54 protein-coding genes, 1 tRNA gene and 1 pseudogene (1 of these 56 cut by a window edge) are annotated in these 57,121 nt (G+C 70.4%); 21 read left to right on the forward strand and 35 right to left on the reverse strand.

From position 1 onward, the window contains the following. Positions 1–11: 11 nt before the first annotated feature. The 6 genes from GUY59_RS10400 to GUY59_RS10425 all read right to left on the reverse strand — a co-directional run bounded on the left by GUY59_RS10400 (position 12) and on the right by GUY59_RS10425 (position 5,987). On the reverse strand, positions 12–971 hold the full coding sequence (locus tag GUY59_RS10400) for a TIGR04222 domain-containing membrane protein (RefSeq protein ID WP_138198850.1): 960 nt from the start codon (positions 969–971) through the stop codon (positions 12–14). A 72-nt stretch (positions 972–1,043) separates the two neighbouring features. Further along, positions 1,044–2,837, reverse strand: coding sequence for a phosphoenolpyruvate carboxykinase (GTP) (locus tag GUY59_RS10405; protein ID WP_138198851.1), 1,794 nt, complete (start codon positions 2,835–2,837; stop codon positions 1,044–1,046). Positions 2,838–3,085: 248 nt separating this feature from the next. Next, complete coding sequence (locus GUY59_RS10410) at positions 3,086–3,610, reverse strand: hypothetical protein (RefSeq protein ID WP_132328900.1); 525 nt, start codon at positions 3,608–3,610, stop codon at positions 3,086–3,088. A 71-nt stretch (positions 3,611–3,681) separates the two neighbouring features. Next, positions 3,682–4,836 (reverse strand): C40 family peptidase, encoded by a 1,155-nt coding sequence (locus tag GUY59_RS50630; RefSeq protein WP_252374805.1) that lies wholly within the window; start codon positions 4,834–4,836, stop codon positions 3,682–3,684. A 122-nt stretch (positions 4,837–4,958) separates the two neighbouring features. Then, complete coding sequence (greA, locus tag GUY59_RS10420; protein ID WP_132328896.1) at positions 4,959–5,459, reverse strand: transcription elongation factor GreA; 501 nt, start codon at positions 5,457–5,459, stop codon at positions 4,959–4,961. Positions 5,460–5,567: 108 nt separating this feature from the next. Next, positions 5,568–5,987 carry a DUF4307 domain-containing protein gene (locus GUY59_RS10425; protein WP_138198853.1) on the reverse strand — a complete coding sequence of 140 codons (420 nt, stop codon included), beginning with the start codon at positions 5,985–5,987 and terminating at the stop codon, positions 5,568–5,570. 130 nt (positions 5,988–6,117) lie between these two features. On the opposite strand from GUY59_RS10425, the gene mca reads away from it, so the two are divergent. Genes mca through GUY59_RS10435 form a run of 3 tightly spaced genes read left to right on the forward strand, consistent with a single transcriptional unit; the run spans position 6,118 to position 7,487 of the window. After that, a complete protein-coding gene (gene mca / locus GUY59_RS10430; RefSeq protein WP_138198854.1) occupies positions 6,118–7,002 on the forward strand; it encodes a mycothiol conjugate amidase Mca in 885 nt (294 codons plus the stop codon). A 35-nt stretch (positions 7,003–7,037) separates the two neighbouring features. Continuing rightward, the gene (locus GUY59_RS47385; RefSeq protein WP_165959416.1) at positions 7,038–7,202 is read left to right on the forward strand and encodes a hypothetical protein; all 165 of its coding nucleotides are present in this window, start codon (positions 7,038–7,040) and stop codon (positions 7,200–7,202) included. Next, a complete protein-coding gene (locus GUY59_RS10435) occupies positions 7,203–7,487 on the forward strand; it encodes a GNAT family N-acetyltransferase (protein ID WP_138198855.1) in 285 nt (94 codons plus the stop codon). It begins immediately after the preceding gene. A gap of 3 nt (positions 7,488–7,490) precedes the next feature. On the opposite strand, the gene GUY59_RS10440 is transcribed toward GUY59_RS10435, so the two are convergent. Beyond that, positions 7,491–8,636, reverse strand: a complete 1,146-nt coding sequence (locus GUY59_RS10440; protein ID WP_138198856.1) for a hypothetical protein — start codon at positions 8,634–8,636, stop codon at positions 7,491–7,493. A gap of 116 nt (positions 8,637–8,752) precedes the next feature. Between GUY59_RS10440 and GUY59_RS10445 the strand changes: the two genes are divergently transcribed. Further along, a complete protein-coding gene (locus tag GUY59_RS10445; protein ID WP_171055274.1) occupies positions 8,753–10,741 on the forward strand; it encodes a thioredoxin domain-containing protein in 1,989 nt (662 codons plus the stop codon). 13 nt (positions 10,742–10,754) lie between these two features. Here the strand turns inward: GUY59_RS10445 and GUY59_RS10450 are convergent, their stop codons facing one another. Then, positions 10,755–12,803 carry a transglycosylase domain-containing protein gene (locus GUY59_RS10450; protein WP_236667016.1) on the reverse strand — a complete coding sequence of 683 codons (2,049 nt, stop codon included), beginning with the start codon at positions 12,801–12,803 and terminating at the stop codon, positions 10,755–10,757. A gap of 215 nt (positions 12,804–13,018) precedes the next feature. Then, the gene (locus tag GUY59_RS10455; protein WP_138198858.1) at positions 13,019–13,498 is read right to left on the reverse strand and encodes an Lrp/AsnC family transcriptional regulator; all 480 of its coding nucleotides are present in this window, start codon (positions 13,496–13,498) and stop codon (positions 13,019–13,021) included. Between the two features lie 103 nt (positions 13,499–13,601). Here GUY59_RS10455 and hppD point away from each other — a divergent pair, with 103 nt between their 5' ends. The 3 genes from hppD to GUY59_RS10470 are packed head-to-tail and all read left to right on the forward strand — an operon-like array spanning position 13,602 to position 16,621. Then, on the forward strand, positions 13,602–14,711 hold the full coding sequence (hppD, locus tag GUY59_RS10460) for a 4-hydroxyphenylpyruvate dioxygenase (RefSeq protein WP_138198859.1): 1,110 nt from the start codon (positions 13,602–13,604) through the stop codon (positions 14,709–14,711). Between the two features lie 34 nt (positions 14,712–14,745). Beyond that, the gene (locus GUY59_RS10465) at positions 14,746–15,183 is read left to right on the forward strand and encodes an RDD family protein (protein ID WP_138198860.1); all 438 of its coding nucleotides are present in this window, start codon (positions 14,746–14,748) and stop codon (positions 15,181–15,183) included. Between the two features lie 46 nt (positions 15,184–15,229). Beyond that, on the forward strand, positions 15,230–16,621 hold the full coding sequence (locus tag GUY59_RS10470) for a M1 family metallopeptidase (RefSeq protein WP_138198861.1): 1,392 nt from the start codon (positions 15,230–15,232) through the stop codon (positions 16,619–16,621). A 66-nt stretch (positions 16,622–16,687) separates the two neighbouring features. Here the strand turns inward: GUY59_RS10470 and GUY59_RS10475 are convergent, their stop codons facing one another. Continuing rightward, on the reverse strand, positions 16,688–17,788 hold the full coding sequence (locus GUY59_RS10475) for an ROK family protein (RefSeq protein ID WP_138198862.1): 1,101 nt from the start codon (positions 17,786–17,788) through the stop codon (positions 16,688–16,690). Between the two features lie 19 nt (positions 17,789–17,807). Beyond that, positions 17,808–18,983 (reverse strand): FIST signal transduction protein, encoded by a 1,176-nt coding sequence (locus GUY59_RS10480; protein ID WP_132328977.1) that lies wholly within the window; start codon positions 18,981–18,983, stop codon positions 17,808–17,810. Positions 18,984–19,154: 171 nt separating this feature from the next. Between GUY59_RS10480 and GUY59_RS10485 the strand changes: the two genes are divergently transcribed. From GUY59_RS10485 to GUY59_RS10500, 4 genes are all read left to right on the forward strand, one after another. Continuing rightward, the gene (locus tag GUY59_RS10485) at positions 19,155–20,546 is read left to right on the forward strand and encodes a sigma 54-interacting transcriptional regulator (RefSeq protein WP_138198863.1); all 1,392 of its coding nucleotides are present in this window, start codon (positions 19,155–19,157) and stop codon (positions 20,544–20,546) included. A gap of 62 nt (positions 20,547–20,608) precedes the next feature. Next, positions 20,609–21,361 carry a hypothetical protein gene (locus tag GUY59_RS10490; RefSeq protein ID WP_138198864.1) on the forward strand — a complete coding sequence of 251 codons (753 nt, stop codon included), beginning with the start codon at positions 20,609–20,611 and terminating at the stop codon, positions 21,359–21,361. 30 nt (positions 21,362–21,391) lie between these two features. Beyond that, positions 21,392–23,374: a vWA domain-containing protein gene (locus tag GUY59_RS10495; protein WP_138198865.1), complete on the forward strand. Its 1,983-nt coding sequence runs from the start codon at positions 21,392–21,394 to the stop codon at positions 23,372–23,374. A 31-nt stretch (positions 23,375–23,405) separates the two neighbouring features. Further along, the gene (locus GUY59_RS10500; RefSeq protein ID WP_138198866.1) at positions 23,406–23,876 is read left to right on the forward strand and encodes a GNAT family N-acetyltransferase; all 471 of its coding nucleotides are present in this window, start codon (positions 23,406–23,408) and stop codon (positions 23,874–23,876) included. A 52-nt stretch (positions 23,877–23,928) separates the two neighbouring features. Here the strand turns inward: GUY59_RS10500 and GUY59_RS10505 are convergent, their stop codons facing one another. Further along, positions 23,929–24,351, reverse strand: coding sequence for a DUF6292 family protein (locus GUY59_RS10505; RefSeq protein WP_246063329.1), 423 nt, complete (start codon positions 24,349–24,351; stop codon positions 23,929–23,931). Between the two features lie 139 nt (positions 24,352–24,490). Here GUY59_RS10505 and GUY59_RS49925 point away from each other — a divergent pair, with 139 nt between their 5' ends. Together GUY59_RS49925 and GUY59_RS10510 are read left to right on the forward strand one after the other, a co-directional pair. After that, entirely contained in the window at positions 24,491–24,616 is a 126-nt protein-coding gene (locus GUY59_RS49925; protein WP_269128751.1) for a hypothetical protein, read from the forward strand. Positions 24,617–24,626: 10 nt separating this feature from the next. Continuing rightward, the gene (locus GUY59_RS10510) at positions 24,627–25,058 is read left to right on the forward strand and encodes a hypothetical protein (RefSeq protein WP_138198867.1); all 432 of its coding nucleotides are present in this window, start codon (positions 24,627–24,629) and stop codon (positions 25,056–25,058) included. On the opposite strand, the gene GUY59_RS10515 is transcribed toward GUY59_RS10510, so the two are convergent. Then, a complete protein-coding gene (locus tag GUY59_RS10515; RefSeq protein WP_138198868.1) occupies positions 25,055–26,194 on the reverse strand; it encodes a cystathionine gamma-synthase in 1,140 nt (379 codons plus the stop codon). The two genes, GUY59_RS10510 and GUY59_RS10515, sit on opposite strands and share 4 nt — an antisense overlap. A gap of 126 nt (positions 26,195–26,320) precedes the next feature. Beyond that, positions 26,321–26,515, reverse strand: a complete 195-nt coding sequence (locus GUY59_RS10520) for a hypothetical protein (RefSeq protein ID WP_138198869.1) — start codon at positions 26,513–26,515, stop codon at positions 26,321–26,323. Positions 26,516–27,100: 585 nt separating this feature from the next. On the opposite strand from GUY59_RS10520, the pseudogene GUY59_RS50635 reads away from it, so the two are divergent. Further along, positions 27,101–27,367 (forward strand): annotated as a pseudogene (locus tag GUY59_RS50635) (histidine kinase); the annotation flags it as partial. Positions 27,368–27,649: 282 nt separating this feature from the next. Here GUY59_RS50635 and GUY59_RS50640 read toward each other — a convergent pair. Next, the gene (locus tag GUY59_RS50640) at positions 27,650–30,862 is read right to left on the reverse strand and encodes a BTAD domain-containing putative transcriptional regulator (protein ID WP_330849153.1); all 3,213 of its coding nucleotides are present in this window, start codon (positions 30,860–30,862) and stop codon (positions 27,650–27,652) included. Between the two features lie 63 nt (positions 30,863–30,925). On the opposite strand from GUY59_RS50640, the gene GUY59_RS10535 reads away from it, so the two are divergent. Further along, positions 30,926–31,783: an NAD(P)-dependent oxidoreductase gene (locus GUY59_RS10535; RefSeq protein ID WP_138198871.1), complete on the forward strand. Its 858-nt coding sequence runs from the start codon at positions 30,926–30,928 to the stop codon at positions 31,781–31,783. A gap of 45 nt (positions 31,784–31,828) precedes the next feature. On the opposite strand, the gene GUY59_RS10540 is transcribed toward GUY59_RS10535, so the two are convergent. Continuing rightward, positions 31,829–33,199 carry a cystathionine beta-synthase gene (locus GUY59_RS10540; protein ID WP_132328855.1) on the reverse strand — a complete coding sequence of 457 codons (1,371 nt, stop codon included), beginning with the start codon at positions 33,197–33,199 and terminating at the stop codon, positions 31,829–31,831. A 128-nt stretch (positions 33,200–33,327) separates the two neighbouring features. Here GUY59_RS10540 and GUY59_RS10545 point away from each other — a divergent pair, with 128 nt between their 5' ends. The 3 genes from GUY59_RS10545 to GUY59_RS10555 all read left to right on the forward strand — a co-directional run bounded on the left by GUY59_RS10545 (position 33,328) and on the right by GUY59_RS10555 (position 37,003). Beyond that, positions 33,328–34,311 (forward strand): SGNH/GDSL hydrolase family protein, encoded by a 984-nt coding sequence (locus tag GUY59_RS10545; protein WP_246063327.1) that lies wholly within the window; start codon positions 33,328–33,330, stop codon positions 34,309–34,311. Between the two features lie 60 nt (positions 34,312–34,371). Further along, positions 34,372–35,715, forward strand: coding sequence for a hypothetical protein (locus GUY59_RS10550; protein WP_138198872.1), 1,344 nt, complete (start codon positions 34,372–34,374; stop codon positions 35,713–35,715). A 70-nt stretch (positions 35,716–35,785) separates the two neighbouring features. Then, entirely contained in the window at positions 35,786–37,003 is a 1,218-nt protein-coding gene (locus tag GUY59_RS10555) for an acetyl-CoA C-acetyltransferase (RefSeq protein WP_138198873.1), read from the forward strand. Between the two features lie 125 nt (positions 37,004–37,128). On the opposite strand, the gene GUY59_RS10560 is transcribed toward GUY59_RS10555, so the two are convergent. The 19 genes from GUY59_RS10560 to GUY59_RS10650 form a co-directional block, all read right to left on the reverse strand. Beyond that, on the reverse strand, positions 37,129–37,536 hold the full coding sequence (locus GUY59_RS10560) for a PPOX class F420-dependent oxidoreductase (protein WP_138198874.1): 408 nt from the start codon (positions 37,534–37,536) through the stop codon (positions 37,129–37,131). Between the two features lie 53 nt (positions 37,537–37,589). Then, the gene (locus tag GUY59_RS10565) at positions 37,590–37,823 is read right to left on the reverse strand and encodes a DUF4287 domain-containing protein (protein ID WP_132328845.1); all 234 of its coding nucleotides are present in this window, start codon (positions 37,821–37,823) and stop codon (positions 37,590–37,592) included. Between the two features lie 166 nt (positions 37,824–37,989). Further along, positions 37,990–38,781: a Bax inhibitor-1/YccA family protein gene (locus tag GUY59_RS10570; protein ID WP_132328843.1), complete on the reverse strand. Its 792-nt coding sequence runs from the start codon at positions 38,779–38,781 to the stop codon at positions 37,990–37,992. Between the two features lie 553 nt (positions 38,782–39,334). Next, positions 39,335–39,407 (reverse strand) — tRNA-Leu (locus GUY59_RS10575). 49 nt (positions 39,408–39,456) lie between these two features. Then, positions 39,457–39,951, reverse strand: coding sequence for a peptide deformylase (locus GUY59_RS10580; protein WP_138198875.1), 495 nt, complete (start codon positions 39,949–39,951; stop codon positions 39,457–39,459). 29 nt (positions 39,952–39,980) lie between these two features. Next, positions 39,981–40,493, reverse strand: a complete 513-nt coding sequence (locus GUY59_RS10585) for a glycine cleavage system protein R (RefSeq protein ID WP_132328839.1) — start codon at positions 40,491–40,493, stop codon at positions 39,981–39,983. Between the two features lie 81 nt (positions 40,494–40,574). After that, positions 40,575–41,891 (reverse strand): NAD(P)/FAD-dependent oxidoreductase, encoded by a 1,317-nt coding sequence (locus tag GUY59_RS10590; RefSeq protein ID WP_138198876.1) that lies wholly within the window; start codon positions 41,889–41,891, stop codon positions 40,575–40,577. Positions 41,892–41,983: 92 nt separating this feature from the next. Then, positions 41,984–42,778, reverse strand: a complete 795-nt coding sequence (locus GUY59_RS10595) for a uracil-DNA glycosylase (protein ID WP_138198877.1) — start codon at positions 42,776–42,778, stop codon at positions 41,984–41,986. Positions 42,779–42,796: 18 nt separating this feature from the next. After that, positions 42,797–43,792 (reverse strand): hypothetical protein, encoded by a 996-nt coding sequence (locus GUY59_RS10600; RefSeq protein WP_161714478.1) that lies wholly within the window; start codon positions 43,790–43,792, stop codon positions 42,797–42,799. Next, positions 43,789–44,115 carry a PadR family transcriptional regulator gene (locus GUY59_RS10605; RefSeq protein WP_132328831.1) on the reverse strand — a complete coding sequence of 109 codons (327 nt, stop codon included), beginning with the start codon at positions 44,113–44,115 and terminating at the stop codon, positions 43,789–43,791. Before GUY59_RS10605 ends, GUY59_RS10600 begins: the two co-directional genes overlap by 4 nt. Before the next feature lie 96 nt (positions 44,116–44,211). Continuing rightward, a complete protein-coding gene (locus GUY59_RS10610; RefSeq protein WP_138198879.1) occupies positions 44,212–45,390 on the reverse strand; it encodes a hypothetical protein in 1,179 nt (392 codons plus the stop codon). A gap of 184 nt (positions 45,391–45,574) precedes the next feature. Next, a complete protein-coding gene (locus tag GUY59_RS10615) occupies positions 45,575–46,519 on the reverse strand; it encodes a Ppx/GppA phosphatase family protein (protein WP_138198880.1) in 945 nt (314 codons plus the stop codon). After that, complete coding sequence (locus GUY59_RS10620) at positions 46,510–46,998, reverse strand: DUF501 domain-containing protein (RefSeq protein ID WP_138198881.1); 489 nt, start codon at positions 46,996–46,998, stop codon at positions 46,510–46,512. The genes GUY59_RS10615 and GUY59_RS10620 overlap by 10 nt, the downstream gene beginning before the upstream one ends. Beyond that, a complete protein-coding gene (locus GUY59_RS10625) occupies positions 46,988–47,404 on the reverse strand; it encodes an FtsB family cell division protein (protein WP_138198882.1) in 417 nt (138 codons plus the stop codon). Before GUY59_RS10625 ends, GUY59_RS10620 begins: the two co-directional genes overlap by 11 nt. Before the next feature lie 204 nt (positions 47,405–47,608). Continuing rightward, on the reverse strand, positions 47,609–48,886 hold the full coding sequence (gene eno / locus GUY59_RS10630) for a phosphopyruvate hydratase (protein ID WP_138198883.1): 1,278 nt from the start codon (positions 48,884–48,886) through the stop codon (positions 47,609–47,611). 57 nt (positions 48,887–48,943) lie between these two features. Next, complete coding sequence (locus tag GUY59_RS10635) at positions 48,944–49,873, reverse strand: MazG family protein (RefSeq protein ID WP_138198884.1); 930 nt, start codon at positions 49,871–49,873, stop codon at positions 48,944–48,946. Positions 49,874–49,876: 3 nt separating this feature from the next. Beyond that, positions 49,877–50,536 (reverse strand): hypothetical protein, encoded by a 660-nt coding sequence (locus GUY59_RS10640; protein ID WP_138198885.1) that lies wholly within the window; start codon positions 50,534–50,536, stop codon positions 49,877–49,879. A 30-nt stretch (positions 50,537–50,566) separates the two neighbouring features. Further along, positions 50,567–54,064 carry a transcription-repair coupling factor gene (gene mfd / locus GUY59_RS10645; protein WP_138198886.1) on the reverse strand — a complete coding sequence of 1,166 codons (3,498 nt, stop codon included), beginning with the start codon at positions 54,062–54,064 and terminating at the stop codon, positions 50,567–50,569. 94 nt (positions 54,065–54,158) lie between these two features. Next, positions 54,159–54,536 (reverse strand): signal peptidase I, encoded by a 378-nt coding sequence (locus tag GUY59_RS10650; protein WP_138198887.1) that lies wholly within the window; start codon positions 54,534–54,536, stop codon positions 54,159–54,161. Positions 54,537–54,598: 62 nt separating this feature from the next. Here GUY59_RS10650 and GUY59_RS10655 point away from each other — a divergent pair, with 62 nt between their 5' ends. The 3 genes from GUY59_RS10655 to GUY59_RS10665 form a co-directional block, all read left to right on the forward strand. After that, positions 54,599–55,318: a methyltransferase domain-containing protein gene (locus GUY59_RS10655; protein WP_138198888.1), complete on the forward strand. Its 720-nt coding sequence runs from the start codon at positions 54,599–54,601 to the stop codon at positions 55,316–55,318. Positions 55,319–55,389: 71 nt separating this feature from the next. Next, complete coding sequence (gene cysC / locus GUY59_RS10660; RefSeq protein WP_138198889.1) at positions 55,390–56,604, forward strand: adenylyl-sulfate kinase; 1,215 nt, start codon at positions 55,390–55,392, stop codon at positions 56,602–56,604. A gap of 31 nt (positions 56,605–56,635) precedes the next feature. Then, positions 56,636–57,121, forward strand: the 5' portion of a protein-coding gene (locus tag GUY59_RS10665) for a sulfite exporter TauE/SafE family protein (protein ID WP_138198890.1). It continues 390 nt past the right edge of the window; the window shows 486 of its 876 coding nt (coding positions 1–486); the start codon lies at positions 56,636–56,638; its stop codon lies beyond the right edge, outside the window.

Raw genomic sequence — 57,121 nt, forward strand, 5'->3', positions numbered from 1 at the left:
GCCCGGCCATGTCAACCTCCTCCGCCGCCGCCTCCGCATCCCCCTCCACCGCCGCAGCTCGACGACCCACCACCGCAGCCCGACGACCCACCGCCGGGGTCCATGCCGCCGAAGGAATCGCTGCCGAAGGTGATGCCGGAGCCGCTGAAGCTGCCGCAGGCGCCGGCGCAGTCACCCCCGGGTACACCGACGGACAGCTCGTCGCAGAGCAGCCGGTCCCCCGACTCCGTCAGCCCGTACAGCGCGACGGGGATCGCCACGGCCGCGGAGAGCGAGCGCGGATCGCGTACGCCCCTCGGATGGTACGCGTGGGCCGACCGCAGCACCTCGCGGCCCTCGCGGGTGACGACGTTGCGCAGCCTGCGCCGCTGCCGGTAGAGCGCGATGAGGCTGGTGACGACGGCGAACAACGCGAAGAACACCGCCCCCGCATACACCGTCTCCTCGCCGGCCACGCCCATGACGGCCAGCACGATCAGCAGCACCAGGTAGCCCGCCGCGCCGGCCACCACGAACCGCAGCCGGTCACAGAGCCGCCGGGCCTCCTCGAACGCCGACTGCGGCACGATCAGCCCCTTGCGCTCCAGCTCGGCGGCGAGCTCGGTGAGCGCGGGATGCGACTCCAGCTCGCGGCGCAGCTCGCTCGCCTGGTAGCCGCCGGGCCGCGCCGCGGTCGCGTCGAGCACCGCCTGCTCAAGCGGCACCGGCGAGGGCGGGGCGCCGTGCACGGCGGTGACCCGCGAGCCCCGCGAGACACGGATGGCCCCGGCCGAGGCGAGCACGGCCAGCGCCGTGTTGAGCGCCCGGCGTGGCCCGCCCGACAGGTAGGCCAGCTCGTAAGGGCCCAGCTGGTGGCCGGCTCTGCCGGGCACGGCCCCGCTGACCCTCACGCGCTCGCGTTCGGCGCGCTGCTCCACCACGCCGACCAGGGCCACGATGGCGATCGAGGCAATGATCAGTACGAAGTCCACGTGCTGCCTCCCCCGCGGTACGGCAAGCCGCCAAGTTAGACGGCGCAGCCGTACCGCACAAGGGGGCGGCGCTCAGCTGAGGCGGTCGAGCAGGGCGTTGTACTCGTCCCACAGCTCCTTCGGCAGGTGGGAGCCGAACGTCTCGAAGTGGGCCGGGATCAGCGCGGCCTCCTCGCGCCACACCTCGCGGTCGACGCTCAGCAGCGTCTCCAGGTCCTCCTCGGACAGGTCGAGGCCCTCGGTGTCGAGGTCGGCGGGCAGCAGGCCGATCGGTGTCGGCACCGCCTTGGCCTCGCCGTTGAGCCGGTCGACGATCCACTTGAGCACGCGGCTGTTCTCGCCGAAGCCGGGCCAGATGAATCTGCCGTCGGCGTTCTTGCGGAACCAGTTGACGTAGTAGATCCGGGGCAGCACGGCACCCTCGCGGCGCCCGATGTCCAGCCAGTGGCCGAAGTAGTCGCCCATGTTGTAGCCGCAGAACGGCAGCATGGCGAACGGGTCGTGGCGCAGCTCGCCGACCTTGCCCTCGGCGGCGGCGGTCTTCTCGGAGGCGACGTTGGCTCCGAGAAAGACGCCGTGCTCCCAGCTCAGCGACTCCGTCACCAGAGGAACGGCGGTGGCGCGGCGGCCACCGAACAAGATCGCCGAGATGGGCACGCCCTCGGGGTCCTGCCACTCGGGCGCGATGATCGGGCACTGGGACGCGGGGGTGGTGAAGCGCGCGTTCGGGTGGGCGGCGGGCTCGTCGCTGGCAGGCGTCCACGAGCGGCCCTTCCAGTCGGTCAGGTGAGCGGGAGGCTCCTCGGTAAGCCCCTCCCACCACACGTCGCCGTCGTCGGTGAGCGCGACGTTGGTGAAGATGCTGTTGCCCCAGAGAGTCCTGACCGCGTTGGCGTTGGTCACCTCGCCGGTGCCGGGCGCGACGCCGAAGAAGCCGGCCTCCGGGTTGATGGCGTAGAGGCGGCCGTCCTCGCCGAAGCGCATCCAGGCGATGTCGTCGCCGATGGTCTCGACCTTCCAGCCGGGGATCGTGGGCTGGAGCATGGCGAGGTTGGTCTTGCCGCAGGCGCTCGGGAAGGCGGCGGCGATGTAGCGCGCCTCACCCGAGGGCGGCGTCAGTTTGAGAATGAGCATGTGCTCGGCCAGCCAGCCCTCGTCGCGGGCCATGGCGCTGGCGATGCGCAGCGCGTAACACTTCTTGCCGAGCAGGGCGTTGCCGCCGTAGCCGGAGCCGTAGGACCAGATCTCGCGGGTCTCGGGGAAGTGGCTGATGTACTTGGTGGAGCTGCACGGCCACGGCACGTCCTCCTGGCCGGGCTCCAGCGGCGCGCCCACGGAGTGCACGGCCCTGACGAACGAGCCCCGTTCCTCGATGAGCCGCAGCGCCCTGTCGCCCATGCGGGTCATGACGCGCATGGACACGGCGACGTACGCGGAGTCGGTGATCTCGACACCGAGCTGGGAGATCTCCCCGCCCAGCGGGCCCATGCAGAAGGGCACCACGTACATCGTGCGGCCGCGCATGCAGCCCTTGAACAGCTCGCCGAACGTCTCGCGCATCTCGCCGGGCGCAATCCAGTTGTTGGTGGGCCCGGCGTCCTCCTCGCGCTCCGAGCAGATGAACGTGCGGTCCTCGACCCTCGCCACGTCACTCGGGTCGGACTTGGCGTAGAAACTGTTGGGCCTGGCGGCCAGGCGCGTGAACGTCCCCTGCTCGACGAGAAGGTTCGTGAGGCGCGTCCACTCCTCCTCTGACCCGTCGCACCACTCGATCCGGTCGGGCTGGGTCAGAGCAGCGATCTCCTTTACCCACTCGGCCAATTCCCTATTGCTGGTCGGTGCGGGCACTTCCACGGAAACGGACACGACGTCGACTCCTCCACTCTCTCAGGGCCCAGTCATCATTAACGACGAAGCGGTCGGAAAGCCAATTGGCATAGACCTGTCGGCGCGGCCGTCGTCGCAGGCAGCGCCCCTGGCGATTGGGGGAGCCTACCCAACGGGAACGGATTTAAAAGAAGCAATTTCCGGCAGTGGTCCAGTCCAATTCGGCTGGTCTAAACCAATTCCCGCAGTGGTTTAGTCCATTGCTCCGGCCGTTTCCGCTGGGTGGTCTAGGAATTGACGTCGGGCCCTTCGGAGCGAACTCGGTCGACGTGCTGGAGCGCCTCCCTCAGATCGCCGAGCCACGTGTCGGCGTTCTTGCCGACCAGGCGTACGCACCAGGCGAGCGCGTCGCTGCGGCTCCTGGCCACGCCCGCGGCCACCAGCGTGTCGAGCACGCGGCGCTCCGACTGGCGCAGCCGGGTCATCACGGGCACGGAGAGTGTGGTGAACATCACAGTATCGCCGCCGCAGACCACGCCCCAGGAGACCTTCTGGCGGAACTTGCGCTCGGCCTCCTTGGCGATCTCGATCCGGCGCTCGCGCGTCTCCTCCCTGAAGCGGCGGGCCAGCCCGTCGATCAGGGCGGACCGCTCGGCCTCGGGAACGTCGGCCGGCGGCTCGGGCAGCCGGCCGAGCACCGCGATCTCCTCGCGGTCCCTGACGATCTCGGGCGCGCCGGTGAACCAGTCACCGGGCAGCCGCCCCGCGAACCAGCCGTGGATTTGTGCCGTCACATCATCATCGCTAGCCATGTAATCATCATTACACCGTTGTTCGGAAGATCGCACCCATGGGTACGGAGCACTGCGCGCGAAGGAAAGGCCTAGCGGACCTTGGATGCGGCCACGGGACTGACCCGGACCACCCCGGCGAGGTTACGCCTGTTCACCGGGACGATCTTGACCACGTCGCCCGTGCGGGGCGCGTGCAGCATCTTGCCGTCGCCCCAATAGATCGCCACGTGGGAGATGTAGGCGGGGTTGGTCGGGTCGTTGCGCCAGAAGAGCAGGTCGCCGGGGTGCGCCTGCGACAACGGCACCTGCGGCCCTGTCACCCACTGCTGGTGGGTCACCCGGGGCATCCGCACGCCCGCCTGTGCGAAGGCCCACTGGACCAGGCCGGAGCAGTCGAAGGTGTCAGGACCTTCGGCACCCCACACGTAGGGCCTGCCGATCTTGGACACCGCCGCCTTCAGCGCCGCCGTGAGCTGCTCACCCGTCATGAACGAGCCGGCCGGCCAGTTCTGCCTGACCTTCTGCGGCGGCGGCAGGACCGGGTTCACCATGACCGCCTGCGCGCCCTTGGGCAGGCTGGCGAGGATCTTGTCTCGCAGCTTGGCCGAGTTGGTCTTGGGGGCACTGACGATGAGCGCGTTGTCGCGCGGCAGCCCGAGCGTACGGCCGACGTCCTTGGACACGACCGCGTCGACCGCGCCGAAGCCGGTGGTGGCGTAGGCGCCGATGCGCAGCGGCCCCGCCGGACCCGCCACCCGCCGGTGCAGGGAGAGCCCGCCGTCGTTGCCCAGCACGAACGACACCGCCACGTCACCGGCCGCGACGTTCTGCCACAGCGGGTCGGAGGCGGCGGTCACCTTGGGGGTGAAGGAACGGAAAGTGGACGGGTCGACCGCGAGCGTCTGCACCCGCTTGCCGTCGAGCGTGATGGAGGCCGCGTCGGCCAGCTCCAGCGCCCGCACGCCGCGTACCTTCGCCACCTTCTCTAACTGCTTCTGCGTGAACGGCTTGCGGGAGAGCACGAATAGGTTGGGCTTGTGCAGCTTGCTCAGCGGCGCCACCGGCCGGACCGTGTCGGTCGGCTGCTGCCGCTGCGGCTCGCTGCGCTGGGGCCGCTGCTGGGCCATGAGCGACTGCTCCGGCTCGGCCGCCCGCACGCCGCCGGGATCGTTCTGCGGCGGCTGCACGAGCAGGAGCACGTCGGCGGTCAGCACCGCGACCAGCGTCACCACGATGAACGGCACCAGTTTGTACGTGTCACGCCGCTTTCGCGACCTGACGAGAAAGCTCAGATCCTGCCGAATTCCGGTGGAAGGCGAAAACGCCGCCGGGCCAACGGGGGCCCGGCGGTTGTCGTCCATGGGAGTCAGTTGCCGATGTACGGCACAGCCTCGAGGATCTCGACGGTGTTCTGGCGCCCGTTGGGCAGGGCGTAGGTCGCCTTCTCACCGATCTTCTTGCCGTTGATCGCCGCCCCGAGCGGGGACTTCGGCGAGTAGACGTCGATCGGCGCTCCGCTCTCCTCGCGGGAGGCGAGCAGGAAGGTCACCTCGTCGTCGTCGCCCACGAACCTGATGGTGACGGTCATGCCGGGGCCCACCACGCCCTCGGCCTTGGGAGCCTCTCCGACCTGGGCGTTGTCGAGGATCTGACGGAGATGGAAGATGCGGGCCTCCATCTTGCCCTGCTCGTCCTTGGCGGCGTGGTAGCCGCCGTTCTCGCGCAGGTCACCCTCTTCCCGGGCGGCCTCGATCTTCTTGGCGATGTCGACGCGCCCGGGGCCCGAGAGATACTCGTACTCCGCCTTCAGGCGGTCGTACGCCTCCTGCGTCAGCCATGTGACGTTCTCATCGCGAGAGTCGGCCACGGGTTCTCCTTGCTTGCCTAGGGGGCCCTGAGGTCACTTGAGGTTACGTACGGTTGAATTGCGAAAGGCTAACAAGTCAGTCGCTCCAACGCTTCCCCAAATGTCTCACTATACGAGATTGCAGTACTGGATGTGGACGGAAGTGGCCCGACCACTGGTGTCGAGGCTCTCCTTGAGCTGCTTACTACCCTCACCAGCCGGGATTCTTACTTCCTTGCTGCCGACTTCCCCGTGATTGACATCCAGCGCCCGCAGGCGGCAGACAGCCACTCTATCGTCTGGCTTGTACACCTCAAAGGTGATCTCCGCGCGGGTCGGGCTCTCCACGTTGAACGTCACGACCTGCGACGGCGCGTCCGAGCCGCCCGCCGTCATCGACCACATCACGTAGCCCCAGCCACCGGCGATGATGGCCACCAGCACGCCGATCACGAGGTGCACGACGAGTCTGCCCCTTCGCCGTGGACGATCGGGGAAGTCGTCGGGTGTGCCGAGAACGGGCCCGTTCTCGACATCTCTGGTGGCCATGGCGGAATCTCCCTGCACTCCCTCGGCGTTATCCGAGACAATTGTCGCCCGCGAGGGGAGTGCCCTCGCGACCGCCCAGCTGAAACTAACCTCTCTGGGCGACTGACCGGTCCTTGAGGAGATCTCGCCCGTGAGTGCACCGTTGAGGTTGATGGCCGTCCACGCCCACCCAGATGACGAGTCGAGCAAGGGCGCCGCCACGATGGCGCGCTATGTGCGCGAAGGCGCTGACGTGCTGGTCTGCACGCTGACCGGGGGTGAACGCGGATCCGTGCTCAACCCCAAGATGGACCGCCCCGAGATCGTGGCCAACATCGGGGAGGTGCGCAGGGCCGAGATGGCGCGGGCGCGCGAGATCCTCGGCGTGGAGCAGCGTTTCATGGGCTTCGTCGACTCCGGCCTGCCGGAGAGCGAGGAGGAGGAGCTGCCCGAGGGCTGCTTCGCCGTGCAGAAACTTGAGGACGCCGCCGCGCCGCTCGTGGCGGCGGTGCGCGACTTCAGGCCGCACGTGATCATCACGTACGACGACGACGGCGGCTACCCCCACCCCGACCACGTCATGACCAACAGGGTCTCCGTCGAGGCGTTCGAGGCGGCCGGCGATCCCGACCGCTATCCCGGGACCGGCGACCCGTGGCAGCCGCTGAAGCTCTACTACCAGATGGGGTTCACGAAGGAACGTTTCGAGGCGCTGCACGAGGCGATGAACGAACGCGGCCTCGGCTCCCCCTACGCCGACTGGATCTCCCGTTGGGAGGACCGCCCCGCCAAGTGGCCGGTGACCACGCGCGTCCCGTGCGGCGACTACTTCCAGATCCGCGACGAGGCCCTGCTGGCGCACGCCACCCAGGTCGACCCCGACGGCTTCTGGTTCGTCTGCCCGCGCGAGCTGCAGCAGGAGGTCTGGCCGACCGAGGACTACCACCTGGCGCGCTCGCTGGTCGACACCGGGCTTCCGGAGGACGACCTGTTCGCGGGCATCCACGCCGACGACGTCTCCCCCGCCTGCCACTGACCGGAGCATGGGGTGCCGGTGGCAGACTGGGATGCGTGACCGTACTAGCAGCGGGTGATGTGAGCCCGGGTGTGCTCGGCTTCGTCGTCGTGGCCGCCATCGGGCTGGCGCTCTATTTCCTCGTCAAGTCGATGAACAAGCAGATGACGAAGATCGAAGTGCCGCGCGAGGCCGAGCTGACCGACAAGAAGGCCGAATAGATGCCGGCGGACGTGGTCGACAACTCGGCGAAGAGCCGCTTCGAGATCCTCGTGGACGGGCAGGTCGCCGGGTTCGCCGACTACCGCCTGCTGCCCACGAAGATCGTGTTCACGCACACCGAGGTGGCACCGGAGCTCGAGGGGCAGGGGCTGGCCGGCGAGCTGGTCGGTCACGCGCTGCAGATGAGCGCCGACACCGGCCTGCGGGTCGTGCCCCTCTGCTCCTACGTGGCGAGATACATCGAGCGCCACCCCGAGTTCCAGGACATCACCGACGCCCGCTGAGCCTCACTCGGCGGGCGACCAGGCACGCTCGAGCGCCTTCGGCAGCCCCCACCAGCCCAGCGGGGTGAGCACGTCGTCCTCGTCGACGATGCCGAGATAGCCCCACAGGCTCACCACCGGAGCGAACAGTCCCTCGGTGGCGCCGAGGTCGTCGCCGTCCTGCTCGTCGACGTCGATGTCCTCAGACTCGGCGATGAGCCGCGCCATCCGCTCGGGCGAGGCCAGCACCCCCGGCCCGAGCCTGGCCAGCGCCGCCACCCCGGCCAGCCAGTCGGCGCACTGGATGGCGTGCAGATGGGCCAGCGTCGCGTCCTCCATGCCGATCTCCCTGTCGAGATCGGCGAACTCCTCCAGCAGGTCGCCGTTCTCCAGCAGGTCGGAGACAGGGCTCACGACGCCCGCCGCCACGGTCAGCCACAGGTCCAGGTCGTCGTCGGGCATCGGCTGGTCCTCGAACCCGGCGCAGGCCCGCAGCACGTTGGCGGGATAGCCCGGCAGGGCCAGCAGCGCGCGCAGGCGTACGGCGGCCGTGTCCAGCTCGTCGGCGGGCAGGTCGGGCTGCTTGGGCAGGCCCGCGATGATGCGCCGCAGCTCCGACAGCGCGAAGGCCTCCTCCTCGTCCCAGGCCGAGAACAGCTCCTCGTCCTGCTCGTCGCTGACGGCGAAGCCGGGCACCCGGCCGTCGGGCAGAGGCGTGCTCAGCCAGTGTTCCTGCAGCTCCTCATAGGCCCTGCGGGCCCCCGGGTCGCCCGCGGCCAGCGCGTCGGGGTCGATCTCCCCCGCCGCGACCCGCTCCTCTAGGAACGCCACCAGGCGGGCGAACATCTCGGTCGCCACGGGCCCGCGCTCGTTCTCCTCGGGCCAGACGAAATAGCTGGGCGTCATGAGGATCGGCTCGGTGCCGGTCGACTCGATCCAGCGCTGGACGTCGCCCACGGTGGCCACGCCGGACTCGATCGATCGCAGGGTCTCCTTGGCCGACTCCCAGAACGGGCGGGAGAGGGGGTTTCCCGCCGACATCATCGCGCGCCGCAGATCGGGCAGCGCCACCAGCGCCACCCCGGAAGGCACGGCGAGCAGCGCCCGCGCCACGTCTCTGCGTGTGAGCGCGGTCACCGGGCGGCCCGCTTGCGTGCAGACGAAGTCCATGTCCACCATCCGTAACCTACGCCGTCACCGCCGCGCCAGTCAGCCAGGGGCGGCCGAGGGGCCCTGTCATGATCCTTTTTCTCCGCGGCGTCTAGGGTGGGGAGTTGGAGGTCGTGATGAACCGCTTGAAAGACGCGACGAGCCCCTACCTGCTGCAGCACGCGGACAACCCCGTCGACTGGCATCCGTGGGGCGAGGAGGCGTTCGCGGAGGCCAGGCGGCGCGACGTGCCGCTGCTCATCAGCGTGGGCTATTCGGCGTGCCACTGGTGTCACGTCATGGCCCACGAAAGCTTCGAGGACACCGCCACCGCGCAACTGATGAACGAGCACTTCGTCAACATCAAGGTGGACCGCGAGGAGCGGCCCGACGTCGACGCCGTCTACATGGGCGCCACGCAGGCCATGACGCACCAGGGCGGCTGGCCGATGACGGTGTTCGCGACGCCGGACGGGCACCCGTTCTACTGCGGCACCTACTTCCCGCGCCACCAGTTCCAGCGCCTGCTCACCGAGGTGCACAAGGTGTGGACCGGCGACAAGGAGACCGTGCTGCGGCAGGGCGCGAAGGTGGTCGAGGCGCTCAACTCGCAGACCACGCTGCCCAGCGGGCCGCTGCCGGGCGCCGACACGCTCGACCGCGCGATCGCCAACCTGCGGGAGAGCTTCGACGCCGCCAACGGCGGGTTCGGCGGGGCGCCCAAGTTCCCGCCGTCCATGGTGCTGGAGTTCCTGCTGCGCTCGGGCGAGCGCGAGATGAGCGGGAAGACCCTGGAGGGCATGGCCCGCGGCGGCATGTACGACCAGCTCGGCGGCGGCTTCGCCCGCTACAGCGTCGACCCTGAATGGGTCGTCCCCCACTTCGAGAAGATGCTCTACGACAACGCCCTGCTGCTGCGCGTCTACACCCACTGGTGGAAGGCGGGCGGCGGCGAACCGGCCAGACGCGTCGCGCTGGAGACCGCCGGCTGGCTGCTGCGCGAGATGCGCACGCCCGAAGGCGGGTTCGCCTCGGCGCTCGACGCCGACAGCGAGGGCGTGGAGGGCAAGTTCTACGTCTGGACGCCCGAGGAGCTGCGCGCCGTGCTCGGCGACGACGACGGCCGGTGGGCCGCCGGGCTGTTCGAGGTGACCGGCACGTTCGAGCACGGCACATCCGTGCTGCAGCTGCCGCGCGACCCCGACGACCCCGGCCGCTACGCGAGCGTGCGCAAACGGCTGCTGGCCGCCAGGGAGCAGCGCGTACGCCCCGGCCGCGACGACAAGGTCGTGGCCTCGTGGAACGGTCTGGCCATCGCCGCGCTGGCGGAGACCGGCGTGGTGTTCGAGCGGCCCGAGCTGGTCGTGGCCGCCACCGACGCGGCCGAGCTGCTCGCCGGCGTCCACCTGACGGACGGCAGGCTGCTGCGCACCTCCCGCGACGGCCGCGCCGGCGCCAACGACGGGGTGCTCGAGGACTACGCCGACCTGGCGGAAGGACTGATCACGCTGTACGGCGTCACCGGCGAGGCCAGGTGGCTGCGGCTCGCGGGCACGCTGCTCGACACCGTGCTCGACGGCTTCGCCGACGGCTCCGGCGGCTTCTACGACACGGCCGACGACGCCCAGCGCCTGTTCCAGCGCCCCCAGGACCCGACCGACAACGCCACCCCCTCAGGCCAGTACGCCGCCGCGGGCGCGCTGCTCTCCTACGGCGCGCTGACCGGCTCCACCCGCCACCGGGAGGCCGCGCACGCCGCGCTCGGCACCGTGTCGGTGCTGGCGGGCCAGCACGCCCGGTTCGCCGGCTGGGGGCTGGCCGTGGCGCGCGCGGCGCTCGACGGGCCCGTCGAGGTGGCCGTCGTCGGGCCGCCCGACGACCCGCGCACGGCCGCGCTGCACCGCGCGGCGCTGCTCGCCGACGTGCCCGGCGTGGTGGTGGCGCTCGGGCCCGGCGACGGCGATCGCGGCACCGGCGACCCGCTCGTGCCGCGGCGGGCGTACCCGGCGCTGCTGGAGGGGCGCGAGCCGGTCGGTGAGGCGCCCGCGGCCTACGTGTGCCGGGGCTTCACCTGCCGGATGCCCGTCACCACGGTCGAGGCCCTGGAGGCCGAGCTCACCGCCTGACGCCGTCGCGAGGTCAGTCGGCGGGTGAGCGGCCGGTGCGGTCGTCGCCGCGGGCGCCCCGGTCGGCGGGGGCGTCGTCCTGCCGTGACGACGGCTGCTCGGGGAGCAGCGCCGGCAGGTCGGACGGCTCGTCCTGCCGGCGCTCCTGACGTTCGTCGTCGGGCTCCCCCGTGGCGGACGGGTCGTCGGTGAGCGGCGGCGCGGTGATCTCCGGCTCGGGCGTGCCCCCGTCGTCGGGACTGACCGGAGGCGTCGCCTCCTGCTCGGGCACACCGTCCTCGGTGGGCGCGGAATACTCGTAGTCGTAGCCGAGGTCGGACGGCTCCGGGAACTCCTCGACCGGCTTGCCCTCCATCGCCTCGGTCATGAACGCCCGCCAGATCTGCGCCGGCAGCTGGCCGCCGAACTGTGTGCCGTAGCCGGGGATGGTGACGGTGGCGTTGTCGTCGCGGAACATGTTGACGGCCACCGCGAGCTGCGGGGTGAAGCCGTTGAACCAGACCGACTTCGACTTGTCCGTGGTGCCCGTCTTGCCGGCCACCGGACGGTCGTAGAGCCTGGCCGCGGCGCCGGTGCCGTATTTCACGACCTGCTGCATCGCGTACGTGGTGTCGGCGGCGGCCTGCTCCCCGACCACCCGCGTGGACGCCGGCTCGACGGCCTCCACGCGGCCCTCGGCGTCGGTGACGGACCTGACCACGTGGGCCTCCATGTGCACGCCCTCGTTGGCGAACGTGGCGAACCCGGAGGCGTTCTGGACGGCGCTGACGGAGGCCACGCCGAGCGGGAACGACGCGGCGCTCTTGTGCCGGTCGAGCTGGGAGGCGGGGATGCCGGCCGCCTCGGCGAGCTTGGCGACCTTGTCCAGGCCCACCTTCTGGCCGAGGTCGACGAACGCGGTGTTGACGGAGTTCTGGGTGGCGCTGATCAGGTTGATCTGCCCGTACGAGCGCCCGCTGTCGTTGGGGATGGGCTTGGACGCCGACGCGACCTGCAGCGGCGAGTTGCCGTCGACCCGGGTGGACAGGTCGAAGCCGTTGTCGAGGGCGGCGGCCAGGGTGTAGGGCTTGAACGTCGAGCCGGCCATGACCTTGGCCGAGAACGCGCTGTCGTAGTAGGCCGACTGGGAGGGCCTGCCGCCGTAGAAGGCGACGACTTCGCCCGTGCCGGGGTCGACGGCCGCCAGCCCGGTGCGCACCTTCTTCGGCGTGGCGTCGGGCAGCGTGTCGGTGACGGCCCGCTTGGCCGCCTGCATGAGCTTCTTGTCGAACGTAGAGACGATCTTGAGCCCGCCGGAGTTGATGTCCTCGTCGCTGTAGCCGCGCCGGTTGAGCTCGGCGGTGACCTGTTCGAGCATGTACTGGGCCTGGCCCTTGAGCTCGAACGGCTTCTTCGGGGTGCGGAGGTCGGGGAAGCGTTCGGCGGCGGCCTGCTGGGGGGTGAGCGCGCCGGTCTGTCCCATGGCGTCGATCACCGACTTCCAGCGGGCCCTGGCGGCGACGAGGTCGGAGCCCTTGGGGTCGGCGAAGCGGCTGGGCTGCTGGATGACGGAGGCGAGGTAGGCGCCCTCGGCCACGCTCAGCTCGCCGACGTCCTTGCCGAAGTAGGCCTGGGCGGCCGACTGGACGCCGTTGGCGCCCCTGCCGAAGTAGATCGTGTTGAGGTACTGCTCCAGCACCCAGTCCTTCGGCTTGGACTGGTCGACCTTCATCGCGATGAGGATCTCCTTGAACTTGCGGGTGACGGAACGTTCCTGGCTGAGCCCGCTGTAGTAGTTGCGCACGAGCTGCTGGGTGATCGTCGAGCCGCCCTGGAGCTGCTGCCCGGTGAGGGTCGACCAGACGGCCCTGGCGGTGCCCTTGGCCGAGACGCCGGCGTCTTCGTAGAACGAGCGGTTCTCGGCGGCGATGACCGCGTCGCGCACGTGTTTCGGCACCTGCGCCAGCTCGACCTTCTTGCGGTCGACACCCTGACGGGCGAGCACGGTCCTGCCGTCGCGGTAATAGATCACCGAGCCCTGTGCGGTGGCCTGTTTCTGGGTGCTGTCGGGAATTGGCGTCATCGCCCACGCGATCGCGAAAAGCCCGACAAATACGAGGATCGCTGCGCCGAAAGAAATGGCTACCAGTCGGAGAATCCGCCGTTTTCGCATCCTGTTTCCACCACCGCTCCGCACCCTCGACCCCCTCGATCATGCGCCGCCCGACCCCCGTAAGCAGGGCGAATGCCAAGGTTAAACGATCGATGACGATGCCTCGTCCCTCAGCGATAGTACGGCTAGCGCACCCCATGCCGCGGGACATCGGCGACCAATGGCAACACTCGGTAGGGAACCGGGGTGTCAAGGGCGATGATCGAATTAGTTCTCAGCACACCGTGCACATCGACGATTTGATCGATGACGCGCTGCAGATCGGCATTGGTCCGCGCGACCACGCGGCAGAGCAGATCGCTGTCGCCCGTGATCGTGTGCACCTCCAGAACCTCCGGGATGCGGGCCAGCCGGTCGGCCACGGGGTCGTGCCCGGCGATCTGCCTGATCTCCATGGTGACGAACGCCGTCACGTCATATCCCAGCGCCGCCGGGGAGACGTCGGGCCCGAACCCGGTCACCACGCCGCGGACGACGAGCCGGTCCAGCCGGGCCTGGACCGTGCCACGGGCCACGCCGAGCCGTCGCGAGCATTCGAGCACGCCCAGCCTTGGCTCGGCCGTCAGGAGGGCGATCAGCCGGGCGTCCAGATCATCGATCGTCATACTGTACAGATTTACCGGATTTTGCCCTGGGAAGCTAGACAGATTGTTCACTGGATAAGGCAACCCTTGCGCAACTCGTCCAGGAATATCGAGAGTTGGAGCTATGAATGATGTCTTTCCGGTCCACGGCATGGACGCCGTGGTGTTCGCCGTCGGCAACGCCAAGCAGGCGGCCCACTACTACTCGACCGCGTTCGGCATGAAGCTGGTGGCCTACCGGGGGCCGGAGAACGGCAGCCCCGACGTGGCCGCGTACGTGCTGACCTCGGGCAGCGCCACGTTCGAGTTCCGCGCCTCCATCAGGCCGGGCACCGACATGGCGCGGCACGTCGCCGAACACGGCGACGGGGTGATCGACCTGGCCATCCAGGTGCCCGACGTGCAGGCGGCCTACGCCCACGCGGTCGCCAACGGTGCCAAAGGGCTGGCGGAGCCGTACACGTTGGAGGACGAGCGCGGCAAGGTGCAGCTCGCCGCCATCGCCACTTACGGCGAGACGCGGCACACGCTGGTCGACAGGGTCAACTACGCAGGCCCCTACCTGCCCGGATACGCCCCTGCCGAGCCGCTGGTGGCGCCGCCCGCGACCAAGGGAGGACGGTTGTTCCAGGCCGTCGACCACTGCGTCGGCAACGTCGAGCTGGGCAAGATGGACGAGTGGGTGGAGTTCTACCGCAAGGTCATGGGCTTCACGAACATGGCGGAGTTCATCGGCGACGACATCGCCACCGAATACTCGGCGCTCATGTCCAAGGTCGTCGCCGACGGCACGCGGAAGGTCAAGTTCCCGTTGAACGAGCCGGCCGTCAGCCGCAGGAAGTCGCAGATCGACGAATATCTGGAGTTCTACCGCGGCCCCGGCGTGCAGCACATCGCGCTGGCCACCAACGACATCCTCACGACGGTCGACCACATGCGGGCCGGCGGCGTGAAGTTCCTCGACACGCCCGCCTCCTACTACGAAGACCCCGAGCTGCGGGCGCGCATCGGCGAGGTGCGGGCGCCGATCGAGGAGCTGAAGAAGCGCGGCATCCTCGTCGACCGCGACGAGGACGGCTACCTGCTGCAGATCTTCACCAAGCCCGTGCAGGACCGGCCCACGGTCTTCTTCGAGCTCATCGAGCGGCACGGCTCGCTCGGATTCGGCAAGGGCAACTTCAAGGCGCTCTTCGAGGCCATCGAGCGCGAACAGGAACGCAGGGGCAACCTTTAGTTTGTCCCGACCCGGTGGTGGCCATCAGCACTGCATGGGATCGCCACCACCGGGGCTGGCGGGACGGTGGCGGCGGTTGTTCGCCGGCCTGCTCGACTGGCTCGTCGTCAACGTCGTCACCGCCCCCTTCACCTGGACGAGCTGGGAATATGCCTGGAACGGCGCAGGCTGGGACCGCTATCCGGTGGAGCACACCTTCGCGGCCGGACTCGTCGCGTTTCTCTATTTCTGGCTCCTGCACGCCTTCTGGAATGGTCAGACCCTGGGCAAGAAGGCGTTCGGCATCCGGGTCGTCCAGGAGAACGGGGCCAGGATAGGCGTGGGACAGGCCGCGGTCAGGCAGGCCGTGATGAGCGCGCTCGCCTGGGTCTGCTGCGTCGGCCTCCTCATCGACCTCGCTTGGATCCTCTTCGACCCCCGGAAGCAGGCCATCCACGACAAGGTCGCGAGGACGGTCGTCGTCATGGCCTGACTCACCGTAGGATTCTGGTCACAATGCGAAGGGGGCTCGTTCGCCCATGCGACAAAACAGGCGCGCGATCGCGCTGCTGGCGGCGTTCGCCAGCCTCCTGGCCTGCTCACCCTCGGACGCGCCGGCCGCGGCCGCGCACCGGCCGGGCGCGGCCGGCATCGGCGACACCGACTTCCCCCACGACGGCAACGGCGGCTACGACGTCAGCCACTACGACCTCGCCGTCGACTACACCCCGGCGACCAGGCGGCTGGACGGCGTGGCCACCATCAAGGCCGGCGCCACCCAGGGGTTGTCCAGCTTCAACCTCGACCTGGTCGGGCTCCACGTGCGCCAGGTCTCGGTCAACGGCTCCCCCGCCACGTTCACCCACCAGGGCGGCGAGCTGACCGTGCGGCCGGCCGAGCCGATCGACGAGCGCGCCGCGTTCACCGTCCGGGTCCACTACTCCGGCCGGCCCCAACCGGCCACGAGCACCACCAACCTCGGCACGTTCGGCTTCATCCCGACCGCCGACGGCGCGTTCGTCGCCTCCGAGCCCAACGGCTCCAAGACCTGGTTCCCCAGCAACGACCACCCCTCCGACAAGGCCACGTTCGCCTTCACGATCACCGTGCCCGCCGGGGTTACCGCGCTGGCCAACGGCGAGCTCACCGGCGAGCCCACGACCTCTGACGGCCGGACCACCTACCGCTGGAGCGAGCGCCACCCGATGGCGACCTACCTCGCGACCGCCACGATGGGCAAGTTCGAGCTGCGCAAGGGCAGCACGGCCGGGGGCGTGCCCAACCTCGCCGCCGCCGACCCCCGGTTCGCCTCCTCGCTCGACAAGCTCTACAAGACCTCCGGCAAGATCACCGACTACTGGGCGACCGTCTTCGGCCCCTACCCGTTCGGCTCGACCGGCGGCGTGGTCGACGACTACGCCGCCGGCTACGCTCTGGAGAACCAGACCAAGCCGCTCTACGGCGGCTTCGAGCCCGACGAGGGCATCATCGCGCACGAGCTGGCGCACCAGTGGTTCGGCAACAGCCTGACGATCCGCCGCTGGAAGGACCTCTGGCTCAACGAGGGTTTCGCCACCTACGCCGAGTGGCTGTGGTCCGAGCACAAAGGCACGAAGACCGCCGACGCGATCTTCAAGGACCATCACAGCCGTCCCGCCGACGACCCGATGTGGACATACCCGCCGGGGCGTGCCAAGCCCGACGACCTGTTCAACCAGTCCGTCTACACCCGTGGCGGCATGACGCTGCACGCCCTGCGCCGGGCCGTCGGCGACGACACGTTCTTCAAGCTGCTCAAGTCGTGGGCCGCCGACAACCGCTACGGGCACGTCACGACGGAGCAGTTCATCGAGCTGGCCGAGCGGATGTCGGGCAAGGACCTCAAGCCCCTCTTCGCCGCCTGGCTCTACCAGCCCCGGCGCCCCGCCTGATCCGGGCCCGTGGACGTCCAAGTGCGAAGGCAACCGCCCAGCGGAGCAGAGGGGCCGGCGGGCCTTTCACGTGCTCCAGTAGCTGTCCGTCGCGAGGATCAGCGCGGCGGCGCCCACCAGCCCGGCCTCCTGGCCGAGGGCGGCGGGCACGACCTTGACCCGGCGGGCGAACTCCACCCTGGCGTGCTCGCGCAGTGCCTCCTCCAAGGGGCCGAACAGCAGCTCGCCGGCCTGGGACAACCCGCCACCGATGGTGACCAGGTCCAGGTCGCACAGGTGGGTAGCGGAGGCGATGGCGATGCCGATGGCACGTCCGGCCCGGCTCATCGCCCGCAGCGCCACCGGGTCCCCGGCCAGCGCGTCGGCCGCCAGCGCCCTCCCGGTAACGGCCCGATCCTCCCGATAAGCCGCCTGAACGTCCCACGCCACCGCGCCCTCCGTACGGCCTTCACCAGGACGCGGCACCTCCCCACCACGCGGCACGTCTGCAGCGGGGCGCGGCGCGGGCGCGCGGCCAGGGCCGTCCTCAGGCGCGGCTGTGGCGTGGGCTCCTTGGGGTGGGCCGGGAGTCGTGGCGGCTCCCGGGGTCCAGCCCTGGGACAGGGCCCACTCGGTCAGGGCGGGGCCGCGGGCGACGGCCTCCAGGCAACCGTGACCGCCGCAACCGCAGCGCGGCCCGCCCACCGGCTCGACCACCACGTGCCCGATGTGCCCGGCGTTGCCCGTCCTGCCGTTGACCAGCCGCCCGTTGAGGATCAGCCCGCCTCCCACGCCGGTCGAGACGACCATGCCGAGCATGTCGGCGACGCCCCTCCCGGCCCCTTTCCAGTGTTCCGCCACGGCCAGGCAGATCGCGTCGTTGTGGAGGCGTACCGGTAAATCGGGGAAGCGGGCGGCCAGCCGGGCGCGCAACGGGAAGCCGCGCCAGGCGGGGATGTTGAGCGGCGAGACCTCGCCCTGCGGCCAGCGCATCGGCCCGCCGCATCCCACCCCGACTCCTTCGGCCCGCCCGGACAGCGGCTCGATGAGGTCCGTCAGGGTCTCCCACAGGGCGTCGGCGTCCGCGTGCTGCGGGGTGGCGGTACGCCGGGCCTCGACCACCGTCCCGTCGCGGGCGACCAGGCCCGCGGCCATCTTCGTGCCGCCCACGTCGACAGCGAGGATCACGGGCGACCCGCCGTACGGGTCATGGCCCGCCCGCGGTGTGGGAGAACACCAGGACGGAGGCGGTGAAGCCGTGTACGTGGTTGTGGCCGCCGACGGGGCCGACCTCGCCGGCGGCGAAGAAGCCCGCCACGCCGATGGGCCCGAGCGTGTCGCGCAGCGCGACCGGGTCGTGGTCGGCGGTGCCGAACATGGCCGAGCCGCGCCCGTTGCAGGAGAACAGCAGCGCCCCGTCGACCTTGCCGATCTCCTCGCGGTGGGCGTCGAGCAGGTCGTACAGGTCCTCGTCGGCGGTGGCCGCGTCGCGTACCTGGAAGCGTACGGTCCTGCCGATCTCCACGATGTCGCCGATGGCCACGGCCTCGCGTTCCGGGTCGATGCCGATGACCCCTCTGATGAGGAAGTCGCCGCGTTCGTGGCGTTCGGCGTACTCGTCCATCGCGACGCCGATCTGCAACCCGGAGGCGACGAGTTCGCGGTCGTCCTCGTCCAGGTCGCTGACGATGTCCTCGAGCCGGGCCAGCGCGGGCTGGCCGGCGAGTTCCAGCAGCAGGTTCTCCTCGGCGGCCGTGACCACCATGCTGGGGCCGATCGGGCGGCAGCCCTGGCTCACCACGGTGCTGATCTTGACCTGGCCGCTGATCAGCACGCCGATCGCGCCCTCGGAGTAGATCTCCCCGTCGGCGAACAACCGTACGGATCCCCGGCCCTGCAGGCCGTTGGCGAGCCCGCCGATCAGCGGCAGGTCGCCCAGCACGTCGGCCGAGCGCTCGACGAAGGCGTCGGTCGGGAACGTGTACGGATCGGCCAGCAGGATCGCCACATGGTCGTCCCCTTTCCGCTCCGGCAGCCCGACCACCACGAACCTGTCCTCGGCGGACAGCGTCTCCAGCGCGAACGTGGTCAGTCTGGCCCCGTCCAGGGTCGCGGCCCAGGCGCTCACGGACGGCGTCAGCTCCACCCCCTGCCCGTCGCCGATCACTCCCGTGGCGCTGCATCCGATCACGTGTGCCTCGGGTGCGAGCTTCATCGCGGCCTCGCCGGCGCGTGCGACGTCGTCAGGATCGTCGCCGCAGATGAAGAAGCAGACCAAGTCGGCTTGGCCGCTGAGCCTCGACAGCGCCCGGCCGACGGCACTCTCCGCGGCCTCAACCAGGTCGGAACCCACGGCGAGGCCGTCGGCGAAGCGGCTTGTCATCAAGGCCACGCGTCTCGCCTCCCCTCGACATGTCCAAGTCCCTAGGCCCGATTCTCCCCACTAAAGGGACAAGCACGCGCACGAACCGTCACGCAATAGTCAAGATCCGAAATCTCCGCCAGATGCGAAAGACTCTGCCGCATTCCTCGCAGGGGACGTAGTCTCGATCCCGTGCATCAGCCACGTATTCTCCGCACGTTGCGAGAGAGCGGCCACGTTCATCGCACCGTCAAAGCCGAGGTCCGGGAAAATCTGCTGGCCAAGCTGCGAGCGGGTGAGCCCCGCTTCCCCGGCATCGTGGGCTTCGGCGATTCCGTGCTCCCCCATCTCGAGCGGGCCTTGCTGGCCGGCCACGATCTTGTCCTGCTCGGCGAGCGCGGCCAGGGCAAGACCCGGCTCATCCGCACCGTCACCGGCCTGCTCGACGAGTGGACGCCGGTCGTCGATGGCTGCGAGATCAACGACCACCCGTACGCACCGGCCTGCACCCGCTGCCAGGCGCTGGCGCGCGAGCTGGGCGACGAGCTGCCGGTCGCGTGGAAACACCGGGACGAGCGCTACGGCGAGAAGCTCGCCACGCCCGACACGTCGGTGGGCGACCTGATCGGCGACGTCGACCCGATCAAGATCGCCGAGGGGCGCACGCTCGGCGACCCGGAGACGGTCCACTACGGCCTGGTCCCGCGCACCAACCGGGGTGTGTTCTCCGTCAACGAGCTGCCCGACCTGGCCGAGCGCATCCAGGTGTCGCTGCTCAACGTGCTGGAGGAGCGCGACATCCAGGTGCGCGGCTACAACCTGCGGCTGCCGCTCGACATCCTGCTCATCGCCAGCGCCAACCCTGAGGACTACACCAACAGAGGCCGGATCATCACGCCGCTGAAGGACCGGTTCGGCGCCGAGATCCGCACCCACTACCCGCTGACGGTCGAGGACGAGCTGACGCTGATCCGCCAGGAGTCCATGCCCGACATCGGGGCCGACATCCCCGAGCACCTGGTCGAGGTGATCGCCCGGTTCACCCGGCTGGTCCGCGAGTCGACCTCGGTCGACGCCAGGTCCGGCGTGTCCGCGCGGTTCTCGATCGCGGCCGCCGAGACCGCCGCGGCATCGGCGGTGCGCAGGGCGGCACTCGCGGGAGAGGAGCAGGCCGTGGCGCGTGTGGTCGACCTGGCCTGCGTGGTGCACAGCCTGCGGGGCAAGGTCGAGTTCGAGGTCAGCGAGGAGGGCAGGGAGACCGAGATCCTGGCCCACCTGCTGCGCAGAGCGACGGCGGAGACGTTCAGGAGCCGGCTGGGCGGCATGGATCTGTCGCCGGTGACCGACAAGTTCGCGGAGGGCAACCAGGTCGAGTCGGGCGAGCTGGTCCCCGCCGGAGAGCTGCTGCACCGCATCGGCCCGGTCACCGGGCTGGCGAAGGTCATGTCGAAGCTGGGCATGGGCGCGGGCGAGGAGTCGCCTGGCCATGCGGCGGCGGCCCTGGAGTTCGCGCTCGAAGGCCTCTACCTCATGCGCCGCCTGTCCAAGGAGGACGTCGACGGAGTGACCGTCTACCGCACGTGAACATTCGGGCGGTCTCCCGCGTCTTAGGTGATAGCAGCTCACGACGTCGGGGGAGACCGTCCATGCGCCCTCTTGCCTGTGCCACCACGGCCGCCGCACTCGCTCTGTGCGGCATCGCCGCGCCCGCGGAAGCCACCACCGGGGTCGGCGCCGTCTACGGCTACGCCTGGTCCGACGGCCAGGGCCGCCTGCGCATCGCGCCCAAGTCCGCCTCGTTCGTGAAGCGGAAGGGTTTCCTGGGCTACCGGCTCAAGGCGGCCGCGGGCGCCAAGGAGCTCAGGCTCGACTACTCCAGGGCCGCCTACGGCCGGATCACGGTCGCCTGCGACCTGAAGGAGACCGAGGGCCGGGTCGCCCTCGACCGCAAGGGGCTCGGGCGCACCCGGTGCTCGCCCCGCGACCTGGCCACCGAACTGGGCCGTGGCCCCGTTCCGGTGCGCGTCGAGCACCATGGGGGCAGGGCCGTCAGGGTCAACGAGTTCGTCGTCGCCGACCGGCCGGGCCAGCGCTCCGCGCGCGGCACGATCAGGCGGATCGACGACACAACCGTGGAGTTCGCCTCCGGCGACAAGAAGATCAAGCTGCGTCCCACGTACGCCACGGGCTTCTACCGCACCACCGCCCGGTGCACGAGCGGGTGGCTGGCGGGCCGGCCGGTCAACGCCGACAAGGACGGCCTCGGCACGAAGCCGTGCACCCCGTCCCACCTGACGAAGGCGCTCAAGACGGTCCGCCACCCCGTTCTCGTGAAGATCGAGTACACACCGGGGGCCGGCTCCCTCGACCAGGTATGGGAGGTTTTCGGGGACGCGTGACCGCGCTTCTGGGGTTAGCGTGGTTTCGTGATGGCCTTTCGCTATGGCGAGTACCACGACGGCCCCGATCCCCTGGCTCCGCCCTACGACGTGCGGGCGGCACTCGACGAGATGGGCGACGCGATCCTGTCGGGCTCGACGCCCGTCCACGCGCTGCGCGACCTGCTCAAGCGCGGTCTGCCCGGCACGCAGGACCGCCGCGGCCTCGACGACATGCTCAAGCAGGTCCGAAGGCGCCGCCGTGACCTGCGCGAGCGAGGGCGGCTCGACGGCACGCTGGAGAAGGCTCGGGCGCTGCTGGACAAGGCCGTCGGACAGGAGCGGGCCGAGTTGTTCCCCGACCCGTCCGACGAGGCGCGGCTGCGGGAGGCGGGGCTCGACGCCCTGCCCGAGGACACCGCCGCCGCCATCCAGGAGCTGAGCACGTACGAGTGGCGTTCGGCCGCCGCGCGCCGGACCTTCGAGGAACTGCGCGACCTGCTGCGGCGGGAGGTGCTCGACAGCCAGTTCAGGGGCATGCGCGACGCGCTCGCGAACCCGGACCCCGAGGCGATGGAACGTGTCCGCCAGATGATGTCGGACCTGAACGACATGCTGGACAGGGACGCCCGCGGCGAGCACACCCAGGCCGACTTCGACGCCTTCATGGCCCAATATGGTGATCTGTTTCCCGAGAAGCCGCGCAACCTCGAAGAACTCGTCGACATCCTGGCCCGCCGCGCCGCCGCCACGCAGCGCATGCTGGCCTCGATGACGCCACGCCAGCGCGAAGAGCTCGCCGGTCTCATCAACCAGACCCTCGACCAGGCCGGGCTCTCCGAGCAGATGCGCCGGCTCGGCGAGGCCCTCCACGCCCGCCGCCCCGACCTCGCCTGGAACGCCCCCGAACGCCTCACCGGCGAGGAGCCTCTGGGCATGGGCGACGCCGTCACCGCCCTGGAGGAGCTGGCCGACCTCACCCAGCTGGAGACCGCCCTGCGCCAGGACTACCCGGGCGCGCGGCTCGACGACATCGACGAGGCCGCCGTACGCCGTGCGCTGGGCCGCTCCGCGGTCGACGACCTGGAGGCGCTCAAGCGCATCGAACGCGAGCTGGAGGAGCAGGGCTACCTCCTGCGCCGGCGCGGCAAGCTGGAGCTCACCCCGAAGGCGGTGCGGCGGCTCGGCGAGACGGCGCTGCGCCGCGTCTTCTCCTCACTCGACGCGGGCCGTCGCGGCGACCACGACCAGCACGACGCGGGCTCGGCCGGCGAGCTCACCGGCTCGTCACGACCGTGGCGCTTCGGCGACGAGCAGCCCATCGACGTGGTCCGCACCCTGGTCAACGGCGTACGCAGCGGCGGCGTGGCCGTCCGTGCCGGCCAGGAGAGGCAGCAGACCGGGCGGGCGGGTGTGCGGTTGTCGGTGGACGACTTCGAGGTGGCCGAGACCGAGCGGCGCAGCGCGGCGGCCGTGTGCCTGCTCGTCGACCTGTCCTACTCGATGGCCCTGCGCGGCACCTGGGCCGCCGCCAAGCAGACGGCGCTGGCGCTCCAGGCGCTGGTGGCCTCGAAGTTCCCGCAGGACGCGGTACAGATCATCGGTTTCTCCAACTACGCCAGGGTGCTGCAGCCCGACGAGCTGGCGGGGCTCGACTGGGACATGGTGCAGGGCACCAACCTGCACCACGCCCTCCTGATCGCCGGCCGCCACCTCGACCGCCATCCCGACTTCGAGCCCGTCGTGCTGGTGGTCACCGACGGCGAGCCCACCGCGCACCTGCTGCGCAACGGCAAGTCGGCGTTCGAGTGGCCGCCGTCGAGCGAGACGCTGGAGCTCACGCTGTCCGAGGTCGACAAGATGACGCGGCGGCGGGCCACGCTCAACGTCTTCATGCTGGCGGCCGACGACCGGCTGAAGGAGTTCGTGGACGAGGTGGCCCGCAGGAACGGCGGTCGCGTCTTCTCCCCCAGTGCCGAGCGGCTGGGCGAATACGTGGTCAGCGACTTCCTCCGGCTGCGCAGGGCCCGCTGAACTGTCGGTGGGCCCTGCCACACTCGCGGCCATGAGCGAAGAAGTGCGCCTGCGCGACGTGGAGACGGCCGACCTCGAGGTGTTCCTGGCCCACGAGCACGATCCCGAGGCCGCGCGGCGCTCCAGGTTCCGGCCCAGGGAGCGGGAGGCGTTCATGCGTCACTGGACCACGCGCATCCTCGGCGACCCCTCCGTGTTCGTGCAGGCGGTCACCGTCGACGGCGACCTGGCGGGCAATCTCGTGGCCTGGTGGGAGGACGAGCGGCGCTTCATCGGCTACTGGTTCGGCCGGGAGTTCTGGGGGCGCGGCATCGGCAGCCGGGCCATGGAGCTGTTCCTGCGCCAGGAGCGCATCCGCCCGCTGCACGCCGACCCCTTCCACGCCAACACCGGCTCGGTCCGGCTCCTGGAGAAATACGGTTTCGAGCGTGAGGGCACGGTCAGGCACGGCGACGACGAGCACGTCCTGCTGGTCCTCCACACCCCGTCCGCGCCCCTCTGAGGGGCCTGTGGCGCCTTACGCGAGGCATCCCGCTGGGGGAGGGGGACGGAGGTCAGGCGTCGACGAGGCGGCAGTAGAAGTCGAGGGCGACGTCGAACCCGTCGCGGCAGTTGCGGTGCGAGCGGTAGCACGGCCGCCAGGCCGAGCTGGCCCCCACTCCTGCCCTGGCGTCGCCTAGCGCCGACGGCACCCGCTCGGGCCTCGGCAGCAGCCCGTGGCCCAGATAGCGCACCCCGGCCAGCTCGCTGCGCAGGCCCGGCCCGCCGGAGACCAACGTGCCGAGGCGCCAGCCGCTCTCCTCGTCCCAGACCAGCGCGCTCCCGTCGGCGAGCTTCAGCGTGGCGTCACGCGGGTCGCACGGGCCCTCCCACCAGCCGGCCACCTCTGACCCCAGCACGTCGATGACCCGCTGCACGTAGCTGATCGGCTGCTGCAGCCACTCGTCGCTATACGGCTCGACATGCCTGATGGCCACGGACGGCACCCCCTTGTGCCCTTGCGGTAAGAGAAAACGAACGGTGACCAACCATACCCGCACCGAACTTGTTCCATTGCGAGCTCGTCTAGTCATTACGGACGATATTCACGGCGCAGACGGGGAAGGAGGAGGCCGCATGATTGCCATGGTGCTCCTCATCGTGCTCATGGTCGTCGCCGTGGTGATGACCGAGCTGATCATGCGCTGCGCGGAAGACGGCAAAGAGAGTGTCGACTCCCCGGCCGAGATCGCTGGGGACTAGTCTCTCCGGCATGTCGTCCCTGCTTCTCTGGTTGCACGTCGGATTCTCGATCTTCACGATCGGCCCGATCACCGCCGCGACGATGGCCGCCCCGCGCGTCATCCGCACCAAGAACGTGCCCGTGCTGCAGAACATCCAGCGTATGACGAGGGTCTACAGCCTCGGCAGCCTGGGCGTCTTCGTGTTCGGGCTGATCCTCGGCATCGTCCTCGGTGGCGGGGTGCTCGGCCGGTGGTACATGACGGCGTCGATGACGTTGTTCATCGTGGCCGCCGTGCTGCTCGTCATCATCGACCGCGACCTGCGCGCCGCCGTCCGCGCCCTCTCCAGCGAGGGCACGGACGACGACGCGAAGGTGCAGAACGGCCGGATCGCCGCGATCAGCGGGCTCCTGTCGGTGATCTGGCTGGTCATCCTGTTCCTGATGGTGGTGCCTGGTTAGCCGAGCGCCTGGGTGAGGTCGGCCAGCAGGTCGTCGACGGTCTCGATGCCGACCGACAGCCGCACCAGGTCGGCGGGCACCTCGAGCGGAGACCCGGCCGCGGAGGCGTGGGTCATCCGGCCGGGGTGCTCGATGAGCGACTCGACGCCGCCGAGCGACTCCCCCAGCGTGAACAGCTTGGCCCTGTCGCACACCGCCACGGCCTCCGCCTCGCCGCCGGCGACGCGGAACGACACCATGCCCCCGAACCTCTTCATCTGCTTGACCGCGACCTCGTGCCCGGCGTGCTCGGAAAGGCCCGGATAGAGCACGCTGGTGACGCGCGGGTGGGCGAGCAGCAGGTGGACGATGCGTTCGGCGTTGTCGCAGTGGCGGTCCATGCGCACGCCGAGGGTCTTGAGCCCGCGCAGCGTCAGCCAGGCGTCGAACGGCCCGGCCACGGCGCCGATCGCGTTCTGGTGGTAGGCGAGCTCCTCGCCGAGCCCTCTGTCGGCGGCGATCAGCGCTCCGCCGACCACGTCGGAGTGCCCGCCGACGTATTTCGTGGTCGAATGCACGACGACGTCGGCGCCGAGCGACAGCGGCTGCTGCAGGTAGGGCGAGGCGAACGTGTTGTCGACCACCAGCAGCGACCCGTTGTCGTGGGCCAGTTGCGCCAGCGCCGCGATGTCGGCGATGCCGAGCAGCGGGTTGGTGGGCGTCTCGACCCACACGATCTTCGTCTTCTGCGTCATCGCGGCGGCCACGGCGTCGAGGTCGTGCAGCGGGACCGGGTCGTAGTGGAGGTCCCAGCGTTCGTTCACCTTGGCGAACAGGCGGTAGGTGCCCCCGTAGGCGTCGTTAGGGATGATCACGTGGTCCTGCGGCCTGCACACCGTGCGCAGCAGGGTGTCCTCGGCGGCAAGACCCGAGGCGAACGCGAGCCCGCGAGCCCCGCCCTCCACCGCCGCCAGCGCCTCTTCGAGCGCGGTCCTCGTGGGGTTGGCGGAGCGGCTGTACTCATATCCGGAACGCAGGCCGCCCACGCCGTCCTGCTTGTAAGTGGACGTGGCGTAGATCGGCGGCACGACCGCGCCGGTCAGCGGGTCGGGCTCCTGACCTGCGTGGATGGCCAGGGTCTCAAAACCGTTGCTCATACAGGCCACGTTAACGGAAGTCGGCCCGCGATCCGTTCCCCTCCGGATCGCGGGCCGATGGCGCGACGCCCTCCCCAAGGACGCCCGCCGGGGCCCGCGCACCATGCCCGCCCGGGCCACGGGTGGTCAGGCGGCCCTGGGCTCCTGACGGTCCTCGCCCCTCCGGGCCGGGAGCCGTACGACGTCCGCTTTGATGAACCGGCCACTGCTTCCCTCCGCGTGCTCCCCGTTGATGCGGGAGAGCAGCACGGGGTCGGCCAGTGCGAGGAGCGCCCCGACGGCCAGCCCGATACCCAGCAGTGTGAACCCGATGGCCACCATTTCCTGTCCCCTTCCGACATCTCCAGCATCGGCGACGGGCCCGGCTCGCGCCTCGACCCAAGGTCTGGTCTCTTGGGCGGCCGCTCGGCCGAATGGCTGATACGGCCCTCCGACTGGCGGCTTAGGCTCTGGGACGTGGGGGATTCCAAACGCGTCGTGTACTGGGTCCGCCGGCTGAGCGAGTTGGCGATGCTCGGCTGGCTCGGCATGATGTGGCTGATCGACCTGGTGATCGCCCATTCCATCGGCGGGTTCCAGTGGCTGGTCCCCGTCTGCGGCGCGGCCGGCATCGCGGCCGTGGTGTTGCGGCGCCGCCACCGCCTGCGGGGCTTCGGCGCCGTGCTGGCCACGTCGTTCGGCGCCTCCCTGACGATCGGCGGCACCGGGCTCGCGGGCGTGCCCGGCATGGCGGAGACCGGGTCGATGCTCATCCTGCTCATCGGCGTGCTGCGGCACGTGGAGCCGGTGCGACGGGCGGCGGGTCTGGCGTGCGTGTCGCTGGTCGTCCTGATGTCGGAGTCCATCGGGCGCGACTACAACAGCTCGGGGCTGATCTTCTCGTTCCTGCTGTTCGCGAGCTGGTCGATGACGGCCGGCATCGGCGGCTACCTCCGTTTCCAGCTCGAGCGCCGCAGGGAGGCGGTCCACTCGGTGCGCAGGGCGGAACGCCTGGAACTGGCCAGGGAGCTGCACGACCTGGTCGCCCATTACATCACCGGCATCGTGGTCCAGGCCCAGGCCGCGAGAACGGTCGCCCAGACCAGCCCCGACGCGGTGGCGCCCGCGCTGGACGCGATCGCCACGGCCGGTTCCGACGCCCTGACCTCGATGCGCCGCATGGTGACGGTGTTGCGCACGGAGGACGACCCGTCCCGCAGGCCGGGCGTCACGCTGGCCGACCTGCGGATGCTGACCGAGAAGTTCTCCTCCGACGGGCCGAAGGTGGCGTTCGAGATCGGCCAGGGGATCGACGATCGCACGCTGCCCCCCGAGGTGATGACCACCCTGCACCGAGTGCTGCAGGAGTCGCTCACGAACGTGCGCAAACACGCCTCCCACGCCGCCTGGGTGGAGGCCGGCTTACGGCGTCACGGGCAGGTGGTGACGCTGCGGGTGCGGAATTTCGGGGCCGCCTCAGACCCGCGGGTCGCCCGCCTCGGCGGCGGGTTCGGGCTGGTCGGGATGGCCGAGCGGGTCGAGGCGCTGGGCGGCAGGCTCTACGCCGGCCCGTCCGCCGAGGGCACGTGGGAAGTGGTCGCCGAGTTCCCGCTGCCCTGACCGCAGGGCCCGCCCGTACGCCTCGTCGCCCAGCGCGGCTCGCAGGCGCCGGGTGACCCGGTCGACGTCCCACCGCTCGCCGGACGGCAGCGGCGTCCCCACGGCCTCCCTGAGGGCGCTCGCCGCCCCGATCAGGCTGGCGGCCGCGTGGCCGTGCCCGCCGGGTTGCCCGCCGGGTTGCCCGCCGGGTTGCCCGCCGGGACGGATCGACAGGGCGCCGGCCAGCCCTTCGAGGGAGAGGGCGATCGCGCGTGGATCACCGGTCGCCCGCGCCGCTTCGTACCCTTCGCGCTGCCTGGTCAGCGCGAGCTCCGCGTCGCCGCGCTGCTCCGCGGCGAACCCCAGCTCGGCCATGACGAACGCGATTCCGGGGGTCCCCCGCACGTGCCTCAGCCAGCCGAGGACGGGCTCCAGGTAGGACTCCGCCTGCTCGTAGCGGCCCCGCCGCCTGGCGCTCATGGCCAGGCCGAGCACGGCATTCTCCTCGGCGGGTTTGTACGACTGCTCGACCGCCAGCCGCCTGGCGCGCTCGTGGTAGTCGTCGGCCAGCTCGTGGTCGCCCGCCAGCAGCGCCATCCGCCCGAGCCCCGCCAGCTTGAACGACACCTCGAACCCCAGCTCCTCCGCCAGCCGCAGCGCCCGCTCGCGGAGGCCGGCGGCCCTGGCGTAGTCGCCGCGGATCTCGGCCGCCCGGTCGAGCGCGTCCATGGCCTCCATCTGCCCCCACGCGTCGGCCAGCTCCCCGAACAGCGCCAGCCCACGCTCAGCGTCGCGTTCCATCGCCGCCAGGTCGCCGCGGCCGACGGCGAGCTTGGCGCGCAGGCACAGCGCCGCCGCCACACCCCACCGATCACCCAGCTCCTCGTACGCCGCCAGCGCCCGGTCCGCCGCCGCCTCGTGCGCCTCCCGGTCGCCGTAGGCCCAGTGGACATGGCTGAGGAACCAGTCGGCCAGCGCCGTACCCGCCCGGTCGAGCCCGGCATACCGTACGGGCGAGGCCGGCACCCCGATCAGCCGTTCGATGCCCGCCAGCCAGACCGACGCCCGCGCCACCTCGCCGGCCGCTCCCCCACCCGCGATCGCGGCGGCCAGGCAGCGCCGGGCCTCGCGCAGGCGGCCGCGCAGGACCCAGTACCAGGCCAGGGCGTTCACCAGGCGCAGCGCGTACGGCCCCTCGGTGGCCAGCCGCAGATTGGCGTGGTCGGCGTCGAGCCTGGCCAGCCACTCCCGCTGCCCGGGGCCTCGCAGGTCGGCGCGCTCGGCCATGGCGGTGTAGTGCCGGGCGTGGCGCTCCCTGATCAGCTCGTGCTCGCCCGCCTCCCGCAGCCGCTCCACGCAGTAGGCCGCGACGGACTCCAGCAGCCGGTAGCGAGGACCGGGCGCCCGCACCACCAGCGACCGGTCCACCAGCCTGGCCAGCGTGTCGAGCACGTCGATCCCGGGCTCGGCGCACACCTGCTCGGCGGCTTCCAGCGTGCACCCGTCGGCGTGCACGGCGAGCCGGCGCAGCACCACCCGCTCCTGGCAGGTCAGCAGCTCCCAGCTCCAGTCGATCATCGCCCTGAGCGTGCGCTGCCGGGCGGGCGCGCCCCGCACGCCGACGTTGAGCAGCCTGAACCGGTCGTCCAGGCGGTCCGCGAGCTCCCGCACCCCGAAGGCGCGTACGCGGGTGGCGGCCAGCTCCAGGGCCAGCGGGATGCCGTCGAGCCGCCGGCAGATCGTGTCGACGGCCTCGCCCGGGTCCACGCCCGCCCTGGAGGTGAACAGCCGCGCCGCCTCGGCGAGGGGCAGCGGCGGCACCACGTGGACACGTTCGCCGCTCACTCCCAGCGGCTCCTGGCTGGTGGCCAGCACGCGCAACCCGGGGGCGGACCGCAGCAGGGCCGACGTCAGCTCGGCCGCCCGTTCCACCAGGTGCTCGCAGTTGTCGAGCACCAGCAGCGCGCGTTTGCCAGCCAGCGCGCCGGCCAGCCGGCGCGCCGGCGGCACGGCGTCGTCGTCGCGGAGGCCGAGCACGGCGGCAACCGCCTCGGCGACGTCCACCGCCCCCGTCAGCTCCACCCACCACACTCCGTCGGGGGCGGTGGCGGCCAGGGCGTGGGCGGCGGACAGGGCGAGCCTCGTCTTGCCGACGCCGCCCGTGCCCGTGAGCGTCACCAGGCGGTGCGCGGCGAGCAGGCCGCGTACCTCCGCCAGCTCCTCCTCCCGCCCGACCAGCTCCGTGAGCGGCGCGGGCAGGCCCCCGTTCGAGGCCGCCGCGTCCGGGGGCGGCTCGGCGGACGGACGCCCGCCCGCATGGGAGGCCGCGCCAGCAGCCGGGCGGGCGGTCCGAGCGGCCGGGTGAGGGGTGGGAGCGGCGAGGTCGGGGTCGTGGCGCAGGATCGCGTGGTGCAGCGCGGCGACGTCCGGCGACGGGTCCAGGCCCAGCTCGTCCGCCAGCCGCTCACGCAGCTCCCCGTACGCCGCCAGCGCCTCGCCCTGCCGCCCGCCCCGGTAGAGGGCCTTCATGTGCGCGGCCACCAGCCGCTCGCGCAGCGGGTGACGGGCCACCAGGGCGGCGAGGTCCACGGGCCGGCCGAGAGCGAGGTGCAGCTCCGCCTGTTCCTCCAGCGCGGCCAGTCGTGCCTCCTGCAGGCTCGCCGCCTCGGCCCTGGCGAAGCCCGCGTCGGCGAAGTCGGCGTAAGCGGGCCCGCGCCACAGTGCCAGGGCCTCGTCGAGCTCCGCCGCACGCGCGTGCGGGCGGGTGGAGCGGCGGGCGAGCAGCGCGCGGAACCGGGCGGCGTCGCAGTCGTGACCGGCCAGCGCGTAACCGCCGGGCCCGAGCGTGACGTGGGAGGGATCGCCGAGCGAGCGGCGCAGCTGGGAGACGCGGGCCTGCAGGGTGCCCGCCGGGTTGCGGGGAGGCCGCGCACCCCAGAGGTCGTCGATGAGCCGGTCGGGCGTGAGCGGCCCGCCGCCGTGGGCGAGCAGGTCGGCGAGGAGCGCGCGCACCTTGAACTCGGCCACCCGTACGGGCGACCCGTCCTCCGCCCGGACCTCCAGAGGGCCGAGCACCGCGAAACGCACCACGTAAGGACCAACCCGTAGCGTGCCCGAAGGAATTCCGAAGCGCCGTGCCGCAGGGTGGCGGGCATGAGTGATGTGACAGTCGTGGGACTGGGCCCGATGGGCTCGAAGATGGCGGAGACGTTCCTCGCCGCGGGCCACGGGGTGGCCGTGTGGAACCGTACGGCGAGCAAGGCCGGGCCGCTGGTCGCCAAGGGCGCCAGGCGGGCGGCGACGGCGGCCGACGGCGGGTTGCTGGTGATCAGCCAGACCCACTACCAGGCGATGTACGACAGCCTCGGGGACGCCCGGCTCGACGGCAAGGTGGTGGTCAACCTCAGTTCCGGCACGCCGGAGGAGCTGCGCGCGGCGGCGCGCTGGGTGGAGGGGCGCGGCGGCGTCCTGATCACGGGCGGCATCATGGTGCCGCCGCCCGGGATCGGCCGGCAGGGGGCGTACACGTTCTACAGCGGCCCCAAGGACGTTCTCGACCGGCACGCGGCCACGCTGGCGGCGCTGAGCGAGGTCACGTACGTGGGCGCCGATCAGGGCCTGGCGATGACGTACTACCAGGCCCAGCTGCTGATCTTCTTCACGGGCCTGACGACCTTCATGCACGCCCTGGCCCTGATGCGCGCGGCGGGGGTCTCGCCGGAGGAGTTCCTGCCGTTCGCGCAGGAGACGTTCACGCAGCTGGGCGGCGACGGCCCGATGGGCTACGCCAAGATCATCGCGACCGAGATCGCGGCCGGGGAGCATCCTGGTGCGGACAACACCATGCGCATGCAGGCGATCGGCATGGGCCACGTCGTGGAGACCCTGGAGGAGGCCGGGCTGGAGATCACGGTGCCGAAGGCGGTGCACGCGTTGTTCGACCGGGCCGTCGCCGAAGGGCGCGGCGACGAGGGCATCAGCACCGTGATCGAGTCGATCAGGAAGCCCTGACCGCCCGTCCCAGGCCGCCGCCGGGCGGCGGCCTGGGAGCGGGGCTCAGTGGTTGGCGAGGAAGGCCAGCAGATCGTGCCTCGTGATCAGGCCGGCCGGCTTGCCGTCTTCCAGCACAACGGCCGCATCGGCCTTCTCCAGCGCCTCGACCGCACGCGCCACGGGTTCACCGCTGCCGATCGTGGGTAGCGGCGCTGACATGTGATCGGCAATGGTGTCGTCGGAGGAGATCCTGCCGTGATAGAGGGCTTCGAGGAGATCGCGCTCGACGATGGACCCGACCACCTCGGCCGCCATGACGGGCGGCTCCTCCTTCATCACGGGAAGCTGCGACACCGAGTATTCGCGCATGATCGCGATGACCGTGCTGACCGACTCGTACGGATGCGCGTGCACGAACTCGGGCAGCCCCGCCCCCTTGCGCGCCAGCACGTCGCCGACCACCGCCTCCTCGGACGGGGCCCGCAGGAAGCCGTAGTCGGCCATCCAGTCGTCGTTGAAGATCTTGGACAGGTAGCCCCGGCCGCCGTCGGGCAGCAGCACGACGATCATGTCGTCGGGCCCGGCCGTGGCCGCCACCCGCAGCGCCGCCACCACGGCCATCCCGCAGGAGCCGCCGACCAGCAGCCCCTCCTCGCGGGCGAGCCTGCGGGTCATGGTGAACGACTCCTTGTCGGTGACCGCGATGACCTCGTCGCAGATCTTGGTGTCGTACGTGGCCGGCCAGATGTCCTCCCCGACGCCCTCCACGAGGTAGGGCCGCCCGGAGCCACCCGAGTAGACCGAACCCTCCGGGTCGGCCCCGATGATCTTCACCCGGCCGTCGGAGACCTCCTTGAGGTAGCGGCCCGTGCCGCTGATCGTGCCCCCGGTGCCGATGCCGGCCACGAAGTGGGTGATGCGGCCGTCGGTCTGCTCCCAGATCTCGGGACCCGTCGAGTGGTAGTGGGAGTCGGGGTTGTTGACGTTGGTGTACTGGTTCGGCTTCCAGGCGTTGGGCACCTCGCGGGCCAGCCGGTCGGAGACCGAGTAGTAGGAGTCGGGGTGGTCGGGCGAGACGGCGGTGGGGCAGACGACGACCTCGGCGCCGTAGGCGCGCAGCACGGAGATCTTGTCCTGGGCCACCTTGTCGGGCACCACGAACAGGCAGCGGTAGCCCTTCTGCTGCGCCACGATGGCCAGGCCCACGCCGGTGTTGCCGGACGTCGGCTCGACGATCACGCCTCCCGGACGCAGCTCGCCGGACGCTTCGGCGGCCTCGATCATGCGTGCCGCGATGCGGTCCTTGACCGAACCGCCGGGGTTGAAGTATTCGACCTTCGCGACCACCTGGGCGGGCACTCCCGCGGTGACTTTGTGCAGCCGGACGAGCGGAGTGTTCCCCATCAGGTCGACCAGGGAATCGTAAACGCGCACCGAGGTGTTCACCTTCTTTGCCGAAGCTTGATCAGCTTGCCTGTGGCCGAGGTCCCCAGGGGGTGGCGGGGCCTCGGTTAGTTTTCATGCAAACGCTACCGCCGAGTTCGACCGAGGAGGTCACGTACGTGGTGTGGGCAGCTGGCGTGGCGCGGGCGGCGCGGAGGATCGCGACGGCGGCGGCGCTCGGGGGCGGCGGGCTGACCGCCCTGGGCGCCACGGCTTACGGACTGCTGATCGCCGAAGGAATGCTCGCGCGCAGGGTCATCGGGCAGCCGCACGGCCTGGACGGACCGGTCTGCGACGGCACGTACGGCGACTACTCCGGCGTGCCGCTCAGGCTGGCCATGCTGGGCGACTCCACGTCCGTGGGGCTCGGTGTGAGCGAGCCAGGCCACACCCCCGGCGTCCTGCTGGCCAACGGCCTGGCAGCGGTGGCGGAGCGGCCGGTGCGCCTCCTCGTGGTCGGCAAGTCGGGCACCCCGTCGGCCGAGCTGGGAGAGCAGGTCGACGCCGTCCTGCCCATGGGACCCGACGTGGCGGTGATCTTCGTCGGGGCGAACGACATCATCACGCAGACACCGCCCGCGACGGCCGTACGCCATCTGACCAAGGCCGTGCGGCGCCTGCGGGACGCGGGGGCGGAGGTGGTCGTGGGCACGTGTCCCGACCTCGGCACAGTGCGGCCGATCGCGCAGCCGCTGCGCTGGGTGACGCGGCGCTGGAGCCGCCAGCTCGCGGCGGCGCAGACGGTGGCGGTGGTGGACGCGGGGGGCCGCACGGTGGCGTTCGCGGACGTCCTGGGGCCGGAGTTCGCGACAAATCCGACAGAAATGTTCGGACCGGATCGATTCCATCCATCTGACCGAGGTTACGCACAGGCCGCTTACGCGGTGCTACCGTCAGTGTGCGCTGCGTTGGGGTTGTGGCCTGAGCCCACACCCGCACGTGGCGAAGCACTGCAACCGATTTACCTTGCGGCGGCTACGGCCGCGGAGGAGCCCGGCGCCGAGGTCACCGCGACCCGGGTCGACGGGCGGGCGACGGGCCTGCACGGCAAGTGGGTGACGTTGTTCCGCCGTCGGCTCGGCGAGCCGCTCAACGACGCCTGACCGCGGTCACCCTCCGAGCCCGAGCCGTCACTCCTCGTCCCTCTTTGGAGTGAATTGCCTGTGCTCCGGCCCCTGTGGAAATCGTCTATCGCCCTCGCGGGAATCCTCGCCGCGACCGCATGCTCCGGCAGCGACGCGGCCACGACGAGCTTCCCGACCTGGCACAACGCCGACGTCAACGCCGTCAGCCGAATGGCGGTGGCCGGCGGGGTGGTCGCCACCACGTCCCTGAAGTCCGGCGGCACACTCGAGACCGTCGCCATCGGCCTGCGCGACGGCAAGCGCCTGTGGGCCTACCCGGCCACGATGGCCGGCCGGCTGCCCGGCATGGGGGTCTCCACCCCCGCGGCCGTGGAGACCTCCGAGGGCCAGAGCGTGGTCGTCGCGCTCGACCCCGCCAAGAAGGGCGCCTGGAACGCCACCCTCGTCGCCCGCGACGCCTACTCCGGGGTGCGCAAGTGGACCAGGCCGGTGCACTCGACGTTCGGGCCGCAACGCTGCGGCCCCTACGTCTGCCTGTCCGAGCACACCGCCCTGGCCAAGGCCCGCATGGTGGTGCTCGACCCGGCCACGGGCAAACAACTGTGGAAGCTGCCCGGCATCGCCGAGGTGGAGTGGTCCGACGCGCGCCGGGTCCTGCTGCTGCGGCTCTCCGCCAACCCCATGATCGAGTCGTACGAGCTGAAGACCGGCAAGCTCCAGTGGCAGCAGCCGATCGAGCAGGCGCTCGGCCCCGGCATCGACATGTCGGGCGGGTGGGCGTTCGGCTCGACGGGCGGCAAACTCGTCGGCTACGTCGCCCCCTACACCAACCCGCGGACCAAGAAGATCTCGACGTTCGGGCTGTTCTCCCTCGAGATCGCCGACGGGACGATCAACTGGATGCGGCCCTCGGTCGTACGCGTCTATCCCAGCGGCAACCCCGGCTACGCGCCGGTCGTCCGCCCGGTCGACCGGCAGGGCGCCTACGGCGGCTTCGCCCGGCTCGACTCGGAGACCGGGCGGGTGGTCGGCCAGGTCACGGCCTCCGACGTGCCCGGCTCCGGCTGGTGGCTGGCCTTCCCCGACCGGATGGACAAACTGGGCTTCCTCCAGCACAACGCCAAGGGTTCGGCCTTCGACCTCGTCACCGGCAAGCAGGTGCCCGTGGAGGAGCAGCGTGGGTGGTCGTTCTGCGTCACCGACCCCAAGCCGCTGACGCTGCGCGGGCAGGCGCCGGGCTTCTACTCGACGGCCGCGGTCTGCGAGTACGACCTCGGCACCGGCAAGCGCGTCTCGCCCGCTTCCGCGCCGCCGGCCTGGTTCACCGGCAGCCAGGACGGCTGGCGGTTGTGGCGTGACGAGAAGGGGGCGATCCACGCCGTGAACGACCACACCGCCACGGCGCCGGGAATGTACGGATAGCGTGGCCGGTCGGGGCTTGCGCGTAGAACTGGAATATAGTTCTACTATTAGCGCCGACAAAGGAGGGGCCATGCCCGAGGCAGTCATCGTCGCAACCGCGCGTTCACCCATCGGACGAGCCTTCAAGGGGTCGCTCAAGGAGATCCGGCCCGACGACCTGACCGTGCAGATGATCCAGGCGGCGCTGGCCAAGGTGCCCCAGCTCGATCCCGCGTCCATCGACGACATCATGCTCGGGTGCGGCCTGCCCGGCGGCGAGCAGGGCTTCAACATGGCCCGCGTGGTGGCGGTGCTGCTGGGGCTCGACGACGTGCCCGGCACCACCGTGACGCGCTACTGCTCCTCTTCCCTGCAGACCACCAGGATGGCCTTTCACGCGATCAAGGCGGGCGAGGGCGACGTGTTCGTCTCCGCCGGCGTGGAGACCGTCTCGCGCTTCACCAAGGGCAACTCCGACTCGCTGCCCGACACCCAGAATCCGGTCTTCGCCGACGCCCTGGCCCGCACGCAGGCGTTCACCGAGGGCGGACGCCAGTGGCACGACCCGCGCGAGGACGGCGACGTGCCCGACATCTACATCGCGATGGGGCAGACGGCCGAGAACCTCGCCCAGCTCAAGGGCGTCACTCGCCAGGAGCAGGACGAGTTCGGCGTACGCTCCCAGAACCTCGCGGAGAAGGCGCTGGCCGACGGGTTCTGGCAGAAGGACATCACGCCCGTGACCCTGCCGGACGGCACTGTGGTGAGCAAGGACGACGGCCCGCGCGCCGGCACCACCTACGAGAAGGTCTCGACCCTGGCGCCGGTGTTCCGCCCCGACGGCACCGTCACGGCGGGCAACTGCTGCCCGCTGAACGACGGGGCCGCCGCGGTCGTCGTGATGAGCGACGTCAAGGCGGCGGAGCTCGGCATCACGCCGCTGGCCAGGATCGTGTCCACCGGGGTCACCGGGCTGTCGCCGGAGATCATGGGGCTCGGGCCGGTGGAGGCCTCGAAGCAGGCGCTGACCAGGGCCGGGATGGCGATCGATGACATTGACCTGGTGGAGATCAACGAGGCGTTCGCCGCCCAGGTGATCCCGTCCTACCGCGACCTCGGGATCGACCTCGAGCGGCTCAACGTCAACGGCGGGGCGATCGCCGTCGGGCATCCGTTCGGGATGACGGGCGCCCGGATCACGTCCACGCTGGTCAACAGCCTCCAGCACCACGACAAGAGCATCGGTCTCGAGACCATGTGCGTGGGCGGCGGGCAGGGCATGGCGATGGTGCTGGAGCGCCTGTCCTGATCTCGTCCGATCGCCGCGCGTGGCCGGGCCCCCTCCAAGGGAACGACCGCTGACCGGATGAAGGGGGCCCGCCTTGGCGCGAGCCCCCGTCGCCCGGTCGCCGTGGTGGACCGCCGCCCCGCGGACTAACCGTGGCGGTCGGGGCCGGCGCGGGTCGGGGTGATGCGCAGGACGACGCGGCGCTCACGCGTCATGGCGGCGCGGTAGTCGTCCCAGTCGGGGTGCTCGCCCGAGATGTCGCGGTAGTAGGCGACCAGATGGTCCATGGCCTCCGGCAGCGAGATGATCTCGGCCGTGCCGTCCACCTGGATCCAGTCACCGTAGAAGCGGTCGGTGAAGGCGCACAGCGAGACGGCGGGATCGCGGCGGGCGTTGCGCGTCTTGACCGCCGTCTCCCTGGTGCTGATGACGATGTCGGCGTCCTGGACGCCGGCGACGACCGGCGACATCTGCGGTCGCCCGTCGGGGTGCCTGGTGAGGAGGATGGCGTGATGGTGGGTGCGGAGGAAGGCGAGTGCCTTGTCGACGTCCATCCCCTCATGATGTCGCGCCCGTGTGCGGCACACGGGCGCGAGGATGGTAGGGCTTAGACAAAGCCCATGCGGTTACGGCGGTGCCGCTCGTGCTCGTGAACGATCGCGGCGGCGTAGCCGTGGGTGAGCCCGTGCTCGTCGGCGAGCCAATTGGCCCGCTCGGCGCATCTGAGGAAGCTCGGGCCGTTGTCGATGGCTTGGAACCACTCTGGGAGTTCGCGTCCCGTTATGGCCGGGACCCTTGCGATGAGCTTCGTCTGCGTCTCCGGTGAGTGGTTCAAGGACATGGGCACCTCCGCGGATAAGGGTCCTTTCGTTGACACTGCAACACCAGCGTGCGAATGGCAAGCCCTGAGTCAGGCATCATTTTGTGACGGCGGGTAGATTTTCGGTCGCACACAGAGAGGGCCCCGCCTGACTGGCGGAGCCCTCCGGATGACGCGGGGTGAACGATCAGTCGCTACTGCTGAAGTAGCTGACGAAGCGCAGCACCTCGAGGTAGATCCACACGAGGCTGAGCGTCAGCCCGAACACGCACTGCCAGGCGAACTTCTCCGGGGCGCCCTGCTTGACGCCCTGCTCGATCGCGTCGAAGTCGAGGAGCAGGAAGAAGCAGCCGATCAGGATCATGACGATGCTGAAGGCCCAGCCGATCGGGCTGTCGGTGCGCAGGCCGAGCCCGCCGTCGTTGAACAGGCCGACGACCAGGTTGACGAGCAGCAGGCCGATGGCCGCGATGGCGGCGGCGATGCCGAACTTCACCAGCTTGGGCGTGACGCGGATGATGCGCAACGAGTAGACGGTCAGCACCGCGCCGAACGCGAATGCCGTGCCCAGCACCGCTTGGAGCACGATGCCGCTGATGGCGCCCTCGAACACGGCGCTGATCTTGCCGAGGAAGATGCCCTCGAACACCGCGTAGCCCAGGATGAGCGCCGGGTTGGTGCTCATCGTGAACGACGCGATCAGACCGATGATCAGTGCGATGATGGCCGCGCCGATGGCGACCATGGGCGGCACGTTGAGGACCCAGGCCGCGGCGGCGGCCAGGACGAGCACCCCGAGCGTGAGGAACCCGCGCACCACGACGTCATCGAGGGTCATGGTCCGGTGAGCGGGCCTGGCCGGCGGTGCGTACGACGGCGCGTCGTACATGTTCTGCAACTGGTCGGGGGACGGGGTGGGCCCGCCCCAGCCCGCGGCCTGCTGCCGCGACCTGCTGAATACGGGGTTCTTGCTCTCCATCGCTGCCTCCTGTGACGCCGAGCCTACGGGGCCTGGCGGCACCTTGGTCAACTGACGCGTCAGATCGATGTTGGTTCGGGACTTCCGCAGCGTTGACAACGAACGTGTCCGGCTTCGAGTTCCCAAGGTCAGCGACGACCTCGCAAGGTCATCCGGGTCCGGTCGCCCGGAGCCCGTGCGCGGGGTCCGTGACGGAGCCCTTCCGGTGCGTGATGATGGTGTGCGGTGCCTTTTCCTAGAGAAAAGGGCCGACCGGTTGTATTCCGTAGTCAACCATTCACACTAAGAAACTCCGGCGAGCACGGAAAGCAGAAGCCGGACGGTTTGTCAATATGACCGCGCTCTCAAGAAGTTTCCCATGGAGAGCAATCGGCCGTACCGGTGCGCGAACGAGATCCCCGGCCTCCCGACGAGGCCTCCACCAGCGACGAAGCGCCGGGGCCGCGACAACTCCGTAACAAATCGATATCGAGGGGGAAACGACAGAAGGGGTCCGTCCCGTGATCGCGGCGAACCTCCAGGTCAGAACCCTAAAGGCGGCGAAGATGGCAGGTGCCCCCGGCGGGATTCGAACCCGCACGTCAACCCTTTTAAGGGGTTTGCCTCTGCCATTGGGCTACGGGGGCGCCGCAATCATACGAAACGGACCATGCTTCCGAGGAGCACAACTTCGCATCAGCCGTCACAACTGTGATGACTGCGGTGAAGTGATAGGGCTCCCACCACTCTGTCCAAGAAGAGTAGACCGTCCAGATGGTCCAGTTGGTGCTGAATGCAACGAGCTTCCACGGCATCCGCCTCGATGGTGACCGGCTCGCCCGTGCCTGGCAAATGCCCATGTACGGTGATGCGCGTCGCACGACGTACGTCGGCGGTGAGCCCGGGGACGGACACGCACCCCTCGCGCAGGTGGTCCCAGCGGGCGGCCGTCGCGAGCCGTGGATTGACCACCACGAGCTCTCCGGTCCGCGACCGGCTCCTGGGGTGGCGCCCGGCGTCAAAGGCGATCAGGCGCCAGCTCAGGCCGATCTGGGGGGCTGCCAGGCCGGTCGTGGAGGGCTCGTGGCGCAGGGTGGCGAGCAGATCGGCGGCGGCGGCCACGACATCGGGGGCGGTCGGGTCCACCGGGTCGGCGGAGGTGGACAGCAGCGGGTGCGGGGCGTCGATCACCGCGCGGGGCCTTCCGTCCGCCGGCCGGGTCACAACAGGTCCGGTTCGACGGGGCGGAAGGTGATCTCGGAGTCCAGGCCGGCGCCGACGGCGGCGAGCCTGCGCATGAGCGCCGCCACGTCCACCTCCTTCGGCAGCTCGACGTCGGCGATCAGCACGTACAGCCGGCCGGTGAGCCTGGTGCTCATGCCGGTGATGTTGCCACCGTCGGCCGCGAGCACGGCGCTGATGGCGGAGATGATGCCGGGCCTGTCGGGGCCGTGGACGGTCAGCACGTAGCCGAGACCGCCGCCGTCGTCGCAGAAGTGGCGGCGCGCCTCGATCGCCGAGGCCGTCACCACGAGGTCGGGTGCGCACAGGCGCTTGGTGAGCTCGGCCGCGTCCACCTCGCCCGACACGAGCAACATCATCGCCACGTGGCCGCCGAGCAGCGTCATGGTCGAGTCCTGGATGTTCGCCCCGCAGTCGGCGAGCGAACCGGTGACTGCGGCGATCACGCCGGGTCGGTCCACGCCGAGCACGGTCACCGCTGAGAGCCCCACCCGTGGTTCCCCTTCCGCTCATGCGACCAGGGGCGCCGCCCACGCCCCGGCGAGACTCACCAGGGCGCTGCCGTTCCCGGGCTAACGGCGAGTCGTCGCCACCGCGGCCCTGAAGCCGTCCCGCGGGTGCTCCATCTCACCCAGCGAGATCGTCTCCCGCTTGAAGAACAGGGCCAGGGTCCAGTCGACGACGACGCGGACCTTGCGGTTCAGCGTCGGCACCCGCGACAGATGGTAAGTGCGGTGCATGAACCATGCAGGGAATCCGCGAAGCTTGACGCCATAGACGTTCGCGACGCCTTGGTGCAGGCCCAACCCCGCAACCGATCCGACATACTTGTGGCGGTATTGCACTAGTTCCTGCCCGCGAAGGTGCCGTACGACGTTGTCCGCCAGCACCTTCGCCTGGCGCACGGCGTGCTGGGCGTTCGGCGCGCAGTATTGGCCGGGGTCGGTCACGTCGGGCACCCCGGCCGCGTCGCCGGCCGCGAACGCGCCCTGCGTGCCCGCGACGGTCAGCATGGCGGTGGCCTTGATCCGGCCGCGCTCGTCGAGCGGCAGGTCGCTGTCGTTGACCACCGTGCTGGGCTTGACGCCCGCCGTCCACACGAGGGTCTCCGCGTCGAACTCCGAGCCGTCGGAGAGCACCACGTGGCCGCCCTCGCACGACTCCAGGCGGGTCTCCAGCCGGACGTCGATGCCGCGCTCGCGCAGCTGCTCCAGGGTCCACCTGCCCATCTCGGGACCGACCTCGGGCAGCACCCTGCCGGTGGCCTCGACCAGCACCCAGCGCAGGTCGGACGGCCCGATGTTGCGGTAGTAGCGCGTCGAGTGCTTGGCCATGTCCTCCAGCTCGGCGAGCGCCTCCACGCCCGCGAAGCCGGCGCCGACGACGACGAACGTGAGCGCCCTGCGCCGCACCTCGGGGTCGTCGGCCGACTCGGCCACGTCGAGCAGGTGCAGCACGCGGTTGCGCAGTGCGATGGCCTCGCCCACCGTCTTGAAACCGATGCCGATGTCGGTCAGCCCGGGGATGGGCAGCGTACGCGAGATCGACCCGGCGGCCATGACGATCACGTCGTAGGCCACCTGCCGCGGCTCGCCCTCGGCGGGCTGGAAGGTCACGGTGCGCTCGGCGTGGTCGACCCTGGTCACCGTGCCGTTGAGGATGTGCACCTTCGGCAGCACGCGCCGCAGCGGCGCGACCATGTGCCGGGGGGAGAGGTTGCCGGCCGCCGCCTCGGGGAGGAACGGCTGGTAGGTCATGTAGGACTGGGGATCGATGATCGTGATGCGCACCTCGCCGCTGCGCAGCTCACGGTGGAGTTTGCGCTGCAGCCTGAGCGCTGTGTAGAGGCCGACGTATCCTCCGCCGACAATGAGAATGTGCTGGTTCATCCTGCCCACATCCCTTGGGATTGCTTGTGAAAGCATTCACAAGCCTACGGCAAGGGTGTCCGATGAATCCATTCCTGGCATGGTGCGACGCGTCACACAGCCAATGACCTGGCACGGGAGAACAGATCGTCCAGCATCTGGGTGGTGACCCGGCCGGTGAACGTGTTCTGCTGGCTCGGGTGGTAGCAGCCGAGCAGCGTGACGGGCAGGCCGTCGTACGCGATCTCGACCTCGGCCCCGTGCCCGAACGGGGGCCTGCTGCGCGGCAGCGCGTAGCCCGCGTCCTTGAGCGCCGGCCACACCGCCTGCCAGGCGTAGCCGCCGAGCGCCACCACCACCCGCACGTCCGGCGCGACCAGCCTCAGCTCCCGCGCCATCCACGGGAAGCAGGTGCTCTTCTCCTCCGGCGTCGGCTTGTTCGCCGGAGGAGCGCAGCGCACCGGCGCCACCACCCGCGCGCCGATGAGCCGCTGCCCGTCTCCCGCGTGCGTGCTCGTCTCCTGCGCGGCCAGGCCGATGCGGTACAGCGAGGCGAACAGCCAGTCGCCGCTGCGGTCGCCGGTGAAGATGCGGCCGGTCCTGTTGCCGCCGTGCGCGGCCGGCGCGAGCCCTGTGATCAGGATCCGCGGGTGCTCGTCGCCCCAGCCGGGGACGGGACGGCCCCAGTACGTCTCGTCCGCGAACGCGCGCCGCCGCACCCTGGCCACCTCCTCCCGCCACTCCACCAGGCGGGGACAGGCCCGGCAGACCGACTGCCTGGCCGTGAGCTCCGCGAGGGTGTCGCTGGAGGCGGCCAGGCGGCGCACGTCCGCGGGGCCGAGCGCGACGGGGGTGTCAGGGGTCGCCGGGTCGCCTGGCCATCCGGTGCCGGGAGGTACGAAGCTCATGACACCGATGGTGCCCGATCAGCGCGTCTTCTCAGGACTCGGCGTCGGCGCGGGCGTCGTGGTCTCAGGCGTGGCCCCGGACGTGGCCTCCGGCGTGGTCTCGGGCGTGACCTCATCGGTGGCCGGCGGGCCTGCCGACGGGCCTGCCGACGGGCCTGCCGACGGGCCTGCCGACGGGTCGGCCGACGGGTCGGCGCAGCCGGGCGACGGCGTCGGCCGGGCCGGGCCGGAGAAGGTCTGCTCGGTCAGCGGCAGCGGGTAGCGGTTGAGAATCGGCTCGCCGCACGACCGGTCGACCGTGTAGCCGTAGCGCTCGGGGTCGGTGGTGAGCGGGTTGCCGTCCTGGTCGTAGAGGTAGACGTCGGTCAGCGGGGTGCCGTCCTTGGCGTACGGCTTGATGTTGTAGACGCCGTCGGACGACGCGTTGCGCACCCATGTCGGCTCGGCCATGTAGACCGAGGCCGGGGAGGGCGAGCTCTGCTGATCGACGACCGCGACGAACAAGCCCAGCCCGGCCACCACGTTGGCGGCCACCGCGAGCAGCAGGACCAGCCTCCCCCTCCGCCTCCTGCCGAACCACACCGAGGCGAGGACGCAGGCGACGGCCACGGCCCAGTCGGCGGCGGTCGCGGGGGCGATCCTGCCGTCGCCGGCCATCGACACCAGGATCATGGCCAGCACGTAGCCGCGCAGCACCCACCACCCCGGCCGCAGCTCCGGCAGGAAGCCCACAAGGCCCCTGTAGGGCGTGTAACGCATGAGGAGGGCGTGCGCGTTCCGCGCCCGCTCCCGCGGCCCGGGACGGACCCTTCGCCGGCGCTCAGGGCGCTCTCCATAGGCGGCGGCCAGCTCCTCGGCGTAGGCGCCGGGCGGCCCCAGCCGCTCCTCCAGCGGCAGGCCGGACTCCGCCGCGATCTCGGCCAGGTGGTCGTCGAGATCGTCGAGCAGCTCCTCCCGCTCCGGATGATCGGCCAGGGCATCGCGTACGGCCTGCGCGTATTCTTCTGGAGTCATTCTCGGCCCTCCTTGAGCAGGGATGCCATGGTCTCCGAGAAGGAGGACCAGGTCTTCGCCGAGGCGGCGTACATCCTCATGCCGACCTCGTTGAGCCCGTAGTACTTGCGGTGCGGGCCCTCGTCGGAGGCCATCACGTATGAGGTCAGCGCACCTGCCTTGAACAGGCGGCGCAGTGTCCCGTAGACCGAGGCGTCGCCCACCTCGTGGAGGCCGGCCTCCCTGAGCCTGCGCACGATGTCGTAGCCGTAGCCGTCGCGCTCCTTGAGCACGGCCAGCACGGCCAGGTCGAGCACGCCTTTGAGCAGCTGGCTGCTATCCACGCATGAACACTACTGTGCATAGCGTTATAGTGGCAACAAGAAACCGGGTGGCGCCAGGAGGCACCACCCGGTTCTTGGTTCAGCCGATCACTCGGACTACTTGTCACCAAGCCGGGGCGAAGGCACCGGCGACGGCGAGTCGGTCGGAGTGGCCTTGGGCAACGGAGCCGGAGCACTGCAGGGCGCGTAGCCACTCGTGGAGGAGTCGCTGTTGTTCGGGCCCGTGACCGACAGCGTCACGTTGCCGCCGTGGGCGTGCCGGCCCGTCAGCTTGTCCTTCGAGAAGGAGACGCGCTCGGAACCGCCGTGACGGCCGAACTCGGCCACACCACTGGACACGGTCGCACCGTTGAGCGTCCAGCTCCACTTCACCCGGGCGGCGCCGGTCGAGCGGATGGTGCCGGAGGCGCTCAGCGAGCACGCGTTCGTGGTCGACGCCGAGCTGGACGCGCTCACCTTGGTGCGGGAGTCAGGCGCGGGGAAGGAAGGCTTGTCGTCCTTGCACCAGACCTTGTAGTACGCGCGGTTGGAGTACGCGGTGTCCGGACGGAGCACCTGCAGCTGCGCCCAGCCACGCTGGCTGTGACGCGGCGCGAAGCTGAAGCCGACCTTGCGCGCATCGCGGACCTTGACCTTGCCGTAGTCGACCACGTCACCGTTGAGGACCCAGCGGTAACGCACCCACGACGGGCGGTCGGTCTTGATGACGCCGGCGACGCCGATCCTGTCACCGGGGTTGCAGGAGCCGACGTACCTGCTGGGGTGGACCCAGGCACGCGCCGACATCTTCCGGTCGAGGTGCGTACGCACTTCCTTCAGCTTCTTCTCCGCCTCGCAGGAGACCGAGAAGTAGCCCTTCTTGGAGGTGACCTTCTTCGGGCCGAGGACCTGGACGGCCTCCCAGCCCTTCTTGATGTCGTCCTTGAAGGTGATGGACTGCTTGACGGTTACCGTCTTGGTGCCCTTGCCCTTGAGCGTGATCGTCTTGACCTTGCTCTTGGAGCCGTCACCGTGCAGCCAGCGGTAGGCCAGCTGCGTCTTGCCCTTGACAGGCACCTTGACCTTGGCCGAGAAATTCACCTTGACCGGGCAGGAACCTTCGTAACTACGAGTGGAGGCCTTCGGCCGCGCGACCGTGACCTTCGAGCTCGCCTTCGCCTTGGCGGAGGCGGCCGTGGCCATGGTCGCCGCCTGGGCGGGGCTGGAGGCCAGACCCGCGGCCAAGGCGGCCAGCACCGCGGTCGACGCACCGATCGCCGCCGCTCTACGTGCCAACCCAACAGACATCATGTGAGTGTGCTCCATTCCTTGAGGGAAGAGGCGCTCGGGAACGGTCGCCACGCCGGCACCTTCCGTGCACAGCGATATGGCAAAGCCCCCGTATGCACCTTTACTCAAGCACAATACTGATCGCGCCCTCAACATGATGCATAGACCGGAAATGTCCGGATTTCTTCAGCTATCGGGCTATGGACCAAGCAATACCGTCAAGGATGTCATGTTCACTAACAACGACCTGCGGAAATGCGAATCGGCGTACGATCCGGTCGAGAATGAGCGCCCCCGCACCAATTACATCCACCCGTCCCGGATGCATGACCGGAACCGCGGCGCGTTCACCGTGCGTCATCGCGAGCAGCCGCCGCGTCACGTCGTGCACCTGTTCGGCGGACAGGCGCGAATGGTGGATGCGGGCCGGGTCGTAGGCGGGCAGATCGAGCGCCATCCCCGCCACCGTCGTCACCGAGCCCGCCAGGCCCACGAGCGTGTGCGCCCGCCGCACCGGCACCGCCGACTCGACGCGGTCGAGCGCCGCCTCGATGTCGGCGACCACGGCCTCCAGAGCGGGCGCTGCCGGCGGGTCGCCGTCACGCAGATGCCGCTCGGTGAGGCGTACGCAGCCGATGTCCACCGACAGCGCCGCCTCGGCGCGCTCTGAGCCGACCACGAACTCCGTGGAACCGCCGCCGATGTCGACCACCAGATAGGGGGGCAGCGGCCCCTGCGGCACCTCGGTCTCGGGCGACAACCTGACCAGGCCCTTGGTCGCGCCCGTGAACGACAGCTCCGCCTCCTCGTCGCCCGTCACGACCTCCGGCTCCACCCCGAAGATCTCGCGCACGCCGGTCACGAACTCCTGCCGGTTGGCCGCGTCTCGGGTGGCGCTCGTGGCCACCACCCGGGTCGCGGTCGCGCCGTGCCTGTCGATCAGCTCGCGGTAGGCGCGCATCGCCTTGAACGTACGGTCGAGCGCGTCGGGGGCCAGCCTGCCGGTGCGGTCGACCCCCTGCCCCAGGCGGACGATCTCCATCCGCCGCTCGACGTCGTCCAGCACGTCATCGCCGACGTCGGCGATGAGCAAACGTACGGAGTTGGTGCCGCAGTCGATCGCGGCTACACGCATGGTCCGTCACTCCACCATTCGGGGAGGGCGTCGAGCGCCTCCCTGCCGATCGGGTTGACGCCGGGCGCCGCCAGCTCGTGGGCGACGAGCGCGTGCAGGCACTTGACCCGCCGCGGCATGCCGCCCGTGCTCTGCATGTCGCGCGGCAGCGGCTCAAGCCCCTGCTCCCGCGCTGCCTGGTCGCGCCTGGCGACGTAGTCGTCGTGGGCGGCCTCGTAGGCCCGCGCCAGCTCCGGCTCGGTGGCCAGCCTCGCCTGCATCTCACGCATCAGGCCGGAGCCCTCCAGCGTTCCGATGGCCGAGGCCGCCTTTGGGCAGGTCAGGTAGTAGAGGGTCGGGAACGGCGAGCCGTCGGGCAGGCGCGGCGCGGTCTCCACGACGTCAGGGTTGCCGCACGGGCAGCGGTGCGCCACCCCGCGCAGCCCCCTGGGAGGCCGGCCCAGCTGCCGCTGCACGACCTCGGCGTCTTCAGCGTCCACCACGTTCCTTCCCGGTGACCGCCCGGCGTCCGGTGTCCTTGTCCGCGGCCTCGACGGACTCCCAGAGCGTTTGGTACCACGGCGGCACCGTCGCGGGCCGCTTCACTTCCGCCTGCTCCTTGCCCCGGTCGGGGGCCATCACGACATAGCACTTCTCGCCCGGGCCGCAGTAGTGCAGCCGCTCCTTGGCGGTCTTCTTGATCCAGTTGGGATCGTTGCTCTGCCGGTCGCGGGCCAGCAGGGCCTGCCGCTCCGCCTCCACCATGGCCTTCTCCTCGAGCGCCTCCGCGATGCTGCGGCGCAGACTGATGTATTCGCGGACAGGGTAGGCCAGGCTCATCGCGATCGCGCACACCACGACGGCCAGGATGGCGGCCCGTCCGGTCAACTGTGGTCTCTTCGCCATGTGCTGCACTCCCTGCTCGTTGCCTCATCCCCGGAGACGGCCCCGTCGCCGTGAGGAGCCGCCGGCAGAAGCCACCGTAAGGAGCCGCCGGTCACCGCCGCCGGTCACCGCCGCCGGTCACCGCCGCCGGTCACCGCCGCCGGTCACCGCGCCCGCGCTCCCGCCGTCGCATCGGCTAGGGCGTCGGCGCCTCCTCGTTCGAAACTAGCGCCGGAAGCGCGGGAAAGCCGCGCGACCCGCGTAACGGGCGGCGTCGTCCAGAAGCTCCTCGATGCGCAGCAGCTGGTTGTACTTCGCCACCCGGTCGGAACGGGCAGGGGCGCCGGTCTTGATCTGGCCGCAGTTGACCGCCACCGCGAGGTCGGCGATCGTCGTGTCCTCCGTCTCACCGGAACGGTGGCTCATCATGCACCGGTAGCCGCTGCGGTGGGCCAGGTCGACCGCGTCGAGCGTCTCCGACAGCGTGCCGATCTGGTTGACCTTGACCAGCAGGGCGTTGGCCGTTCCCTCCTGGATTCCGCGCTCCAGCCGCTCCGGGTTGGTGACGAACAGGTCGTCACCGACGAGCTGCACCTTGTCGCCGAGCGCCTCGGTGATGGCCTTCCAGCCGGCCCAGTCCTCCTCGTCGAGCGGGTCCTCGATCGAGACGAGCGGATAGCTCGCGACCAGGTCGGCGTAGAACTCGATGAGCTCCTGCGCCGACAGGCCCTTGCCGTCGATCGTGTAGACGCCGTCCTTGTGGAACTCGGAGGCGGCCACGTCGAGCGCCAGCGTGACGTCCTCGCCCGGCACGTAACCGGCCCGCTCGATCGCCACCAGGATCAGGTCGAGCGCGTCGCGGTTGGACGGCAGGCTGGGCGCGAAGCCGCCCTCGTCGCCCAGCCCCGTGGCGTAGCCCTTCTCCTTGAGCACGCGCTTGAGCGCGTGGTAGACCTCGGTGCCGACGCGCACGGCCTCGCGGAACGTCTCCGCGCCGATCGGTGCGATCATGAACTCCTGGATGTCGACGTTGGTGTCGGCGTGGGCCCCGCCGTTCAGAATGTTCATCATGGGGACGGGCAGCACGTGGGCGTTGGGGCCGCCGACGTAGCGGAAGAGCGGCAGGTCTGCGCTGTCGGCGGCGGCCTTGGCCACGGCCAGCGAGACGCCCAGGATGGAGTTGGCGCCGAGCTTGGCCTTGTTGGGCGTGCGGTCCAGGTCGATCATGATCTGGTCGACGATGCGCTGGTCCTCGGCCTCGACCCCGTGGATCTCATCGAAGATCTCGTCGGTCACGGCGAGCACGGCCTTCTCCACGCCCTTGCCGCCGTAACGGTCGCCACCGTCGCGCAGCTCGACCGCCTCGAACTGGCCGGTGGACGCCCCGCTCGGCACTGCGGCACGGCCAGTGCTGCCGTCGTCGAGCACGACCTCGACCTCGACCGTCGGGTTGCCCCGCGAGTCGAGGATCTCGCGGGCGTATACGACCTCGATGGTAGCCACGGGATGCGCTCCTAAATCGAAAGGCAATATGCCGTCAGAGCCTATCGGTACGTCCGCTCAGCGCGACGACTCCCACGTGCGTACCCTGTCTCGATAGGTGCGGGCGGCGGCCCGCAGCTCGGCCTCGGCGTCGAGCCCGGCCTCCGAGGCCCTGCGCACCAGGTCGAACAGCTCCCTGGCCACTCCCTGGCCGACGGCGGCCGACAGCGCCTCCGGCGCCCCCGCGCGTTCGGCCCTGCGCACGAGCTGGGCGGCGAGCGAGAGCGCCGGCTGCCCCATGGGCACGCCGTCGAGCGCCGACTCCCTGCCCTTGGCCGCCCGCTCCGCCGCCTTGATCGTCTCCCAGTTGTCGTTGACCTCGTCGGCGCTCTCCGCCCGCACCGAGCCGAACACGTGGGGGTGGCGGCGTACGAGCTTGCCGACGATGCCCTCGGCGACGTCGTCCATGTCGAAGCCCTCGGCCACCCGCGCGTGGAAGACCACCTGCAGCAGCAGGTCGCCGAGCTCCTCGCGGAGCGCGGGATAGTCGCCCTGCTCGATGGTCTCCAGCACTTCGTACGCCTCCTCGAGGAGGTACGGCACCAGCGACTCGTGCGTCTGCCTGCGATCCCACGGGCACTCGGTGCGCAGCCGGTCCATCACCGCGACCAGGTCGAGCACCCGCGCCCCCGGCAGGTCGTAGGACCCCGGCATCACCTCGATCAGCGGCGGCTCGTCGAGCCCGATGGCGGCGTTGCCCACCGCCCGCATGAAGGCGTCGTCGTCCTCGGCCAGCCACACGACCGTCCCGGCGACCGCCCTTCGCGCCAGCTCACGCGCGTCGGGCTCGACGACCTCCACCTCGACGCCGGCCTCGGCCAGGTAGGGGAGCTGGGGGTGCGCCGCGTCACCGGTCAGCACCGGCCCTGAGCGCAACGCCTGCCAGGCCTGGTGGCTCAGCAGGCCAGGAGCGACCCTGGGCGAGGTGGTGACGACGATCAGCGGCACGGGCTAACCCTGCTGCTGCGGCTGCTGCTGCGGCTCGGAGGCCTTGCCGAACCTGCCGTTGTCGACGAACATCGCCGGGTTCTGCTGCGAGCGCTGCGGGTTGAGCGCGCCGTAGCGGGGGCTGTAGACGACCTTCACCGAGCTCAGCTCCTTGGTGAGCCGGTCGGCGCCGTCCTGGCCGCTGCCGAACCGCTGGCGCAGCTTCTCCAGGCCGGCGAACGCCATGCCGTAGTCCTGCGCTTCCTGGGGTGCGCTGGCGGCGGGACCGAGCAACAGGTTGAGCTCGGCGGACGGATATTGGCCCGGGTCCTTGAGCACGTTGTCGACCTCGGTCTGGCTCACCTGCACGTTGTGCCGCTCCAGGACCTGCTTGATCATCAGCACGTCGGCCATGCGTCGCAGCACACGCTGGCTGGCCGGTGTGCCCTGCTCCTGCTCCACCGCCTCCTCAAGGCTCCTGCCCGAGAGCGCGGCCTCCAGCTCCGGAGGCAGCTTGACGTTGCGCATGGCGGCGACGTAGGCCTTCGTCTCCTCGTTCAGCTCGCTCGCGGAAATGCGCTCGTTCCCCACCACGGCGGCGGCGCCGGCCTGCATGGGCGAGGAGCAGGCGGTCAGCGCGATGCCCGCCGCCGCGGAGGCCACAGCCACTCGTATCGACTTCAACGTACGTCCCTTTCCGACCGTAAACCGCCGCTAGCTTACCCGTGCGGGCTCGAGGAACATCGCCTCGACCAGATCGCCACACCATTTGAGCAGGTCGAGGTCGCGCAGCGGCTGCCCGCCCAGCGGCTTGGTCTTGGGAACCGGGACCAGCAGAGTCTCCGCCGCCTGCTTGTATATCGCTTTCTTGTAAAGCCGGTCGAGCCGGACCTGCTGCGACTCCTGCAACCGCACCGGGCCGAACTTGATGTTCTGGCCCTGCAGCGTGACGTCGGACAGCCCGGCCGTGCGCGCCTTGATGCGGAACCTGGCGACCTCCAGCAGGTTCTCCACCTCCCGCGGCGGCCTGCCGTAACGGTCGGTCAGCTCGGCGCGCACCTCGTCGATGTCGGCGGGCGAGGCGATGGCCGCGATCCGTTTGTACGCCTCCAGGCGCAGCCGCTCGGAGGTGACGTAGTCGTGCGGGATGTGGGCGTTGATCGGCAGCTCGACCTTGACGTCGAGCTGTTCCTCCGGCGCCGCGACGCCCGACAGCTTGGCCTTCTGTTCCTGCACGGCCTCGGCCATCAGGCGTACGTAGAGGTCGAACCCGACTCCCGCGATGAACCCTGACTGCTCGGCGCCGAGCACGTTGCCCGCGCCGCGGATCTCGAGGTCCTTCATCGCGACGTACATGCCGGCGCCCATCTCGGTGTGCTGCGAGATCGTGGCCAGCCGCTCGTGCGCGGTCTCGGTCAGCGGCTTCTCCGGCGGGTAGAGGAAGTAGGCGTAGCCGCGTTCCCTGCCTCGCCCGACCCGCCCTCTGAGCTGGTGGAGCTGCGACAGGCCGTAGTTGTCGGCCCGGTCGACGATCAGCGTGTTGGCGTTGGGCACGTCGAGCCCGGACTCGACGATCGTGGTGGAGACGAGCAGGTCGTATTCGCGCTCCCAGAAGCCGATCATGATCTTCTCGAGCTGGTGCTCGTTCATCTGCCCGTGGGCCACGGCGATGCGCGCCTCGGGCACCAGCTCGCGCAGCCGCGCGGCGACCCGGTTGATCGAGGCGACCCGGTTGTGCACGAAGAAGATCTGGCCGTCGCGCATCAGCTCGCGCCTGATCGCCGCCGCGATCTGCTTCTCGTCGTACGGCCCCACGAACGTGAGGATCGGGTGCCGTTCCTCGGGCGGCGTGAGGATCGTGGACATCTCGCGGATGCCGGTCAGCCCCATCTCCAGCGTGCGCGGGATCGGCGTGGCCGACATGGCCAGCACGTCGACCTGCGTGCGGAGATGTTTCATCGCCTCTTTGTGCTCGACGCCGAACCGCTGCTCCTCGTCGATGATGATCAGCCCGAGTCCCTTGAACCTGACCTCGGGGCTGAGCAGCCGGTGCGTGCCGATCACGACGTCGACGGCCCCGGCCCTGAGGCCTTCGAGGGTGGCCTTGACCTCGCCGTCGGTCTGGAAGCGCGAGACGGCCCTGATCTCGACGGGGAAGCTGGAGAACCGCTCGGCGAACGTCGACATGTGCTGCTGCACCAGCAGCGTCGTGGGCACCAGCACGGCGACCTGCTTGCCGTCCTGCACCGCCTTGAACACCGCCCGCACCGCGATCTCGGTCTTGCCGTAGCCGACGTCGCCGCAGATCAGCCGGTCCATCGGGACGCCGCGCTCCATGTCGCGCTTGACCTCGTCGATGGCCTCCAGCTGGTCGCCGGTCTCGGCGTAGGGGAAGGCGTCCTCCATCTCCCGCTGCCACGGGGTGTCGGCCCCGAAGGCGTGCCCTGGCGAGGCCATGCGGGCGGAGTAAAGTCTGATCAGCTCTCCGGCGATCTCCTTGACCGCCTTCTTCGCCCGCGACTTGGCCTTGGCCCAGTCGGCGCCGCCCATGCGGTTGAGCGTGGGCGCCTCGCCGCCGACATAGCGGGTGACCTCGTCGAGCTGGTCGGTGGGCACGTAGAGGCGGTCGCCCTTGGCATATTCGATGACGAGATATTCGCGGGTGGCGCCCTGGACCGTGCGCTGCACCATCTCGACGTAGCGGCCCACGCCGTGCTGCTCGTGCACCACGTGGTCGCCGACCTTGAGCTGCAGCGGGTCGACCATGTTGCGGCGGCGCGAGGGCAGCCGCCGCATGTCCTTGGTCGACGCCTTCTGCCCGACCAGGTCGAGATGGGTGAGCACGGCCAGGCCCGGCGTGATGAAGCCGTGCTCGATCAGGCCGGTCGTGACGTGCACGACCCGGGGCTCGGGCGGCTGGTCGAGGAACTCCCGCAGCCTCGCGGGCACGTCGACGCCCTTGAGCAGCTCCACCATGCGCTCCGCGGGCCCGTGGCCCTCGCTGAGCAGCACGACCGCCTTGCCCTCGGCCAGCCAGCCCTTGATGTCGGCCAGCGCCCTGGCGGTGTCGCCGCGGTAGGCCTCGGAGTCGTGCGCGTCCAGCTCGACGCCCGCGCCGAACGGGGCCATGGTCCACCAGGGCTGGCCCAGCGCGTCCGCGTGCGTACGGATCTCCTCGAGCGAGCGGAACGCCGCCGCCTCCAGGTCGATGGGCGCCTCGCCGCCGGCCGCCGCGTTGATCCACGAGGCCTCCAGGAACTCCTGCGAGGTGTGGACGAGCTCCTCCGCCCGGCTCCTGATGCGCTCGGGGTCGCACACGAACACCGCCGACCTGGCCGGCAGGTGGTCGAGCAGCAGGTCCATATCCCCTGCCAGCACGGGCGCGAACGCCTCCATGCCCTCCACCGGCGTGCCGTCGGCGAGCTGGTCGAGCACCTCGGCCAGCGCCGGGTGCCGCTCGGCCAGCTCGCGGGCCCTGGCCCTGACCTCGTCCGTCAGCAGCAGTTCACGGCACGGCGGCGCGAACAACCCGTCCTCGGCCGCCTCCAGCGAGCGCTGGTCGGCCACCTTGAACCAGCGGATCTCCTCGACCGTGTCACCCCAGAACTCCAGCCGCAGCGGGTGCTCCTCGGTCGGAGGGAAGACGTCGAGCAGCCCGCCGCGCACGGCCACCTCGCCGCGCTTCTCCACCATGTCGACCCGGTGGTAGCCGTTGTCGACGAGGTTGGTGACCACCTCGTCGAGGTCGGCGTCGTCGCCCGCGCGCAGCCTGATCGGCTCCAGGTCGCCGAGCCCTTTCACGATCGGCTGCAGCAGCGCCCTGAGCGGGGTCACGATCACGCTGAGCGGCCCGGCGGCGGTGTCGTCCTTGATCGGGTGGGCCAGCCGCCTGAGCACCGCGAGCCGCTGGCCGACGGTGTCGCTGCGCGGTGAGAGCCGCTCGTGCGGCAGCGTCTCCCACGCGGGGAACACCGCCACCGAGCCCTGCTCCGCGGGGTCGATCAGGCTGGTCAGCGCCGCGGCCAGGTCCTCGGCCTCGCGCCCCGTCGCGGTGACGGCGAGCACGGTGCGCTGGTCGTGACCCGCGAGGGCGGCCACGCCGAACGGCCGCAGCGCGGACGGCGCGACCAGCGCGACATCGCCGCCCTCGTCGAGGGCGGCGGCCAGTTTCGGGTCAGCGCGAACAAGGTCAAGCAGTCCGGAAAGACTCATCAGATACGCCCACAGCCCCATTTGCGGCAACACGACTACCCCCGGCCGGGACAGGTCGCGGGGGTTCCTTACCCAGGGTACTCGCCGCTCCGGCTCACCCGAGCTTGTAGCCGGGCACCGAGGGCCAGCGCACGGTGAGCACGGTGGAGGCCGCCTCCGCGCGCCACGAATGGTCGACGCCCTTGCCCCAGACCACGTAGTCGCCCTGCTCGGCCAGCAGCACGTCGCGGCCGCGGAACTCGACCACGAAACGCCCGCTGATCAGGACGAGCAGGGCGGTACGCGTCTCGCCGACGGCCCACGCCGCCCGGCGGTCGCCCGGCGGGTGCACACCCCACTTGATCTCGACGTCCTCGCTGTGGCGCGGATCTCCGGGGGGCTTGAAATGGCCGAGGAGCCAGCCGGCGTCACCCGCGCCGTCGACGCCCGCGTTGCCCACGTAGATCCGCGACTCGGGCACCCCATCGCTCACAGGCCAGGACGCTAGCAGGGAAATGCATTACTCATCACGATTGATTGATTACTGTGGGTGACATGTCTGAGGTGCGATCTGTCGCCCAGCGGGGCGACCTCTTCGGTCAGCGGGTCCGCGAGCACTGCGCGATGCAGCCGCACAGGCGGCTCGACGTGCTGGTCGCCGGCTGCGCGCAGGACGGGCCGCTCGTCCTCGAGCACGTCGAGACCAGAGCCACGGGAGCCGACGAGGATCACCCCGTCATCCGGCGGATTCTCGAGGAGCGGGCAGACCTCGCGTCGTGGTCGCTCGGCGACCTGCGCTGCGTGCCCATGCCGCCCAGGTCCTACGACGTGGTGCAGGTGTCGTTCCTGCTGGAGCGGGTCAGGCACGCCGAGCTGATCTTCGACCGCCTGCTGCAGTCGCTGCGCCCGGGCGGCCTGGTGCTGCTGCGCATGCGCGACCGCGGGTCCGCCTACGGCCTGCTCGACCGGGTGACGCCGTCGTGGCTGCGCGGCCTGCTGTGGCGCTCGCTCGTGCCGCCGGGCTGGCCGGGCCCGCTGCCTGCCGTCTACGAGCGGCTCTCGTCGAGCGACGGCCTGCACGCGTTCTGTCTCAGCCGCGGCCTCATGATCACCGACGAGCTGCGCAACACCAGCGGTCCCGCACGCTCGCGCCGCATCGGCGCCGCCGCCATCGCGGCGATCTCCAAGCTGACCAACGACCGCTATCCCGCCTCCCACGACGAGATCACCATGGTGATCAGGAAGCCCCAGCACCACTTCGCCCGGCTTATCTAGTGCCACACTGTTTCCACCCGCTAGGATTCTTTCCTACCAATTCAATCGGATTAGTTGGGGATGAGGGATACGTGGAGTGGACCCCCGACCCGCGCGAGCTGGCCGATCTCGAGCTGCTGGTCTGCGGCGCGTTCGAGCCGCTGACCGGGTTCCTCGGGCACGACGACCTGCGCACCGTGCGCGAGCGCGGCACGCTCGCCGACGGCACTCCGTGGCCGGCTCCCGTCACCCTCCATCTGCCCGCCGACGTCGCTCCGGGCGACGAGGTCACGCTGCTCGACCCCGAAGGGTCGCCGCTGGCCGCGCTCACGGTGACCGCCCACGAGCCCGACGGGCTGACCTCCGGTCCCGTCCGCGGCCTCGGCACGCCCGAGCACGGGCCGTTCGCGCGCCTGCGGCGTACGCCGTCCGACGTGCGGGCCGAGCTCGGCGGCCGGCCCGCGCTCGCCGTCACGATGCGTGGGCCACTCGACGACCTCTCCGAGATCGTCGCCACCGCGAAAGAGCTCGACGCGGTGATCCTGCTGCTCCCCCTCGCCTACGGCGAGGCCGGCCCCGCCGTCGTACGCGCCGCGCTGCGCGCACGTGACCAACTGCCCGGGGACACGCTCGTCGTCTCCGTCCCCCTGGCGCCGCGCGACGAGCCGGAGATCGATGTGGAGCTGCGCGAGCACGTCGCCACCTCCTACGGCGCGACCGAGCACCTGCCGGGGCCCGACCCCGTGCACATCCCGGGCCCGCCGCACCGGCGCGGCCTCGTGGTCTTCTTCACCGGGCTGTCCGGCTCCGGCAAGTCCACCATCGCCCGCGGCGTGCGCGACGCGCTGCTGGAGCTCGGCACCCGCACGGTGACCTACCTCGACGGCGACGTGGTGCGCCATCTGCTGTCCAAGGGCCTGACCTTCTCCAAGGCCGACCGCGACCTGAACATCCGCCGCATCGGCTTCGTCGCCGCCGAGGCCGCCAGGCACGGCGGCCTGGCGATCTGCGCGCCCATCGCCCCCTACGCGACCACCCGCGCGGAGGTGCGCGAGACGATCGAGTCCGTCGGCGCGGACTTCCTGCTCGTGCACGTCGCCACGCCGCTGGAGGAGTGCGAGCGGCGCGACCGCAAGGGCCTGTACGCCAAGGCCCGCGCCGGCCTCATACCCGAGTTCACCGGCGTCTCCGACCCCTACGAGGAGCCGGACGACGCCGATCTGACCATCGACACCACGCACATCACGATCGAGGCGGCCGTCTCCCGGGTCCTGGAGACGCTGAGATCAGGAGGGTGGGTCCGGTGACGGAGCCGTGGAGGGCAGTGGTGAGTGACCGATGAGCGCGGATCCGGCGCTGATCGGCGGGTCGTTCCTGGTGGCGATCGTGGTGGGCTTGACCGGCATGGGCGGCGGAGCCCTCATGACGCCCATGATGATGTTGTTCTTCAACGTCCCGCCGCTGGCCGCCGTCTCGAGCGACCTGGTCGCCTCGGCCGTGATGAAGCCGGTCGGCGGCGTGGTGCACCTGCGCACCGGCACGGTCAACCTGCGCCTGGTGGCCTGGTTGTGCGCGGGTTCGGTGCCGGCCGCGTTCTGCGGGGTGTTCCTGGCCAGGGCGTTCGCGGTCACCGACGCGGTCAAGTACGCCCTCGGTGTGGCCCTGCTGCTGGCCGTGGCCGGCATGGCGGTCAAGACCTGGCTCGGCGGGAGGGGCGGCACGTCGAGCGCGCACGAGATCGTCGTGCGCCCAATTCCGACCCTACTGGTCGGTACGGTAGGCGGGCTGGTCGTCGGCGTCTCGTCCGTCGGGTCGGGATCGCTG

It is taken from the genome of Nonomuraea sp. K271 (assembly GCF_009908215.1).
Taxonomy (GTDB): Bacteria; Actinomycetota; Actinomycetes; order Streptosporangiales; family Streptosporangiaceae; genus Nonomuraea; species Nonomuraea longispora.

Bases quoted from the DNA above. Each gene is read 5' to 3' on its own strand.
- GUY59_RS10410 (WP_132328900.1), bottom strand. From the start codon at position 3,610: ATGGCTAGCGATGATGATGTGACGGCACAAATCCACGGCTGGTTCGCG.
- GUY59_RS10425 (WP_138198853.1), bottom strand. From the start codon at position 5,987: ATGGCCACCAGAGATGTCGAGAACGGGCCCGTTCTCGGCACACCCGAC.
- GUY59_RS10435 (WP_138198855.1), top strand. From the start codon at position 7,203: ATGCCGGCGGACGTGGTCGACAACTCGGCGAAGAGCCGCTTCGAGATC.
- GUY59_RS10440 (WP_138198856.1), bottom strand. From the start codon at position 8,636: ATGGACTTCGTCTGCACGCAAGCGGGCCGCCCGGTGACCGCGCTCACA.
- GUY59_RS10445 (WP_171055274.1), top strand. From the start codon at position 8,753: ATGAACCGCTTGAAAGACGCGACGAGCCCCTACCTGCTGCAGCACGCG.
- GUY59_RS10450 (WP_236667016.1), bottom strand. From the start codon at position 12,803: ATGACGCCAATTCCCGACAGCACCCAGAAACAGGCCACCGCACAGGGC.
- GUY59_RS10455 (WP_138198858.1), bottom strand. From the start codon at position 13,498: ATGACGATCGATGATCTGGACGCCCGGCTGATCGCCCTCCTGACGGCC.
- hppD (WP_138198859.1), top strand. From the start codon at position 13,602: ATGAATGATGTCTTTCCGGTCCACGGCATGGACGCCGTGGTGTTCGCC.
- GUY59_RS10465 (WP_138198860.1), top strand. From the start codon at position 14,746: ATGGGATCGCCACCACCGGGGCTGGCGGGACGGTGGCGGCGGTTGTTC.
- GUY59_RS10470 (WP_138198861.1), top strand. From the start codon at position 15,230: ATGCGACAAAACAGGCGCGCGATCGCGCTGCTGGCGGCGTTCGCCAGC.
- GUY59_RS10480 (WP_132328977.1), bottom strand. From the start codon at position 18,983: ATGACAAGCCGCTTCGCCGACGGCCTCGCCGTGGGTTCCGACCTGGTT.
- GUY59_RS10490 (WP_138198864.1), top strand. From the start codon at position 20,609: ATGCGCCCTCTTGCCTGTGCCACCACGGCCGCCGCACTCGCTCTGTGC.
- GUY59_RS10495 (WP_138198865.1), top strand. From the start codon at position 21,392: ATGGCCTTTCGCTATGGCGAGTACCACGACGGCCCCGATCCCCTGGCT.
- GUY59_RS10500 (WP_138198866.1), top strand. From the start codon at position 23,406: ATGAGCGAAGAAGTGCGCCTGCGCGACGTGGAGACGGCCGACCTCGAG.
- GUY59_RS49925 (WP_269128751.1), top strand. From the start codon at position 24,491: ATGATTGCCATGGTGCTCCTCATCGTGCTCATGGTCGTCGCCGTGGTG.
- GUY59_RS10510 (WP_138198867.1), top strand. From the start codon at position 24,627: ATGTCGTCCCTGCTTCTCTGGTTGCACGTCGGATTCTCGATCTTCACG.
- GUY59_RS10515 (WP_138198868.1), bottom strand. From the start codon at position 26,194: ATGAGCAACGGTTTTGAGACCCTGGCCATCCACGCAGGTCAGGAGCCC.
- GUY59_RS10520 (WP_138198869.1), bottom strand. From the start codon at position 26,515: ATGGTGGCCATCGGGTTCACACTGCTGGGTATCGGGCTGGCCGTCGGG.
- GUY59_RS10535 (WP_138198871.1), top strand. From the start codon at position 30,926: ATGAGTGATGTGACAGTCGTGGGACTGGGCCCGATGGGCTCGAAGATG.
- GUY59_RS10555 (WP_138198873.1), top strand. From the start codon at position 35,786: ATGCCCGAGGCAGTCATCGTCGCAACCGCGCGTTCACCCATCGGACGA.
- GUY59_RS10560 (WP_138198874.1), bottom strand. From the start codon at position 37,536: ATGGACGTCGACAAGGCACTCGCCTTCCTCCGCACCCACCATCACGCC.
- GUY59_RS10565 (WP_132328845.1), bottom strand. From the start codon at position 37,823: ATGTCCTTGAACCACTCACCGGAGACGCAGACGAAGCTCATCGCAAGG.
- GUY59_RS10570 (WP_132328843.1), bottom strand. From the start codon at position 38,781: ATGGAGAGCAAGAACCCCGTATTCAGCAGGTCGCGGCAGCAGGCCGCG.
- GUY59_RS10590 (WP_138198876.1), bottom strand. From the start codon at position 41,891: ATGAACCAGCACATTCTCATTGTCGGCGGAGGATACGTCGGCCTCTAC.
- GUY59_RS10595 (WP_138198877.1), bottom strand. From the start codon at position 42,778: ATGAGCTTCGTACCTCCCGGCACCGGATGGCCAGGCGACCCGGCGACC.
- GUY59_RS10600 (WP_161714478.1), bottom strand. From the start codon at position 43,792: ATGACTCCAGAAGAATACGCGCAGGCCGTACGCGATGCCCTGGCCGAT.
- GUY59_RS10615 (WP_138198880.1), bottom strand. From the start codon at position 46,519: ATGCGTGTAGCCGCGATCGACTGCGGCACCAACTCCGTACGTTTGCTC.
- GUY59_RS10625 (WP_138198882.1), bottom strand. From the start codon at position 47,404: ATGGCGAAGAGACCACAGTTGACCGGACGGGCCGCCATCCTGGCCGTC.
- mfd (WP_138198886.1), bottom strand. From the start codon at position 54,064: ATGAGTCTTTCCGGACTGCTTGACCTTGTTCGCGCTGACCCGAAACTG.
- GUY59_RS10655 (WP_138198888.1), top strand. From the start codon at position 54,599: ATGTCTGAGGTGCGATCTGTCGCCCAGCGGGGCGACCTCTTCGGTCAG.